Raw genomic sequence first — 51,977 nt, 5'->3', positions numbered from 1 at the left:
GCGCACGATGGCTCCCTCCTTGAAACAAGCCGAGTTTAGGTACAGGCGACACCTCGCGCCGAGAAGACTCCAGGCGTGAGCTTGACCACACGGAGCGTGAACCTCGCGTTGGGCGAATGGCCGAAACCCCCGTCGCTCCACGGTACGCCCGGTTTTCGGGTCCGGTGTGCCGTCCGCGATGTGGGCAAGCTCTCCGGCACACCGTGCTGCGGCGCTTCACGTTTCTTTGTGGAAACCCTACGAATGCCGGGCGGAAACTTTGCCACGGCGTTCTGCTCGTCCGCACCCCTTGTCGCGGCGCTTACCCGTTAGTAGCGTGCTTCGGCACCAACAGAGTGGAGGGGGAACGCGGTGGCGCGCAGACCAGTGGCCGCGGTGGCGGCCGTCACGCTGATGCTCGAAGCGGTCGGCATAGCGCTGCTGAACTGGATCCTCGGCCTGGTCGTGGACCGTCAGCAGATGTCCATGGGCGGTATCGACACCGACGCGATGTCCGTCGGCACCTGGGTCGCGGGTGGCCTCTTCGGCCTCTATCTGCTGGTGTGCGGAGTGGTGCTGCTGCGCACCGCCGTGCGCGATCGCGCGCCCGGCCGCCTGGCCCGCATTCTGCTCATCACCTGTGCGGTGGTGCACGGGCTGTTGGGCGCGTTCTCGGTCGGCCTGGTGGGCTGGCCGGCGTTCGCGTTCATGATGGTGGTGCTGGGGCTGATTGTGCTGACCCTCCTGGGGTACGAGGCGGAGTCGACCGCCGGGCCCTCCGCCGAGACCGCGGGTGGAGACGCCCCCAGCCCGGCCTGATCCAGGGAAACTCCTAGCCGAAAATCCCCAGCCGAGGTCCGCCACGGGGTGTTCGGCGGACCATGCGGGCCTGGCCCCGGACCCCGAGGGAGGGAAGCGGCCCGCCATGGGCGTCAGGATCCGGCGGACACCCCTTGGCCGCTCCAGAGGTCCGTGATCCGCACGTCCAACTCGGCCAGCAGCCGGCGGAGCAGCGGCAGGGACAGCCCGATCACGTTCCCCGAGTCGCCCTCGATGCCGTCGATGAACGGCGCCGAACGGCCGTCGAGGGTGAACGCGCCCGCCACGTGCAGCGGTTCGCCGCTGGCGACGTACGCCGCGATCTCCTCGTCCGTCGGCTCGCCGAAGTGGACGGTGGTGGACGCGGTGGCCGAGGCGCGGCGGCCGTTCGCCGTGTCGATCACGCAGTGTCCGGTGCGCAGCACCCCGGTCCGGCCGCGCATCGACTTCCAGCGGGCGGTGGCCTCCTCGGCGTCCGCCGGTTTGCCGAGCGCCTGCCCGTCGAGCTCCAGCACCGAGTCGCAGCCGACCACGAGGGAGCCGGCGGTCCCGGGCAGCCCGGCCACGGCGGTGGCCTTCGCCTCGGCCAGCACCCGGGCCAGCTCGGCTGGTGTCCCGGCGCTGAGCGCGTCCTCGTCCACCCCGCTGACGATCACCTTCGGCGCGAGCCCGGCCTGCCGCAGCAGCCCGAGCCGGGCGGGTGAGGCGGATGCGAGAACGAGAGTGCGCTGCGCAGTCATGCGGACCAGGGTAAGCCGCCCCCGAAACGGCCCGGCCAGGGGCCGGAGCCCGGCCGTGGCCCCCTCATCCCGGCCGGATCAGGGCCATGCGCCGATCACGGCCGCATGGCTCAGGAGCACGCGCTCGAAGGGCGTGTGCTTCAGGGGCACAAGGCCATGTGCTTCAGGGCACATGCTTCGGGGCCGCGTGCTTCAGGGCCACATGCCGAGGAGACACATCGCCAGCAGCACGGAGACCGTCAGGACCGTGCGGGCGCGGCGGAGCATGGCCTCGGCGCGCCGCAGCTCATCGGGCGGCTCATCGGGCGGCTCGGACCACAGCATGGAATCGATCCTGAGGCCATGGACGCCGGGGCGCCTGAGTACGCGTACTCAGGCGCCCCGGCGCGATGGTGCCATTCCGGCCTGCCGTGCTCCTCTCAAGCGGGCCAGTACGTGGTGCGCCATGCCTTGGGGCCCGGATGCGGCACCCGGCGGCTGGGGACGGTGCGGGCCGGGTCGGACCACTCCTCCGGATCGTCCTCGCTGTGCGCAGCGGCCGTGAGGGCCGCCGCGCGCGCTTGCACCACCGCCAGAGCGGCGGCCAACTCCTCGGGGGTCGGGTTGCCCCGGACAATGCGGATCATGGAAACACCCTTCGCTAGAGGGGGATGTTGCCGTGCTTCTTGGGGGGCAGCGCTTCGCGCTTGTTCCGCAGCGTCCGCAGGCCGCGGACGATGTGGCGGCGGGTCTCGGAGGGCATGATCACAGCATCCACATACCCTCGCTCGGCCGCGATATACGGATTGAGCAGGGTGTCTTCGTAGTCCGCGATCAGCTCGGCGCGGGTGGTCTCCGGGTCGTCGGAGGCGGCGATGGTGCGCCGGTGGAGGATGTTGACCGCGCCCTGGGCACCCATGACCGCGATCTGCGCGGTGGGCCAGGCCAGGTTGAGGTCGGCGCCCAGGTGTTTGGAGCCCATCACGTCGTACGCGCCGCCGAACGCTTTGCGGGTGATGACCGTGATCAGCGGGACGGTGGCCTCGGCGTAGGCGTAGATCAGCTTGGCGCCGCGCCGGATGATGCCGTTGTACTCCTGGTCGGTGCCGGGCAGGAAGCCGGGCACGTCCACGAAGGTCAGGACGGGCACGTTGAACGCGTCGCAGGTGCGTACGAAGCGTGCGGCCTTCTCGGAGGCGTCGATGTCCAGGCATCCGGCGAACTGCATCGGCTGGTTGGCCACGATGCCCACCGGGTGGCCCTCGACCCGGCCGAAGCCGGTGATGATGTTGGGCGCGAAGAGGGCCTGGGTCTCCAGGAACTCGTTGTCGTCCAGGACGTGCTCGATGGCCTTGTGCACGTCGTACGGCTGGTTCGCCGAGTCCGGGATGAGGGTGTCCATCTCCCGGTCCTCGTCCGAGACCTCCAGATCGGCCTCGTCGGGGAAGGCCGGGGGCTGGGAGAGGTTGTTGGAGGGGAGGTAGGACAGCAGGGTCTTGACGTACTCGATGCCGTCCTTCTCGTCCCCGGCCATGTAGTGCGCGACACCGGAGGTGGTGTTGTGGGTCCGGGCGCCGCCCAGCGCCTCGAAGCCGACGTCCTCACCGGTGACCGTCTTGATCACGTCGGGGCCGGTGATGAACATGTGCGAGGTCTGGTCGATCATCACCGTGAAGTCGGTGATCGCCGGGGAGTAGACCGCCCCGCCCGCGCATGGGCCCACGACCAGGCTGATCTGCGGGATCACGCCGGAGGCGTGGGTGTTGCGGCGGAAGATCTCGCCGTACATGCCGAGTGAGACCACGCCCTCCTGGATGCGGGCGCCGCCGGAGTCGTTGATGCCGATGACGGGGCAGCCGGTCTTCAGCGCGAAGTCCATGACCTTGACGATCTTCTCGCCGAACACTTCCCCGAGCGCGCCGCCGAAGACCGTGAAGTCCTGGGAGAAGACGGCGACCGGGCGGCCGTCGACCGTGCCGTATCCGGTGACCACGCCGTCCCCGTAGGGGCGGTTCTGGTCGATGCCGAAGTTGGTCGAGCGGTGCCGGGCGAACTCGTCGAGTTCGGTGAAGGACCCCTCGTCCAGGAGGAGGTCGATGCGCTCGCGGGCGGTCAGCTTGCCCTTGGCGTGCTGCTTCTCCACCGCGCGCGCGGACCCCGCGTGGGTCGCCTCTTCGATGCGGCGCTGAAGGTCCGCGAGCTTCCCCGCGGTCGTGTGACGGTCTGGAATCTCGGGGGCGGTCTCCGGCTCGGTGGACATCGGGTTGCGGCTCCTGCTCGTCCTGGGGGTGGATACGGCGGACTGCTTCAGGGTCGGGGGGAAACGGGGGAAGGGTTCGGGATCGTGATCAGACGGGGCCTATGGGGGTTCCGGCGGTTTTCGGACCATTCGGCGGCTTTGCGCTGGCTGGGCTACCGGCACGTAGCGTATCGGCGGCACCGCCCGGTGGCACTGCGTCGTTGGCCACACCTCCTGACCCTAGGCTGGCCCCCATGACGCCTTCTGACACCTCAGGGAGCCCAGGTGACGGCCGCTGGTCGGACCTGGAGCGGCCACCGCTGAACGCCGCCGCGCTGCGCCGGGGGCTGGTGCGCCCCGGCGGGCTGTGGACCGAGCTCGAGGTGGTGCGGGCGACCGGCTCGACCAATACGGATCTGGTCACCCGGGCCCGGGCCGGAGCCCCCGAGGGCGCGGTGCTCATCGCCGAGGAGCAGACCGCGGGGCGCGGCCGGCTCGACCGCACCTGGACGGCCCCGGCCAGGTCCGGGCTCTTCTTCTCCATCCTGCTACGACCCGGCGGCGCCGGCGTGCCCACCGAGCGCTGGGGCTGGCTGCCGCTGCTGGCCGGGGTCGCGGCCGCCGGGGCGCTCAGCCGCACGGCGGGCGTGGACACCACCCTGAAGTGGCCGAACGACCTGCTGGTGAAGGTCGAGGGCGAGGAGCGGAAGTTCGGCGGGATCCTCGCCGAGCGGGCCGGGGACGCGGTGGTCGTCGGCATGGGGCTGAACGTCTCGCTGCGCGCCGGTGAACTTCCGGTGCCCACCGCGGGGTCGCTGGCCCTGGCCGACGCGATCACCACCGACCGCGATCCGCTGCTGCGGGCCGTGCTGCGCTCGATCGCGGAGTGGTACGGGGAGTGGCGCCGCTTCGGGGGGGACCCCGGGGCGAGCGGGCTCCAGGACGCCTACGCGGCGGGCTGTGCGACCCTCGGGCGCCTGGTGCGCGCCGAGCTTCCGGGCGGCCGGGAGCGCGTCGGCGAGGCGGTCGCGATCGACCGGGACGGGCGGCTGGTTCTGGCCACCGAGGGCGGGGTTCAGGAGCCGGTCTCCGCCGGGGACATCGTGCATCTACGCTCCGTACCCAGGGAGGAATGACCCTCCCGCGCAAGAGTGAGCTACGGCACACCTGACGTATCGTGGTCGCGGTCGCTCCAGCTCGGGGCGGCTGTGGACGAGTCGAAACCCCACCGGGAAGAGGGAACGGAAGGGCAGTGCGCAGGGATCGGACAGGGGGCGGACGGTGACCGCCGACGACGCGGGTTCCGGCACGGCCGAGGAGCGCGAGGCGCACGACGTCGCCGCGCCCGACGGGGCCGTACGGGACACCGGGGCGCGGGAGAGCGCCGCCGCGGAGGCCCCCGAGGAGGACGACCAGCCGGATCCCATCGCGCTCCGGCTGGAGCAGCTGATCCTCGGCGCCGAGCGGCGCTACACCCCCTTCCAGGCGGCCCGCAGCGCGGGCGTCTCGGTCGAGCTGGCCACCCGCTTCTGGCGGGCCATGGGCTTCGCCGACATCGGCCAGGCCAAGGCGCTCACCGAGGCCGATGTGCTGGCGCTGCGGCGGCTGTCCGGTCTGGTCGAGGCCGGGCTGCTGAGCGAGCCGATGGCCATCCAGGTGGCGCGGTCCACCGGCCAGACCTCCGCCCGGCTCGCCGACTGGCAGATCGACTCGTTCCTGGAGGGGCTCACCGATCCCCAGGAGACCGGGATGACCCGGACCGAGATCGCGTATCCGCTGGTCGAGCTGTTGCTGCCGGAACTGGAGGAGTTCCTGGTCTATGTCTACCGGCGTCAGCTCGCGGCCGCGACCGGCCGGGTGGTGCAGGCGGCGGACGACGTGGAGATGGTGGACCGGCGGCTGGCGGTCGGCTTCGCGGACCTGGTGAGCTTCACCCGGCTGACCCGCCGGCTGGAGGAGGAGGAGCTCGGCGAGCTGGTCGAGGCGTTCGAGACCACGGCCGCGGACCTGGTGGCGGCGCACGGCGGGCGGCTGATCAAGACCCTCGGCGACGAGGTGCTCTACGCGGCCGATGACGCGGGCATCGCCGCCGAGATCGCGCTGCGCCTGATCGAGACGCTGACGCATGACGAGACGATGCCCGAGCTGCGGGTCGGGATCGCGTTCGGCACGGTCACGACCCGGATGGGCGATGTCTTCGGCACCACGGTGAATCTGGCCAGTCGGCTGACGTCCATAGCGCCCAAGAACGCGGTCCTGGTGGACGGCGCGTTCGCGGAGGAGCTGAGCCGGACCGGGGAGGCCCCGGTGTCGGAGGCGGAGGCCGCGGAGGCGGCCGCCGCGGCGGAGAAGGAGGGCGAGGAGCCGCCCTCGTACCGCTTCGCGCTCCAGCCGATGTGGCAGCGGCCGGTGCGTGGTCTGGGCGTCGTGGAGCCGTGGCTGCTGAGCCGTCGCGCATGACGCCGTGCGGCGCTCGCGGGGCCGCCGCGTCCGGGTCGCTCCGGGTGGCTTCGGCTGGATCATTCCGGTGGCCGCGGCGGGATCGTTGAAGTGGGGGCGGAGCGAAGCCTGTTGGGCTAGCCTACGTGCGGCAAGATCCACTCGATGGATCCCAGGTCCTGTCGTCGAAGTAGCACCGTCCGCGACCGCCCGCGGGGTGGGCCCGGCGGTGTCCAGGAGCGCGTGTGTCACAGCTTTTCGATTCGAGTGCTCAGCGTCCGGGCGCCTTATCTCCACAGGGCTGTCCCGCCCATCCGGGGTCCGGTGCCGAACCGCTCCACGCGCCCGAGTTCGGGAGAGACCCGTTCGCGGTCTACCGGCGCCTGCGCGAGGCGCACGGTCCGCTCGCGCCGGTGGAGCTGGACCCAGGTGTCCCGGCCATGTTGTGCCTGGGGTACGACACGGCGCTGGAGATCATGCGGCGGCCCGAGACCTTCTCCAAGGACCCCCGTCACTGGCGGGCCAGGAACGAGGGCGTGCTGCCCGAGGGCAGCTATGCCCCGCACATCATCAGGCCCCGGCCGCAGGTCGACTTCGTGGACGGCGAGGAACACCGGCGGCTGCGCGGCGCGATCGAGGACACCACCGGCCGGATCGACTCCGCCGCACTGCGGAACTATGTCGAGCGGATCGCCGACTCGCTGATCGACCAGTTCTGCGAGGCGGGCGAGGCCGAGCTGATCGGGACGTACTGCGCGCTGGTCCCGATCATGGTCAGCAGCCAGCTCTTCGGCTGTCCGCAGGAGATCATGGACCAGCTGCTGCGGGGCGTGGCGTCGTTCATCGACGGCTCGGACCCCTCGGGCGGGGACCGGACCTCCGGCGCGGCGCTGCGCGAGCTGATCGACCTCAAGCGGCGTGAGCCCGGCGCCGACATCACCTCCTGGCTGATCGCGCATCCGGCGCGGCTGACCGACGAGGAGCTGATCGAGCAGCTTCTGCTGCTGATCGGGATGGTGACCGGGGTGGTGCCCGGTCTGATCGGCAACTCCCTGCGGGTGCTGCTCACCGACGAGCGGTTCTCGGGCGAGCTCATGGGCGGCAGCATGCTCGTCGAGGACGCCCTGGACGAGGTGCTGTGGACCGACCCGCCGGTGGCCAACATGGGGCTCTACTTCCCGGTCCATGACACCAACCTCGCCGGGAAGCGGCTGCGTGCCGGTGACGCCGTGATGATCAGCTTCGCGGCGACCAACCGGGACGCCCTGCTGAGGTCGCCACACAAGCAGGGCAACCGGGCCCATCTGGCGTTCGGCGCGGGCCCCCACGCCTGCCCCGGCCGCAGCTCGGCCCGGCTGATCGCCTCCGTCGCGCTGGAGAAGCTGCTGGACCGGATCCCCGACCTCGTCCTCGCGGGGGAGATCGAGGAGCTGAAGTGGCTGTCCGGGATCTTCGTACGGGGTGTGATCACCCTGCCGGTGCGGTTCGCCCCCGTCGCCAGGCCGGGGGGTCGGCTCACCTCGGCGCCCCCCGCTCGTCCGGGCGAGCCTGACCAGCGGCAGGATCTGCCGGCGGGGGCGCCCCCGCCGCCGCCCATCCCGCCGATCTCGCTGCCGTTCGCCACCGACGCGGCCTCCGAGGGCGAGGCCCTGATGGGGCCGGGGCCGGAGCTGGAGCAGCAGGCGGAGGACCGGCAGAAGCAGCAGTCGTCCCTGCTCGGCTTCCTGAACCGGTGGCGGCGGGCCCGCTGAGCGCTCCGCGGGAAGTGGCGCAAGGTGCGGTCGTTCATCCGCGGCCGCGTCGTGGCTGGTCGCGCCGTTCCCCGCGCCCCTTCGGGGCGTCGTTCGAACCGCGGCCGACTTCCGGCCGATCTGTTCAGGGCCCGTCCGGGCGGCTCACAGGTTCCGCACGCCCCGGGGAGCTGGAATGATCGCGGGCAGTGGGTTCACGGTCGTTGACCGGGAGGGTGTGGGTGATGAGTGAGCAGCGGTACGGGGAGTGGGTCGCGGTCCGCAGGGACGGCTTCGTGGCCGAGCTGGTGCTGGACCGGCCCAAGGCCATGAACGCGGTCTCCTCGGAGATGGCGCGCGGTATCGCGGCGGCCTGTACGGCACTGTCCGAGGACCGTGACGTCCGGGCCGTCGTGCTGACCTCGACCCATGAGCGGGCCTTCTGCGTCGGCGCGGACCTCAAGGAGCGCAACTCGCTCTCCGACGCCGAGATGATGCGGCACCGGCCGGTCTCCCGCGGCGCCTACACCGGGGTGCTGGAGCTGCCGGTGCCCGCCATCGCCGCGGTGCACGGCTATGCGCTGGGCGGCGGCTTCGAGCTGGCCCTGTCCTGTGACGTGATCGTCGCCGACCCCACCGCCGTGGTGGGGCTGCCCGAGGTGTCGGTCGGGGTGATCCCGGGCGGCGGCGGCACCCAGCTGCTGCCGCGCCGGGTGGGCGCCGCGCGCGCCGCCGAGCTGATCTTCTCCGCGCGCCGGGTGGCCGCCGCGGAGGCCCATGAGCTGGGCCTGGTGGACCGGCTCGTGGCGGAGGGCGAGGACCGGGCCGAGGCGCTGGAGCTGGCCCGGGGGATCGCCGCCAACTCCCCGGTCGGCGTGCGGGCCGCCAAGAAGGCGCTGCGGCTGGGGCAGGGGCTGGATCTGCGGGCCGGTCTGGAGGTCGAGGACGCGGCGTGGCGGACGGTGGCCTTCTCCGGCGACCGGGCCGAGGGCGTCGCCGCGTTCAACGAGAAGCGTCCCGCGAACTGGCCGGGGGAGTAGCCGACCCGGACCGGGGAAGCCGACCGGATCCGGGGAGTGGCCCCGGATCCGGGGCGAGCGGTGTCACCGGGGTGCCGGGGTTGACCGTTCGCTCGGATACCCGGGGTGAACGGCCCGCAGCGGATTGTTCTCGACGTTCTTACGCTGGAGAGCAGAGCGAACGTATGCATGGCCGTGAGGAATGCGAGGCCGTCGTGATGGACAACGGGGTGATCGGCAGACGGCCCGGCGGGGTCGACGGACGATTGCGGGCCGTCGTGCGGCTCGCCCAGGAGATGGCGGCGGCGCACACCCCGCAGGAGGCGGTGGGCGTGGCGGCCGAGGCGGCCCGCCGCGCCCTCGACGGCGGCTTCGCGGCGATCTCGATGTGGGAGCGCGAGCGGGGGCGGCTGCGGGTCCTGGTCAACGTGGGCGAGCTGATGGCGGGCGAGGAGCGGCTGCCGGAGGACGAGTCGTATCCGGTGCACGACTTCCCGGAGATCGCCGAGTTCCTGCACGACCACTGGGCCGCGGGCGGCGAACCGCACGCCTGGGTCGAGACCGCCGAGGGCGTGGGGGTCGGCCCGGCCCCGCACGACCGCCAGGGGGCCCCGCCCAGCGGCAGCTGGGGGAGGGTGGCCGCCCTGCGGAGGCGCGGCCGCGGCAGCTGTGTGGTGGCCCCGATCGTGCTGCACGGGCGGGCGTGGGGCGAGCTGTACGTGGCCCGAGCGGTCGGACGCCCGGTCTTCGACCGCGACGACGCCGACTTCGCGACCGTGCTGGCCTCGGTGACCGCCGCCGGGCTGGCCCAGACCGAACGGCTGGAGGAGGCGCGCCGCCTCGCCTTCACCGACCCGCTGACCGGCCTCGGCAACCGCCGCGCGGTGGACATACGGCTGGACGAGGCGCTGGAGGCGTATCACGCGGACGGCACCGTGGTGAGCCTGGTCGTCTGCGACCTCAACGGCCTCAAACGGGTCAACGACACCCTCGGCCACGCGGTCGGCGATCGCCTGCTGGAACGATTCGGCTCATTGCTGTCCATATGTGGCGCGATGCTGCCGGGGGCGCTGGTGGCCCGGCTGGGCGGCGACGAGTTCTGTCTGCTGGGGGTGGGGCCCCCGGCGGACGAGGTGGTCCGGGTCGCCGACGAGCTGTGCCGGCGGGCCGCCGAGCTGGAGATGGGCGAGGGCGTCGCCTGTGGCATCGCCTCCACCGGCGATCCGATCGGGCCCGTACCGTCCGCCCGCCGCCTCTTCCGCCTGGCGGACGCGGCCCAGTACCGGGCCAAGGCGGCCCGCTCGCCCAAGCCGGTCGTGGCGGGCCGCGAGGGCGGGCCCGAGGACCCGGTGATCCGGCTGGCCGACACGTCTTCCGCCCGTCCCCCGGAGCGGCGGCGCTTCCGGGGGCGCCGCTGACGGCGGCCACGACCGGGGGGCCGGGGCCCTGCCCCGGGCCCCGCTCCTCAAGCGCCGGAGGGGCTGAAGCGGGGGCTCCCACCGGACCCCGGGTCGGGGCCGCGTCTCGGGGTGAGCGTTCAGCCGTAGTGCCGTGCGGAGCCGCACATCGACACAGCCCCGCGCCCCTTTGGGCGCCTCCGGTTTCCGCCTGTCTGCTTGGGCGGGGTTGTGTTCTCGGGCCCTTCGTGAGGCTGTGACCTTAGGTCGGTGGGGCTTCGCCCCGGGCTGAGCGTTCCGCTGTAGTGCCCCTGACGTGTCGTCGATTCTCTGCGGCGTCGTCGTGGCTGGTCGCGCCGTTCCCCGCCCTTCGGGGCCCTGCCGGGCCGCCGCCGGGTTTCACCTGTCTGCTTGGGGGGCTTTCAGCCTTTCCGGCGTTTGAGGGGCGGGGCCCCGGGCTTCGGTGGGGGTCCCGTACAGCCTCTCCGGCGATTGAGGAGCGGGGGCCGGGGCGGGGCCCCGGGTCGGGGAGGGGCGGGGTGGGGAAGACCGCCGGGGTGACACTTGGCGATTCACTCTCTAGGGTTCCTGAATATGGATATGCACACTGTGGTGGTGGGTACCTCCGGAACAACCGCCGACGACGTTATCGCCGTGGCCCGCGGCGCCGCGCGGATCGAGATCTCCGAGGCGGCGCTGGAGGCCGTCGCCGCGGCACGGCAGGTGATCGACGATCTCGCCGCCAAGCCCGAGCCCGTCTACGGCGTCTCCACCGGCTTCGGCGCGCTGGCCGTACGCCATATCAGCCCCGAGCTGCGCGCCCAGCTCCAGCGCAACATCGTCCGCTCGCACGCCGCCGGCATGGGCGAGCGGGTCGAGCGCGAGGTGGTGCGGGCGCTGATGTTCCTGCGGATGAAGACGCTCGCTTCCGGCCATACCGGGGTCCGGCCCGTCGTGGTCCAGACGATGGCCGCGCTCCTCAACGCGGGGATCACCCCCGTGGTGCATGAATACGGTTCGCTGGGCTGCTCCGGAGACCTCGCGCCGCTGTCCCACTGCGCGCTGACCCTGATGGGCGAGGGCGAGGCCGAGGGGCCCGACGGGGCGGTGCGCCCGGCGGCCGAGCTGCTGGCCGAGCACGGTATCGAGCCGGTCGAGCTCCGCGAGAAGGAGGGGCTCGCGCTGCTCAACGGCACGGACGGGATGCTGGGCATGCTGATCATGGCCTGTGCCGATCTCGCCCGGCTGTTCACCGTCGCCGATGTGACCGCCGCCCTCTCGCTGGAGGCGCTGCTCGGCACGGACCGCGTCCTCGCGCCCGAGCTCCACGCGATCCGCCCCCACCCGGGGCAGGCCGCCAGCGCCGCCAACATGCTGCGGGTGCTGGAGGGTTCGGGGCTCACCGGGCACCACCAGGACGACGCGCCGCGGGTCCAGGACGCGTACTCGATCCGCTGTGCCCCGCAGGTCGCGGGCGCGGGCCGGGACACGCTCGCGCACGCCCGGCTGGTCGCCGAGCGCGAGCTGGCCTCCGCCGTGGACAACCCCGTGGTGCTGCCGGACGGGCGGGTGGAGTCCAACGGCAACTTCCACGGCGCGCCGGTGGCGTACGTCCTGGACTTCCTGGCCGTCGCCGCGGCCGACCTCGCCTCGATCGCCGAGCGCCGTACCGACCGGCTGCTGGACAAGAACCGCTCCCACGGTCTGCCGCCCTTCCTGGCCGGCGACCCGGGCGTGGACTCCGGGCTGATGATCGCCCAGTACACCCAGGCGGCGCTGGTGAGCGAGATGAAGCGGCTGGCGGTGCCCGCCTCGGTCGACTCCATCCCGTCCTCCGCGATGCAGGAGGACCATGTCTCGATGGGCTGGTCGGCGGCGCGCAAGCTGCGTACGGCGGTGGACAGCCTGGCCCGCGTCCTGGCCGTCGAGCTGGTCGCCGCCACCCGCGCCATCGAGCTGCGCGCGGGGCTGGAGCCCGCGCCCGCGAGCCGGGCGGTGCTGACGGCGGTGCGCCGGGCGGGCGTCGAGGGACCGGGTGAGGACCGCTATCTGGCGCCGGACTTGGCGGCGGCGGACGCGTTCGTACGATCCGGAGAGCTGATCGGGGCCGTGGAGTCGGTGACGGGCCCCCTGGACTGAACGGGGCGGGCGCCGGTACACCTCCGGGTGGGACCGAGCGGATCGGTGGACGTCGGCCGCGGTTCGGAAGGCGCCCTGAAGGGGCGCTGAGCCGTGTCGATGTGCGGCTCCGCCGCGACCGGCCACGACGCTGCCGCGGATGGTCGACGGCAGGTCAGGGCACTTCCGGCGGAGCGCTCAGTACGCCTCCGGGCGGGTGCGCCGCACGGAGGCGGTCACCATGGCGACGCCCAGGCCCAGGAAGGCCGTGCCGCCGAAGAGATACGGGGTGATGTCCACGCTGCCGGTGTCGGCCAGATCCCCGTCGGGCACGGCCTCGGTCCTGGGTCCGGCCCCGGTCGAACTCCCGGATGTCTGCGAGGTCGCCGATGACGCCCCCGGGTCCTCGACCGTGGCGTTGGCGGACGGGACGAACCACAGGGCGCACAGCAGCGAACCGGCAGCGGCGGCGGTCAGCAGCGGTCGGCGTGCGGACAACGGCATCCTCCTTGAGGCTGCGGCAAATTGACCCCGTGCGCCCGATCGTAGTGACAACTGCGGGTCGTGCGGAAGCGAGACGGGTCGGACCCCTAACCTCCGTCGCATGACGAGTACCGAGACAACACGGTTTGTCCGTCTTCGCGTGGACCTTGTGGTGGAGATCGCCGATCCGGACCGGCTGCGGCGGGCGACGTACGAGCAGATCGACGGCGATGAGTCCCTGGCCGAGGAGGAACGGGGCCACGCACGCCGCATGGTGGAGTCGGACGAGGCCGAGGCGCTGGCCTATCTGGTCGAGCCGTTCGAGCTGGTGGAGGAGGTGCCGGGGGTCGAACTGGTTCAGGCGTCCTGGAGCAGCGAGCATGTCGACTACGATCCTCGCGCCGCCGAGTGGTCAGGGGCCTTCGTCGATCTGGACGAGGACGATTGAGGGCAACTGGGGACGGCAGAGGGCAACTGAGGGCAGTCGAGGACGAATGAGGACGGCCGGGACGGTCGGTCGGCATCAGTCACCAGTCGGTACTTCGGGCGGCTAGGACGGCGGAGCCGTACGGGTCCGGTTACCGGAGGGACTTAGGCTTGGGCCATGCCTTTGCTAAGTGGCCTTGCGCACAGTTTTACTGTGCGTGGAACCGGCCAAAAGGTACAGGCGTTCTTGTCAGGCAGGTCCGGGGTTTCTGGGGTCCAGATCAAGATCCAGGTCAAATGGAGAAGCGTGTGATGACGGACGGCAAGCGCCGTAAGGGGCTGGTGGCCGTGGCCGCCGTGCTCGGCGGCGTACTCACTCTCGCCGCGTGCGGTGGGGATGGCGGCGGCGACGACGCCAAGAACGACGGGAACAAGTCGCAGTCGCAGGTCGACGAGGCGGCCGCCAAGGACGCGTCGGACGCCCACATCAAGATCACGCCGAAGGCCGGTGCGACGAACGCGGGCATCAACAGTGACACCAAGGTCACGGTCAGCGGGGGCAAGCTCTCCTCCGTCACGATGACGTCCGCGGCGACCGGCAACACCGTGGCCGGGACCATATCGGCCGACAAGACGTCCTGGAAGCCGAGCGGGCAGCTGGAGCGGTCCACCGAGTACAAGATCACGGCGTCCGCCGAGGACTCCAAGGGCCGTAAGGCGACCGAGAACTCGTCCTTCACCACCGTCTCGCCCGCCAACAGCTTTATCGGCAACTTCACGCCGGAGGAGGGCTCCACCGTCGGTGTGGGCATGCCGGTGTCCATCCGGTTCGACAAGGCGGTGACCAACAAGAAGGACGTCGAGTCGCACATCAAGGTCACCTCCAGCAGCGGCCAGCAGGTGGTCGGCCACTGGTTCGGCGGCAACCGGCTCGACCTGCGCCCGCAGGACTACTGGAAGGCGGGCTCGACCGTCTCCCTGAAGCTGGACCTGGACGGCGTCGAGGCGTCGCCCGGTGTCAAGGGCGTCCAGGAGAAGACCGTCAACTTCAAGATCGGCCACTCCCAGGTCTCCACGGTCGACGCCGAGTCGAAGGAGATGAAGGTCGTCCGCGACGGCAAGCTGCTGAAGACCATCAAGATCTCGGCCGGCAGCCCCGAGAACACGACCTACAACGGTCAGATGGTGATCTCCGAGAAGTTCAAGGAGACCCGGATGAACGGTGCGACGGTCGGCTTCACGGACGACGACGGCAAGGGCGAGTACGACATCAAGGACGTGCCGCACGCGATGCGGCTGTCCACCTCGGGCACCTTCATCCACGGCAACTACTGGGGCGCCAAGTCCATCTTCGGCAACGTCAACACCAGCCACGGCTGTGTGGGTCTGTCGGACACCAAGGGCGCGGGCGACCCCAAGACGGACGGCGCCTGGTTCTACGACAACTCCCAGGTCGGTGACGTCGTCATCGTGAAGAACTCCAAGGACAAGACCGTCCAGCCGGACAACGGCCTCAACGGATGGAACATGGACTGGAACCAGTGGGTGGCCGGAAGCGCCGTCGGCGGCGCCTGACGCACCCTCACCCTCACCACCGCCGGGCGGCGGCCGGCCTTCGGGCCGGCCGCCGCCCGGCGGTTTGACGTGGGGGACGCGGCGGGCCCGGGAGCGGCCGGAGAACGGGCGTGACGGCCGGGGAACCGGGGTGACGGCCTGTCCATGGACGGGTGCGCGCGGTGGCCATCCCCGTCGAGTGGCGTGACGGCCCGGCCGGAGGAGAATGGGCCATGGGGGCATCCCGTACCGGCCGCGCACGGCCGGAAGTGGCGATACGGAGGCGGCCCCATGCCCGAAGTCACGTCCTATCAGCCCGGAACGCCCTGCTGGATCGATCTGATGGTCCCCGACCAGCGGGCCGCCCTGGACTTCTACTCCGGGCTGTTCGGCTGGGAGGGAGAGGTCGGCCCCGCGGAGGCCGGGGGCTACGCCATGTGCACCCTGCGGGGCAAGCCCGTCGCGGGCGTCATGTCCGCACAGTCGGTGGGCGAGGAGGCCCCGCCGCCGACCGTCTGGACCACCTACTTCTGCTCCGCCGACGCCCAGGCCACCTCGGAGGCCGTCAGCCGGGCCGGAGGCACCGTGCTGCTGCCGGTCATGGAGGTGATGGACCTCGGGCGGATGCTGGTGGCGGCCGACCCGCTGGGCGCCGTCTTCGGCGTCTGGCAGCCGCTCGGTTTCTCCGGCGCGGGTCTCGTCAACGAGCCGGGCACGCTGATCTGGAACGAGCTCAACACCACCGACCGCGAGGCGGCTTCGGCCTTCTACGCGGAGGCGCTGGGTCTGGAGTCGAGCCCGATGGAGGGCGCCGAGGGCTACTTCGGGATCTCCGTGGACGGCCGTACGGTCGGCGGGCTCCAGCCGCTGCGGGAGGGGATGCCGCCGGAGGTGCCCCCGCACTGGCTGGTCTACTTCGCCGTGGAGGACGCCGACCGCGTCTCGGCGAAGGTGTCCGCCGCGGGCGGTACGGTCCTGCGCCCGCCGTACGACATGGTCGCGGGCCGGATGTCGGTGGTGAGGGATCCTCAGGGGGCGCCGTTCGCCCTCATCGCGCCGAGGCCCATGAGCTGAGCCGCGGGCCGCGGCTGAACCGGGGTAGAGCCCCGCTCAGCGGCTTCAGGACCCCGCTCGGCGGCTCCGGGACCCTGCTCAGCCCCGCTTGAGGACGAAGTAGCCGGAGGTGGAGCCGAGGGGCGTGTAGGGCGTGCCCGGGTGGAGCTGCCCCGCGTAGTCGAGCACCTGTCGCTCGGTGCGCTCCGGCGGCTCCTGGAGGGCTATGTAGTCCGGCTGTATGCCGCGTGTGGCGCCGACCCACAGCACCCGGCAGCGGCTGGTCAGCCGGCTTATCGGCCCGACGTTGGCCTCCACCGTCGCCCCGTCCGGGATCCGGTCCAGCAGCCGCTCGACCGCGCGGGTCTGCGACGGCCTGTCGTACGTGGCGCCCTGGGTGAGGCCGTACAGGGGCATCGAGGACGACAGCGCCAGGGCCGCCCCGCACACCGCGGCGGGCAGCTGGCGGGCGTACGAGGCGAGCCAGGGCCGGCGGGTGTCGCGGACCCGGTCCAGGGCGTCCACCAGGGCCAGCAGGACGACCGGCATCAGCACCGCGCTGTAGTGCCAGTCCGTGCCCCAGTAGTGGTCGTCGTGGGAGAGGAAGCGCCAGCCGAGGGTGGGCACGGCGGCCAGCAGCAGCGGGGAGCGCAGCGCCAGCAGACCCGTGGTCGGCAGCAGGATCCACAGCAGGGTGCGCAGCGCGGTGGCGAAGGGGACGGTGCCGGTCTGCTCACCGCCGCTGCCGACCTTGTCCCAATAGTCGTACGAACCCCCGCCGTTGAAGCCGGGGATGACCACGCCGAGCGCGAGCGCCGAGACCACCACGCCGAAGCCCATCAGCGCGACGGCGAGCGGGACGGCGCGGTGGCCGCGCTCGGGGTCGCGCCGGGCGCGGAGCCAGATGACCGCGCCGATCGCGGCCACCGTGGCGCCCATGTCCTCCTTGACGAAGACCAGCGGGGCGGCCCACAGCATCGCCGGGTACCAGCGCCCGCGGATCACCGCCTCCAGGGAGAAGGCGATGAGCGGTACGGCGAAGCAGATCTCGTGGAAGTCGAAGTCCACGGCGCGCTGGACGCCCCAGGACACCCCGTAGGCGATGCCGATCGCGAGCCCCCGGCCGCGCCCCAGCAGCCGGGCGGCGACGCGGGTGACGGGGACGGCGGAGACGGCGAACAGCGCCGCCTGCGCGACGAGCAGGGTGACCGGGCCGGGGAAGAGCCGGTAGACGGGGCCGAGCAGCGCCGTGATGGGGCTGAAGTGGTCGCCGAGGATATTGGCGCCGGGGCCCTTGAGGTCGGCTATGGGGGCCTGGAAGTGCGCGTATGCCCGTATCGCCTGCTCGAAGATGCCCAGGTCCCAGGACATGGTGGCCATGCGGCGGTAGCGGCAGACCGACAGCGCCGTGAAGGCGGCGAAGAGGGCGAGGGCCAGCCAGTACGGATCGGCCCGCGGATGCCGCAGTACGCCTGCCCTCGTGAGAAGCCGGGTACGCCCCGTGGTGACGGCGGTCGCCCCCTCGGCGCCGGTGCCGGGCGGAGCGGTTGCGGCCGTGTCCATCCAGGGTCCTTATCGTGTGGGCGGTCTGTGCGAAAAGATACGCGAAGGGGGCGGGAAGGTTGCAGGGACGGTTTCGCATACCGATGCGGGGTTCTGCGGTGGTGCTGGCCGCGTTGCTGGCGGTCGGCGGCTGCAAGGCCGGTGACCAGGACGGCAAGGCCGGGGAGAAGGGCGGGGGCGGTACGAGCGGGCCCGCGGTGTCCGGATCGGCTCTCTCCGCTGTGGCCTCGCTCACAGTCAAGGGGCGTGCGCCGAAGACGGGTTATGAGCGCGATGAGTTCGGCAGCTCGTGGGTGGACACCGACGACAACGGCTGCGGGACCCGCGACGACATCCTCAAGCGGGACCTGAAGGACGTGAAGTTCCGCGACGGCCACTGCCTGGTCGCCTCGGGCACGCTCACCGACGAGCCGTACACCGGCCGCGATGTGCGGTTCGTCCGGGGCCGCAGCAAGGTGGACATCGATCATGTGGTCGCGCTGTCGGACGCCTGGCAGAAGGGCGCCTGGAAGTGGGACCGGGACAAACGCCTGGCGTTCGCCAACGATCCGCTCAACCTGATCGCCGTGGACGCCTCCGCCAACCGCCGTAAGGGCGATGGCGACGCGGCGACCTGGCTGCCGCCCAACACGGCGTACCGCTGCGACTATGTGGCGCGTCAGGTGGTGGTGAAGGAGGTGTACGGGCTGTGGGTGACCGGGGCGGAGAAGGCCGCGATGCGGCGGGTGTTGGGCGGCTGCCCCACCATGAAACTGCCCGCGCGCACCGGCGGCCGGTAGGCCCTGCCGGGTGGACGGCGGCCGGAGGCTGACCAAGACCGTGGTGAATCGTTGTCCAAGCAGTGGCCTAGGCCGCGCCGACTCCATACCATCGATCAACGCCAGATCGTTTGTCGCGCCGCACGATCTCTGCCGGGAGGCTCAATGATCCGCCGCCGTACTGCGCTCACCGTCTCCGCCGCGTCCGCGCTGCTGCTCTCCGCGCCTTTGCTCACCGCGTGCGGCGACGCTCCGCGGCCCGGCGCCGCGGCGGTCCTGGACGACGGCCGGATCACCGTGTCCCAGCTCCAGTCACAGGTCAAGGCCGTCCGGGAGGCGCAGGGCAATGACCCGAGGGCGGCTCAGATGGTCGCGGGCAGCGGCCGGCTGAGCCAGGACACGCTGATCCGGATGATCCAGTTCCGGGTGATCGAGCGGGCCGGTGAGGACAACGGGATCAGCCCCAGCCGCCGCGAGGTCCAGCGTGCCCGCGCCGCCGCGGAGAAGCAGAGCGGCGGGGGCACCGCCCTGCGCGCCCTGTATCTCCAGCAGGGCATCGCGCCCGACGGGATCGACGAGGCGGTCCGGATGGACCTCACGCGCAACGGCCTGCTGCGCAAGCTGGGCACCTCCAAGGTCAACGAGGTGTTCACCCAGACCTCCAAGGCGCTCCACATCAAGGTGAACCCCCGCTACGGAAAGTGGGACAACACCCAGGGCACCGCCGTCCTGGCCAAGGAGGCATGGCTGCGCACCTCCGGCGGTACCCCGGAGCAGGCGTAAGTTACGTTTCAGGGGTGACCGCACCTGACTCGCCCGCCCCCGCCGACGCCACCGCCCCCACCGGCCGCATCGTCCTGCTCACCACCAGCCACCGGGTGGCCCCCGGGCTGCTGTCCTGGCCCGCCTGGCAGGCGCTGCGCGGTGCCGACCGGGTGCTCTCCGGCGATCCGGACCATCCGCAGCTGCCGTATCTGCGGGAGGCGGGCGTCGAGGTGGAGCCGGGCTCCCCGGCCGCGCGCGAACTGGTCGACTACTGCCTGGCGGAGGGTGGCCGCACGGCCGTCGTGATCACCTCCGCCGAGGGCGAGTCCGAGCTGACCGACGGGCTGGCGCGGCTGGCCGGATCCGGCCGTGCGGCGATGCCGGACCTGGAGCTGCTGCCCGGTTCCTACGATCTGCCGGGCGCGCGGCTGCTCGATCTGGTGCAGGTCATGGACCGGATCCGCGCCGAATGCCCGTGGAGCGGCACCCGGACCAACGAGGAGCTGGTGAAGTACGGCATCGAGGAGGCGTACGAACTCGTCGAGGCCATCGAGGAGGGCGACCGCGAGGCGCTGCTCGAAGAGCTCGGGGACGTGCTGCTCCAGGTCGTCTTCCACGCCCGGATCGCCCAGGACGACCCCGAGCACCCGTTCTCGATCGACGATGTGGCGGGCGGCATCGTGGACAAGCTGATCCACCGCCATCCGCATGTCTTCGGCGACGAGTCCGCCGAGACCGCCGAGGACGTCCGGCGCCACTGGCTGCGGACCAAGGCGGCCGAGAAGCGGCGCGATTCGGTCACCGAAGGGGTACCGCTCGCTCAGCCCTCGCTCGCGCTGACCGCCAAGCTGGCCTTCCGCGCCCGTACGGCCGGTCTCGACGTGGCGCTGCCGGACGGCTCGGGCATCGGCTATGAGCTGCTGGCGCTCGCGGTGCGCGCCGAGGCGGACGGTGTGGACCCGGAGGCGGCGCTGCGCGCGGCGGCCCGCTCCTACCGTGACGCGATCCGGGCGGCGGAGGGCTGAGCGGACCGGCGGAAGTCGGCTGCGGGCTCAGGCGGCGCGGTAGGACGGCGCGGGGGCCGTGTGGTCCCGGAGGCCCGGGTGATATCCGGGCGGGTCCGGGTACCCGGCAGGGATGGATACGTACACCGAGGATCTCGCCGTGGCCCGGGACCTGCTGATCGGGACGGGTCCGTTCATCGTCGGTCTGGTGGTCGTCATCCTGTGCGTCGGGGCCGTGTGGTGGGGGATACGGCTACGGGCCCGTGAATCGGCCCCGCCCCAGCGGCCGCAGCCCCGCGCCGGTGCCTGGCAGAGGGCCCAGGAGGCCGACCACGAGGCCAGGGCGGCGGGCCACGGCCCGGGGCACCAGGACGACGGGGACCGGGTCGGCTATGTCACCCAGCACCGCGAGCCCGATGAGCTGGACCGGGACGGTGGCCGCCGCCGTCCGTACGAACTGGGCGGCTCCGGGACCCGGGACTCCGGCGAGGGCGGCGCGGAGACCCGGCCGACCTGGACCGAGGGCGGCAGCGGCTCGTTCGGCAACGGCTGAGCGGCGTGCACCCGGCACCGGGTGCCGGGGCGGCGCGCCGGGGCGGGCGTACGACGCGGGCCCGGCACCGGTGGTTTCCGGTGCCGGGCCCGCGGTCCGGTCGTGCGTCGGTCAGCCCCTGAGGGGCACCGGCTCCAGCGTGGCGCGGAAGTGGCGCAGGATCGGGGACTGCTCGGTGATCCGGAAGCCGTACACCTGGTCCGCGTTCTTGGCGATCTTCGCGAGCGTCTCACCCACGTGGTCGTAGTGGCTACGGGTGTAGACCCGGCGCGGCAGGGCGAGCCTGACCAGTTCGTACGGCGCGCTCTTCACCGGGTTTCCGTGTTCGTCCTCCTCACCGAGGTAGAGCGAGCCCAGCTCGGCCGAGCGGATGCCGCCCTCCAGGTAGAGCTGGCAGGCCAGGGCGTGGCCCGGGTAGTGGTGGGGCGGGATGTGCGGCAGCAGCCGTCCGGCGTTGAGGTAGAGCGCGTGCATACCGGGCGGCTCGACGATGTCCACGCCCGCGGCGCGGACCCGCTGGGCGAGGTGGGAGGCGATCCCGGCGCGCTCGGCGAGATAGCTCACCTCGGTCACCTCGGTCAGCCCCTGCGCCATCATGTCGAGGTCGCGTCCGGCCAGACCGCCGTAGGTCGCGAACCCCTCGGTGGCGATGAGGAGCAGCTCGCACTTCTGGGCGAGCTCCGGGTCGTTGGTGCCGATGAAGCCGCCGATGTGGACGATGCCGTCCTTCTTGGCGCTCATCATGCAGCCGTCGGCCAGCCGAAACGCTTCCTCCGCGACCTGCCGGGGGGTGCGGTCGCGGTAGCCCTCCTCATGGCGGGTGACCAGCCAGGCGTTCTCCGCGAACCGGGCGGCGTCCAGGAAGAGCGGAACCCCGTGCTGACGGCACAGCGCGGCCGTCCGCTTGAGGTTCTCCATGGAGACGGGCTGGCCGCCACCGCCGTTGTTGGTGATCGTCATGACCACCACCGCCACCCGGGAGCCCTCGGGCCCGGACAGCGTCCGGGCGAGCGCGTCCAGGTCGATGTTGCCCTTGAACGGGTCGGTGCTGTCGAGGTTCTTGGCCTCCGGACACGGCAGATCGCGCGCCTCGGCCTCGTTCAGCTCGACATTGGCCCGGGTGGTGTCGAAGTGGGTGTTCGACAGCACCAGATTGCCGCGCTCCAGCAGGGTGGTGAACAGCACCCGCTCCGCTGCGCGCCCCTGGTGGGCCGGGAGGACATGCGCATAACCGGTGAGCTCGGTGACCGTCTCGTGGAACCGGTAGAACGAGCGGGATCCCGAGTAGGACTCGTCGCCGGCCATTCCCGCGGCGAGCTGGGCGGCGGAGAGTGCCCCGGTGCCCGAGTCGGTGAGCAGATCGATGGTCACCTCTTCGGCACGCAGGTCGAAGAGGTTGTAGTTGACACGCTTCAGCGCTTCTTCGCGCTGCTGCCGTGTGGTGAAGGGTATCGGTTCGACAACCTTGATCCTGTACGGCTCCACGCTGACCGCTGCTCCTGTCTTCTGTTCGTTGTTCCGTGTCTCGGCGGATGTCACAGCCGTGCCCGCACCCGGTCGCGGGTGGGGAGCGTCTCGCGGGGCGGCCGTGTCTCGTACGCCTCGGAGGAGACGTAGACGGTCACCCGCAGCGGTCGGCCGCGCTGGTGGACCAGTGCCAGATAGGCGATCAGGCCCACACCGTCGCCGAGGGGGCGCGGGCTCACTGCCGCCAGCGCCCGGTCCAGGGCCGTACTGTCCATGCCATTGCCGCGCAGTACGGCCACTGCCCGCTCCCGTGCCTCGCCGTCGTGCCGGACGTAGTCGCGGACGGGCACGTGGAGGGTGTATCCGCTGGGCAGTCCGCTCGCCGTCTCCGTGAAGGAGTGGCAGGTGAGGGCGGGGCGTCCGGTGAGCCGGTCGGTGCCCTCGTCGTCGGCGCCGAGTTCCCCGGGGGCGGGGAGGTCGCCGGCGGTGCGGAAGAACTCCTCCAGCCCCTCCCGGCCCGGCGCGGGCGTCATCCTGGCGAGGGAGCCCGCTTCGGTGGGGGACAGGCCGGGGTGCTTGAGGTAGACCTTCACCCGTGGGGCGTCCCAGTCGCCGAGGTCCAGGGCGAAGAACGGGAAGCCCTCCGCCCGGGGCAGCGAGTCGAACGCCTGGTGATGGCCCAGCCTGGCCAGCGCCTCGCGGATCGTTTCGGCGGCCCGGTCGGCGCCGTTCGCCGAGGGGTTGAGATAGACCTTCACCCCGGGGACCCCGCCGGGGCGGAGCTCCAGAGCGCACCACAGGGCCATCGGGCCCTGGGGGGAGCCGGGGAAGAACAGGTCCTCGAGCCGGTCGAGCTGGTTGGTCGAGAACCCCCAGCGGTCCGCCATGGCGTGGATCGCCTGGAGACCGGCCCGGCCATTTTCGGCCAAGTCGTCGCCGCTGGAGCAACCCGGCTCCACCAGCACCCGCAAATCCGGAGTCCGGCCCGGCAGGAACGCCAGGGAGAACTCCACGGGGCTGTGGTCGTCGGAGAGAAAGGTTCGCGACGGGGGCGGCAGGGCCAACGGCCGTCCGGCCGAGGCCCCCAGACTCTCGATCAGCACCCCCCTGTAGGCGGCCGTATCGGCCTCGCTCAACCCCGCCACCTGGCACAGCTGGGTCAGCTGCCCCGTGGCGAGGTCACCGAGCAGCACCTCACCCGAACGGAAACCGTTCATCGAACCTCCCGCTGAATCGAGAGGAACGGCTGTTTGGGTTTGTGCGGCGGGAAAACCCGCTCTTCACGTCCCACGAGAAGATACCCGCCCGGTGGGGCGGGTATCTGGGTTCCTATCGCGTGTGCTTCCGCGAAATTAGGGTAGGTGTTCGATTGGCCGCAGGGGTGGGGGTGCGGTCGAGGTATGAGTGAAACCGCTGATCGTCGACCGACACTGATGTCGTCGGCGGCGGGAGACCTCACGACAGCTCCTCTTAGATTTTGGCCAACAAAAATTGCGCGATACTTCCTACCCGTCCTGTTGAGCATTCATGCGGTATGAAATAGGAACCCTGGTGTGACCTAGATCACGCCCTCCACCATGTGAGGAACGAACTCCACAAGCCGCCCCTCTCCTGCTTATTCTGGGCGTGGGCGCGATGATCGCCCGTGGGGATCTCCTGCCTGGTAACAGGCTGTTTATCCGTACGTATCGGAGTGAATCGGGCGGGCAGTGCGGTAAGCCCGCGGTTGAACGGGCCCGGACGCCAAGTGAGACTCGACTCCGGCACCGCGATTTCGATGTCCGGCAGCTTGTTGAGCAGTTTTTCGATGGCCACCACACCAATGAGCTGAGCGGTGTCCTTGGCCGGGCAGGCGTGCGGACCGGCGCTCCAGGCGAGGTGGGCCCGCTTGCTGAGCTGCTGCCGGGAGGCGGACAGGGCCGGGTCGGTGTTCGCGGCCGCGATGGAGACCAGTACCAGATCGCCGGCCCGCAGCCGGGTTCCGGCGAAGTCCACATCCGAAACCGGATAATGCGGAGCGTAGTTGGCCATCGGCGGGCTGTTCCACAGCACATCGTCTATGGCGTCCTCGACCAGCAGCCCGGCTCCCGAGTACCGCTCGTCGGAGAGCAGGAGCAGCAGTGCGTTGGCGATGAGATTCCGCTGGGGCTCGGCGCCGGAACCCAGCAACAGCACCAGCTGATGAACCATTTCTTCATCGTTCAGCTGGGCATGGTGCTGCATAAGCCAGGAGGTGACATCCTCCCCGGGCTGCTTGCGCTTCAGCTGGACGAGCTCGGCGACGCTCTGGCCGAGTACCTCGTTCGCCTTCTCCGCATTGATTCCGTCGAAAATCCCGGAGATACCGAAGATGACCCGGTCGCCGATCTCGGCCGGGCATCCGAAGAGTTCATTGAAAACGAACAGCGGCAGCAGCTTGGCGTAATCGTTGAGCAGATCGGCGGAGCCCCGGGCGAGGAACTGGTCCATCAGATATTCCGAGACGCGCTCGACATGGCGGCTCAGTCGATGCGCATCCACCCGGGCCAGGCTGTCGGTCACCGCCTGACGCAGCCGCATATGCTCGGCGCCATCGGTGAACATGCAGTTCGGCCGGTATTCCAGCAGCGGGACGACCGGATTGTCCCGACTGACCTTGCCTTCGTTGTAGTCGCGCCAGCGGCGCGAGTCCTTCCGGAAGGTGTCCGGATTCTGAAGCAGCTGGAGCGCCGCCGAGTAGTCGGTGACCAGCGTGGCCTCGACCCCCGGGGAGAGCTCTACCGGCGCGGCCGGGCCGTACGAGCGCATATACGTGTAGTAGGCACCCGGATCGGCGGCGAACTCCGTCCCGTACAGCGGCACCCGCTTGCCGCTGCCATGGGCGGGGCAGCCGGGTGGTGGCACCGCCGGAAAATCCGATTGCATGTTCATCAGGTGCTCCTAGCGGGTACGTTCCTGTAGGTAACGGACAAGCGTTATCAGCGCGTTGGCCGATGACTTCTCGTCACGTGCGTCACAGGTGACGATCGGGGTCTCGGGCAGCAGATCGAGCGCCTCGCGCAATTCCTCGTCGGGGCGGTCCGGTGTGCCGTCGAAGTGGTTGACGGAAATCGCATAGGGGAGCCCGTAGTGCTCCACCAAGTCGATCACCGGGAAGGACTCCTTGAGCCGTTCGGGATCGACGAGAATCAGTGCCCCGAGGGCGCCTCGGGTCATGTCCTCCCACACCTGGACGAAGCGTTCCTGTCCAGGTGTGCCGAAGAGATACAGGACAAGTCTGTCGCTGAGCGTGAGGCGACCGAAGTCCATGGCCACGGTGGTCGTGGTCTTGCCCCGGGTGCCCATGAGGTCATCGACGTGGGCTCCGGCCTGAGTCATCCGCTCCTCGGTGCGCAGCGGAGGGATCTCGGACATGGTGCCGATGAACGTCGTCTTGCCGACCGCGAAGTGCCCTACGACCAGGATCTTGGCCGCGATCTGCACCGCTTCGTTCAGATAGACGTCGTCATCCGAAACGGGCCTGGAGCCCATCCAGCACCTCCTGAAGGAGCGAAACATCGACAAGCTGCGCGGGAGGCGCGGGGGCGCGGGTGACCAGATATCCGTCCGTCGAGAGATCGGACAGCAGGACCTTCACGATGCCGATCGGAAGCCCCATATGCCCGGCTATCTCGGCAACCGAGAGGTAACCACCCGCGCACAGCTCCAAGAGCCTGCGCTTCTCCGGGTCGAGATGACCGGGTTGTCTCTGTTCGGACGCGGTGACCAGTGTGATCAGGTTGAACTGGTCATTCTCCGGGAGCCCTCGACCGTTGGTGATGACGTACGGTCGCACTAATTGAGCGGACTCGGGCTCCTGCTCGCCTGGTGCCGTCATGCCTGGATACCGGTGTTTTCGCGAGGTGGTGTGGTCAGCGCCTTGCCGAGCTGCCCGACAAGCTGCTGCATCCGGAAGGTGATGTCGGCCATGTCGACATCCGGAGCGGAGGAGACCGCCAGATAGGCGCCCTCACCCGCGGAGATGAGGAAGACCCAGCCACCGTCGAACTCGACCAGGGTCTGGCGCCACGTCATATGGGTGCCACCGCAGAAGCCGGCCATGGTGCGGCTCAGCGACTGGATGCCGCTCATCGCCGCCGCGACGGTGTCGGCCTCGTCCTTTGCGACCTCTTGAGAACGGGCCATCAGCAGACCGTCGGCGGAGACCAGGATCGCGTGACGAGCCCCTGGTACTTCCAGGGCGCTCTCAAGCATCCATGACAGGTCGTTGTTCACTGAGGATCATGCCCTTCCCTGTTCGGGTTTGATGCTGAGCGTCCGGACTGAGTGCCGCGCTGGAAGGCGCCCATGATCGAAGCGGTTTCCTCGCTCGTCCGGCCCTGGGCACCCTGGGCGTCCGTTCTGGGGACGATGGAAATCGCACCCTTGCGGCGACGTTTGGGCAGGCCCCCGGTGGTGGAACCGCTCACGGTGGAAGCACTCAAGGTGGAACCGCTCATATGCGGCTCGTCGGCCGCGTCGGGAACGTGGGTCGTCGGCTGCTCTTCCGGCTCGGGCATATTGGTCAGAAGGTCCTCGGGGAGAAGCACAACCGCGCGTACACCACCGTAGGGAGAGGCCGAATCGACGGACACCGTGAAGCCGTAGCGCGCGGCGAGCACACCGATCACCGCGAAACCGAACTGCGGCGGATTGCCGAGTCCTGTTACACCTGTGGCGTGCGTGGCCGAGAGCAGCTTGTCCGCCCGGTTCTTCTCCTCCTCGTTCATACCGACGCCGGCGTCGTCGATGATGACGCAGACGCCCTTGGGGACGGTACGAATGGTGATGTCGATCGGCGAGTCGGGAGCGGAGTAACTGGTCGCGTTGTCCAAAAGCTCGGCCAGCGCCAGTGCGACCGGCTCCACGGCCCGGCTCACCAGGGCGAAGTTGCTCTGCGAGCGGATCTCCACCCGGGTGTAGTGACGGATGCGGCCCTTCGCGCTGCGCACCACGTCGTACACCGAGGCCACGGCCCGCTGCCGGCCCAGCCAGCCGTCACAGAGCACCGCGATGGACTGGGCACGCCGACCGAACTGCGAGTTCATGTGGTCGATCTCCAGGAGGTCCTGGAGAAGCTGGTGCTCGCCGTACTTTTCCTGTGTCTTGGAGAGGGCCAGCTGCTGCTCGTTGGCGAGACCCTGAAGCGTACGCATAGCGGACTTCAGCGCGCTCTTGGTGGCTTCCTCGGCGCGACTCTGGGCGTCCTGCACCGCCTCGGCGTAATTGTTCTCGAGCTCGGCCGAGCGTTTCTCGAGCTCCGCCTTCTCCTGGCGCAGATTCGCCCGCGCCCTTCGCCCGCGGATAATGGCGGTTGCGGCGAGAGGCGTGCCAGCGATCAGGGCCCAGAGTGCTGGATCCTGTAGATATTGCGTCATTGAGACTCTCTTTAAACGACTAGACCGCCAGGGACTTTAGGGGGTGTGGTGCGTTTGCGTCTGGAATGGTCTGAGCGGCGGTAAGTCAGCGCCCGTACGGCGCCCGCGGGTTCCGGGGACATCGCACTCGTCTTGCCGACGGCAGCGCACAGGCGTCGGTGCGCCGGAACGGCTCCATATGCCCAACTGGCGGCATAATGCTCCTCAGAGTGGGGATCCTCTCGGCTGATGTGCCGGATCGCCGTGTGTCTTACGCGCCCTTGGCTCGCCTGGCAAGCGCGGTGATCGTATCACCGGTAACCCCGGTCTCCGCGCATGTGCCCCAGTCCCATTCGTTCATCTGACGTTGGCTCATATGCACCGCCAGTTCACTGCGTTGACCGACGTCAGGGCAGGTCTCGGGGGTTCGTACCAGGGCGGCGCGGGCATCCGCCGAACGGGGGCCTCAGCCATCAGATATCCGGGCATTCGACCCGCGCTGTGTGTGGATCGTGAAGGGTGTGTGGAGATGAATGGTGAATTCCGCTAGCCATTCATCCCGCTCATGACTCCTTTATTCGCTTTGTTTCGCTTATTCCGTTATTTCGCTCGTCTCCCGGTACTTCCGGCAGACCGGGCGGGGCGGGCCCTCGCCGGTATCGTCGGGGGGTGTCGGAACAGCCCTGTGACAGCTCCGCTCCCACCCTCTTCACCTGGGAGTTCGCCACCGATCCCTACCCTGCGTACGCCTGGCTACGCGACCACGCCCCCGTGCACCGCACCACGCTGCCCAGCGGTGTCGACGCCTGGCTGGTGACCCGTTACGCGGATGCAAAGAAGGCGCTGGCCGATCCCCGGCTCTCGAAGAACCCCCAGCGGCACAGCGCGGCGGCCCACGCCAAGGGCAAGGTGGGCATCCCCGGGGAGCGCAGCGCCGAGCTGATGACGCATCTGCTCAATATCGACCCGCCGGACCACACCCGGCTGCGGCGGCTGGTGTCGAAGGCGTTCACCCCGGGCCGGGTGGCCGAGTTCGCCCCCCGGGTGCGGACCCTCACCGATCAGCTCATCGACGCCTTCGAGGAGAGGGGAGAGGCGGACCTCATCCATGAGTTCGCCTTTCCCCTCCCTATCTATGCCATCTGCGATCTGCTCGGGGTGCCGCGGGAGGACCAGGACGATCTGCGGGACTGGGCGGGCATGATGATCCGCCACGGCTCCGGGCCCCGGGGCGGAGTGGCCCGAGCGGTGAAGCGGATCCGCGGGTACCTCGCCGAGCTGATCCACCGCAAGCGCGGCGATTTCGGCGAGGACTTGATCTCGGGGCTGATCCGGGCCAGCGACCACGGTGAGCACCTCACCGAGAACGAGGCCGCCGCGATGTGCTTCGTGCTTCTTTTCGCCGGCTTCGAAACGACCATCAACTTGATCGGCAACGGCGTCTACGCACTGCTGCGCAATCCGGAGCAGCGCGCCCATATGCAGCGGGCGGTGGAAGAAGGGGACGAGCGGCTGCTGGCCGCCGGGGTCGAGGAGCTGCTGCGCTACGACGGACCCGTGGAGATCGCCACCTGGCGGTTCGCCACCGAGCCGCTCACCCTCGCGGGGCAGCGCATCGCCGAGGGCGAGCCGGTGCTGGTGGTGCTCGCCGCCGCCGACCGGGACCCCGAGCGGTTCGCGGCGCCGGATGTCCTCGACCTCACCCGCCGGGACAATCAGCACCTCGGCTACGGCCACGGCATCCATTACTGTCTGGGCGCCCCGCTGGCCCGGCTGGAGGCCCGGACCGCGATCGGCACCCTGCTGCGGCGGCTGCCCGGACTGCGGCTCGCGGCCGATCCGGAGGATCTGCGATGGCGCGGCGGGCTCATCATGCGCGGGCTGCGCACGCTTCCGGTGACCTGGAATTCCACCGGCGGCTGAGGGCCCAAGCCCCGTACGGCGCGACATAGGTGACGAAACATCAGCCGTGTGACCTCGGCGTGACCTGGGATACATCCGCTTGTGATGATCGAGGGCCCTCGCTATGTTCACCGGCAAACCGAGTCGCCATAGCGCCTAGGAGAGGTCAATCGCATGCGTTCCGGTAATGGTCGACACCGTCGCCCTCGTCAGGTCCCGGCCATCATCGTCGCGGCGGGGGTCACGGGGGCGGGCCTCGCCATCCCCCTCTTCGGGGCGGCCGGCGCACAGGCCGCCCCGGCCGCCACCTGGGACCAGGTCGCCGAGTGCGAGAGCGGCGGGATGTGGAGTGCCAACGAGGGCAACGGCTTCTACGGCGGGCTTCAGCTGACCCTCGACATGTGGAAGCGGTACGGCGGCACGGAGTACGCCCCGCGCCCCGACCTGGCCAGCCGCTCCCAGCAGATATCCGTCGCCGAGGCGATCCTCGGCGACCGTGGCCCCGACGCCTGGCCGAGCTGTGCGCTGGGCGCCGGGCTCGCCGATGACGCCGGCGCCCCCGATGTGGACCCCGGCGGTGCGGCCACCCCGGACCCGGGCACGGGCCGCGGCGGGGACGAGCCGGGGGACCGGGGGCAGGACGGCTCCTCCTCCCCGTCGCGGGACGGTTCGGAGACATCCGGCAATACCGATAAGACGGATGAGCCGGGCTCGACCGAGGGGTCCGAGGCGCCCCACGCCTCCAAGTCCCCCGACGGGCGGGACGGCTCGGAGTCGGATCGCCGGGCCTCGGACGGTCCGGAGTCGGACGGTCCGGAGTCGGGCGGCTCCGACCGCGCGAAGGCGCCCTCGACGACTCCCTCCGCCGGCCCCACGTCCTCCGGCCGCCACCGCGGCGCCCCGGACGCAGGGGAGCGGGCCGATGACGGCGGTTCGTCGGACGCCCGGCCCTCCGGGCGCCATGCCTCGCGCGAGGCTTCGGACCGCGAGCAGAGCCCCGCGGGTGACGATTACACCGTTCGCCCCGGTGACAACCTGTCAGGGATCGCCGAGCACCGGAACGTGGCCCGGGGTTGGGAAGGGATCTACGAAAACAACGAGGACCTCATCGGGGTCGACCCCGACCTGATCATCCCTGGTCAGCGACTTGACCTCACCATCAGGGAGCAGTGATTCGGGGGGAATTGCCCGATCTGGTTCCCGTGAGACATGCATCTCGTCACAATATCCGGGCCGTACCCCGTGTCCGATCTCTCCTCGCCTGGCCCACCTGCGTCGATGTGGGCCGGGTGAGATCAATTACATACCCATTCGCTCCGCTTGGGGTGTTTGAACGTTCTCGGAAGGTGTGTTTACCGTTTTTCCGCTCGCCACCGCGGGCACCGCCGATCGTCACGCCGAATCCTGCCGGCGGTCGGGGGGAACCGACGCGTCAGCGCCGAAGGCAGGAGCGGGGGACCCAAGGTAGGTGCCGAGTGGCCTGTGGACACGGGCTTGTCGGCTAGGGGTGAAGCCGGGCGCGACCATCGCGACCGGCCGGGCAACTCACGTCCGAACCCGACAGCTCACCTCGTAGGCGTCGGTGAGGAAACGAACCAAACATGCTCAAGTCCAACGGGAAGCACCGCCGCCCCTCCAAGGCCACCCGTATCGCCGCACTCACCGGTCTCGCCGGTGCCGCCGTGGCGGCGCCGCTGATCGGGGCGACCTCCGCTTCCGCCGCCACCACCTCCCAGTGGGACCAGGTCGCGCAGTGCGAGTCCGGCGGCAACTGGTCCATCAACACCGGCAACGGCTACTACGGCGGCCTCCAGTTCTCGAGCTCCACCTGGGCCGCCTACGGCGGCACGGCCTACGCCTCCACCGCGGACAAGGCGAGCAAGGCCCAGCAGATCCAGATCGCCGAGAAGGTCCTCGGCAGCCAGGGCAAGGGCGCCTGGCCGGTCTGCGGTACGGGCCTGACCTCCGGCGGCAGCCCGTCCGCGCCGTCCGCGCCGTCGGCGCCGTCCGGTTCGCAGGACCAGTCCTCGGCCTCCACCAAGTCGGCCCCGGCCGCCAAGCCGGCCCAGCCGAAGGCGGAGCCCCGCACCGCGCCCGAGCACGCCGCGCGCCAGGAGACCCGTGGCCCGATCAAGAAGGGTGACGGCGAGTACAAGGTCAAGTCCGGCGACACCCTCGGCAAGATCGCCAAGGCGCACGATGTCAAGGGCGGCTGGAAGAAGCTCTTCAAGCTGAACAAGGACATCATCGAGAAGGCCGACCTCATCTTCCCGGGCCAGCAGCTGCACCTCCGCTGAGCCACGGCCACGGATACGGCTACGGCCTGAACGAGCCCCGGCCGAACGTGCCGCCCCGACGGCACGTTCCGCCGGGGCTCACGCATTCCCCGGAAATCCGGATATGTAATCCGGAATCTCGTTTTTTGTGTCACGCCCCCGTCTCGTGGGGCGGGCGAACGCGGGGCGCAGCCCTCCCGGCCCGTTAGGCTCGTGCTGCTACCGCAGACCCATACGAAGGAGAACCTCGTGCCGTCCATCGACGTCGTCGTAGCTCGCGAGATCCTCGACTCGCGAGGCAACCCCACGGTCGAGGTCGAGGTCGGCCTCGACGACGGCAGCACGGGCCGTGCCGCCGTTCCGTCCGGCGCCTCCACCGGCGCCTTCGAGGCCCTCGAGCTCCGTGACGGCGACAAGAACCGCTACAACGGCAAGGGCGTGGAGAGGGCCGTCCTCGCCGTGATCGAGCAGATCGGTCCCGAGCTGGTCGGCTATGACGCCACCGAGCAGCGGCTGATCGACCAGGCGATGTTCGACCTGGACGCCACCCCGGACAAGTCCTCGCTCGGCGCCAACGCGATCCTCGGTGTCTCCCTCGCCGTCGCGCACGCCGCCTCCGAGGCGTCCGACCTCCCCCTCTTCCGTTACCTCGGCGGCCCGAACGCCCATCTGCTGCCGGTCCCGATGATGAACATCCTCAACGGCGGGTCGCACGCCGACTCCAATGTGGACATCCAGGAGTTCATGATCGCCCCGGTCGGCGCGGAGTCCTTCTCCGAGGCCCTGCGCTGGGGCACCGAGGTCTACCACACCCTGAAGTCCGTGCTGAAGGAGCGCGGTCTGTCCACCGGCCTCGGCGACGAGGGCGGCTTCGCGCCGAACCTCGGCTCCAACCGCGAGGCCCTCGACCTGATCCTCGAGGCGGTCAAGAAGGCCGGCTACCAGCCGGGCCAGGACATCGCGCTCGCGCTGGACGTCGCCGCGTCCGAGTTCTACAAGGACGGCACCTACCAGTTCGAGGGGCAGTCCCGCACCGCCGCGGAGATGACCTCGTACTACGCCGAGCTGGTCGACGCGTACCCGCTGGTCTCCATCGAGGACCCGCTGAACGAGGAGGACTGGGAGGGCTGGAAGACCATCACCGAGCAGCTCGGCGACAAGGTCCAGCTGGTCGGCGACGACCTCTTCGTCACCAACCCCGAGCGGCTGTCCCGCGGTATCGAGAGCGACACCGCGAACGCCCTGCTGGTCAAGGTCAACCAGATCGGCTCGCTGACCGAGACCCTGGACGCCGTCGAGCTGGCCCAGCGCAGCGGCTACAAGTGCATGATGTCGCACCGCTCCGGTGAGACCGAGGACGTCACCATCGCCGACCTGGCCGTCGCCACCAACTGCGGCCAGATCAAGACCGGCGCCCCGGCCCGCTCCGAGCGGGTGGCCAAGTACAACCAGCTGCTGCGCATCGAGGAGATCCTCGACGACGCCGCGGTGTACGCGGGCCGTTCCGCCTTCCCGCGCTTCAAGGGCTGAGCGGACACGTCTGACACCCGTCCCCGGCTGCGGTCCCGTACCGTGGCCGGGGACGGCGTTACTCGAAGCGAAGTCATCACCGGGGAGGCGACGTGCCGGCGGATCGCGAACGGTTCTCCACCGCGACCAGGCTCAAGGCGCTCGGCGAGCACGCCGCCGCCCGGGTCTACCGCGTGCGGACCAAGCGCCGCCGGGGCCGGCTGACCGGCCGGGCGGCCCTGCTCGCGCTGGTCGTCTGCTCCCTCGTCGTGGCGCTCGCCTATCCGATGCGGCAGTACATCTCCCAGCGCTCCGACATCGCCGAGCAGCGGCGCGAGGCCCAGCGGGCCCGTGAGGACGTCAAGCAGCTGCGGGAGCAGAAGGCCCGGCTGCGCGACCCCGCCTACACCGAGCGGCAGGCCCGGGAGCGGCTGCACTTCCTGATGCCGGGGGAGACCGGCTACAGCGTGGTGGACGGCAGCGGCTCCGCCGAGCGCTCCACCGACCAGGGCGCGGCCGGCCGGCCCTGGTACACCAACCTCTGGGACGCCGTGGACACGGCGGACGCGGCGGGGGCGGCCGGCGCGGCCCGCTGAGGCGCCGCGCCCCGGCCACCGGCGCACCCGGTGACGAATCGAAACGAAGAAGAAGAACTTCCCACTCATGGATACGCCCCCGCCCCAGACGGAGCCCACCGCGCCCACCGACGCGGACATCCACGCCGTACGGGAGCAGCTGAACCGGGTGCCCCGGGGTCTGCGTGCGATCGCGCACCGCTGCCCCTGCGGCAATCCGGACGTCGTGGAGACCGCGCCGCGGCTCGAGGACGGTACGCCCTTCCCCACCCTCTACTACCTGACCTGTCCGCGCGCCGCGTCCGCGATCGGCACGCTGGAGGCCGGGGGCGTGATGAAGGAGATGACGGCCCGGCTGGCCACCGATCCCGAACTCGCCGCCGCCTACCGCGCCGCCCACGAGGACTACATCGCGCGCCGCGACGCCGTCGAGGTGCTCCAGGGCTTCCCCAGCGCGGGCGGGATGCCGGACCGGGTGAAGTGCCTGCACGTCCTGGTCGCCCATGCGCTCGCGGCCGGCCCCGGGGTCAATCCGCTCGGGGACGAGGCGCTCGCGATGCTGCCGGAGTGGTGGCGCAAGGGACCGTGTGTCGGCCCCCGCGGGGCCGAGGACGCGAGCCGGGAGGAGAGCGCATGACCCGCGTCGCCGCCGTGGACTGCGGCACCAACTCGATCCGGCTGCTGGTGGCCGACGCCGATCCGGCCACCGGGGAGCTGATCGAGCTCGACCGCCGGATGAAGATCGTCCGGCTGGGCCAGGGCGTGGACCGCACGGGCCGGCTGGCCCCCGAGGCACTGGAGCGCACCTTCGCCGCCTGCCGCGAGTACGCCGAGGTCATCCGGGAGCTGGGCGCCGAGCGCGTCCGTTTCGTGGCCACCTCCGCGTCCCGCGATGCCGAGAACCGCGAGGAGTTCGTGCGCGGGGTCATGGAGATCCTGGGTGTCGAACCGGAGGTGATCACCGGGGACCAGGAGGCGGAGTTCTCCTTCACCGGGGCCACCAAGGAGCTCATGGGCCGGTCCCATGTGCCCGGGCCGTATCTGGTGGTGGACATCGGCGGCGGTTCGACGGAGTTCGTCGAGGGCGGCGAGGGGGTGCGGGCGGCCCGCAGCGTGGACATCGGCTGCGTCCGGCTGACCGAGCGCCATCTGGCGGTGGACGGCCGGATCACCGATCCCCCGACGGAGGATCAGATCGCGGCCATAAAGCGCGATGTCGACACGGCGCTGGACCTCGCCGAGCGGACCGTGCCGCTCACCCGCGCCTGCCGTCCCGCGGACGGCCACGCCCTGGTCGGGCTGGCCGGTTCGGTCACCACGGTGGCCGGGATCGCGCTGGGCCTGGCGGAGTACGAGTCCTCCGCGATCCACCACTCCCGGATCACCCTCGACCAGGTCCGCGAGATCACCGGCAAGCTGCTCGGCTCCACCCACGACGAGCGGGCAAGGATCCCGGTGATGCATCCGGGGCGGGTCGACGTGATCGGAGCGGGGGCGCTCATCCTGCTTTCGATCATGGAACGGACCGGTGCCGAGGAGGTCGTGGTGAGCGAACATGACATCCTCGACGGGATCGCCTGGAGCATCGCCTGAGCGGGTGGAATAACGTATGAGCGGCCCCGGAACCCCCTTCGGGGGCCCTCCGCGAGGCCCCTCCGGGAAAGTTCGTGAAACTCTTCACATGAAAAAGGCGCCTGGTGGCCGCCCGATGCGGCGCTCCGGGGCGGTTTCGGTGACCGGGGCCCATAACTGACCGGATCGTGAGGTGTCGGGGAGGTGTCGCGGACCCCTGTGCGGGGTGCGTGGTCTACTCCCGCGTTCAGTCACAAGCCCTGCTCAGGGGGGCCGGGAACGTGTGAATCCGGCCAGTGGTTCCGCCCCGTTCGTATGGTATCCAGCACGGGGGCGGCGGAGTGTAGCAGATACCTCCACCATGCTTGTGAAGGGGCTCACGAGGTGCCCCCCTGGGGGTGCTGGATACTCGAATCATGAGCACCACGGAGCGTCCCAGGATCCTCGTTGTAGGCGGTGGGTACGTAGGCCTGTACGCGGCGCGCCGCATCCTCAAGAAGATGCGGTACGGCGAGGCGACCGTCACGGTCGTCGACCCCCGCTCGTACATGACGTACCAGCCCTTCCTCCCCGAAGCTGCTGCCGGCAGCATCTCCCCGCGCCACGTCGTGGTTCCGCTGCGGCGCGTGCTCCCCAAGGCGGAGGTCCTCACCGGCCGAGTGTCGACCATCGACCAGGACCGCAAGGTCGCCGTCATCCAGCCGCTCGTCGGCGAGACGTACGAGCTGCCCTTCGACTACCTGGTCGTCGCCCTCGGCGCGGTCTCCCGCACCTTCCCGATCCCCGGTCTCGCGGAGAACGGTATCGGTATGAAGGGCATAGAGGAGGCCATCGGCCTGCGCAACCACGTCCTCGAACAGCTCGACAAGGCCGACTCCACCACGGATGAGGAGATCCGGCGCAAGGCGCTCACCTTCGTCTTCGTCGGCGGTGGCTTCGCCGGTGCGGAGACCATCGGCGAGGTCGAGGACATGGCCCGTGACGCCGCCAAGTACTACCCCAATGTCAAGCGCGAGGACATGCGGTTCGTCCTCGTCGACGCCGCCGACAAGATCCTCCCCGAGGTCGGCCCGAAGCTGGGCAAGTGGGGTCTGGAGCACCTCCAGAAGCGCGGTATCGAGGTCTACCTCGAGACCTCGATGAACTCCTGCATCGACGGCCATGTCGTCCTCAAGAACGGCCTGGAGGTCGACTCCAACACCATCGTGTGGACCGCCGGCGTCAAGCCCAACCCGGCGCTCGCCCGGTTCGGCCTGCCGCTCGGCCCGCGCGGCCATGTGGACACCGCCCCGACCCTCCAGGTCCAGGGCTCCGACTACATCTGGGCCGCCGGTGACAACGCCCAGGTCCCGGACCTCGCCGTCGGCGAGGGAGCCTGGTGCCCGCCGAACGCCCAGCACGCGCTGCGCCAGGCGAAGGTCCTCGGTGACAACGTGGTCTCCGGTATGCGGGGCTTCCCGCAGAAGGAGTACAAGCACGCCAACAAGGGTGCCGTCGCGGGACTGGGCCTCCACAAGGGCGTCGCGATGATCGTCTTCGGCAAGATGAAGATCAAGCTGAAGGGCCGTCTGGCCTGGTACATGCACCGTGGCTACCACGGCATGGCCATGCCGACCTTCAACCGCAAGATCCGGGTGGTCGCCGACTGGACGCTGGGGATGTTCCTCAAGCGCGAGGTCGTCTCGCTCGGTGCCATCGAGAACCCCCGCGAGGAGTTCTACGAGGCCGCCTCCCCGGTCAGCGCCGCCGCCGTGGCCAAGCCGTCGGTACCGGCCGAGAAGGCCAAGGCATCCTGACCACCGGCCGGATACCCGGCCGGATCCGTACGACTGACGCCGAGGGCGTCCGCCATCCGTGGGGCGGACGCCCTTACGTCTGCCCTCGGACGCCCTCCGATGGCGCGCTTTTGAAGCTGTTTTGCCGATTCCAGACGTGTCGGCGGGACTGCGCAGCCGCTTCCATGGTGTTTACGTGGTGAGTGAATCTTCTTGACTCGCCATCATGGAGGTGCGAAATGGCCGACGCCGCTGGGCGGATCGCCACCCTGGCCGAGGAGGTGCTGGGAACCCCTCTCCCGATCCGCGTCCGCGCCTGGGACCACAGCGAGACCGGTCCGCCCGGTGCCCCCACCCTGGTGATCAGGCGCCGCAGGGCGCTGCGCCGGCTGCTGTGGCGGCCGGGCGAGCTGGGCCTGGCCCGTGGCTGGGTCGCCGGGGACCTCGATGTCGAGGGCGATCTGTACGAGGCCCTCGACCGGCTGTCCGGGCTGCTGTGGGAGCGCGGCCCCGCCGGCCCGCCGCGGTCCCGGCTCCGCACCGGCCTCCAGGCGCTGCGCGACCCCGCGCTGCGCACCGCCGCCCGGCGGCTGATCGCGCTCGCCGGTCCGGGGCTGCCGCCGACCCCGCCCCGTGAGGAGGTCCGTACCTCCTTCGGCCCGGTGCACTCCCTGCGCCGCGACCGGAAGGCCATCAGCCACCACTACGACGTCGGCAACGACTTCTACGAGCTGGTGCTCGGCCCCTCGATGGTCTACTCCTGCGCCTACTGGGACGGGCCGGACTCCACCCTGGAGGAGGCCCAGCGCGCCAAGCTGGACCTGGTCTGCCGCAAGCTGGCCCTGAAGCCCGGTCAGCGGCTGCTGGACGTGGGGTGCGGCTGGGGCTCGATGGTGCTGCACGCGGCGCGCGAGTACGGGGTGAGCGCCGTCGGTGTCACGCTCTCCGAGGAGCAGGCGGCGTACGCCCGTAAGCGGGTCGCGGACCAGGGGCTGACCGACCAGGTGGAGATCCGGGTCCAGGACTACCGCGAGGTCCCGGACGGGCCCTACGACGCCATCTCCTCGATCGGCATGGCCGAGCATGTGGGCGCCGTGCGCTACGCCGAGTACACCGCCATCCTGTACGGGCTGCTGCGGCCCGGCGGGCGGCTGCTGAACCATCAGATCGCCCGGCGCCCCCAGCCGGACGAAGAGGCGTACCACGTGGACGAGTTCATCGACCGCTATGTCTTCCCGGACGGTGAGCTCGCCCCCGTCGGCCGGACCGTCACCCAGCTGGAGGCGGCGGGCTTCGAGGTGCGCGACGTGGAGGCCATCCGCGAGCACTACGCGCTCACGCTGCGCCGCTGGGTCGCCAACCTGGAGCGGTCCTGGGCGCGGGGCATGCGGCTGACCTCCCCGGGGCGGGCCCGGGTCTGGCGGCTCTACATGGCCGCCTCCGCCCTCTCCTTCGAACGCAACCGGATCGGGGTCAACCAGATCCTCGCCGTCCGCACCCCCGAGGGCGGGGCCTCGGGACTTCCGCTGCGAGCCCGCGACTGGCGCTGATCCGCGGCCGCAACGCGAACGTCCCCGTCCGCCCCGAAGAGGGGCGGACGGGGACGTTCCCGTGTCCGGCTCGCCGCTACTCGGCCTTGATGGCCATCAGCATGTTGAGCTTGGAGGCCCGCCGGGCCGGCCACAGCGCCGCGATGACGCCCACGAGCGCGGCCATCAGCAGGAAGAGCCCCATCCGGCCCCACGGCAGGACCAGCTCGTAGGTCGGCAGTCCGGTGGCGACCAGCTCACCGGCCGCCCAGCCGAAGAAGACGCCGAGGCCGAGGCCGAGCACTCCGCCGAAGAGCGAGATGACCAGCGACTCCAGCCGCACCATCCGCTTGATGCCGCGCCGGTCCAGGCCGATCGCCCGCAGCATGCCGATCTCCTTGGACCGCTCGAAGACCGACATCGCCAGGGTGTTGATGACACCGAGCACCGCGACGATCACGGCCATGGCGAGCAGCCCGTAGAGCATGTTCAGCAGCAGGGTGAAGATCATGGCGATCTCGTCAGAGATGTCCTGCTTGGTCTGGATCTTGATCGCCGGGTTCTCGCCGAGCGTCTTCTTCAGGAGGTCCTTGTTGGCCTCCGTCGCGCCGCCCTTGGCCTTCAGCATCACCTGGGAGTCGGCGACGGTGGCCATGTGCGGGCTGATCGTGGCGCTGTCGACCATGACGCCGCGGATCATCTGGTTGCCCTCGTAGACACCGCCCACGGTGAGCCGGCCCTTGCGGCCGTCCTCGTAGGTCACCGGGATGGTCGAGCCGACCTTCCAGCCGTGCTCATCGGCGATCTTGTCGTCGATGAGCGCCTTGGTGCCCCCGAGCGCGGTGAACGAGCCCTCGGTGATGTCCACGTTCACCAGGTTCTGGATGGCCTTGGGGTCGACACCGGTCAGGGAGTCGGAGTCGCCGGCGATCCGGGCCGGGGAGGCGCGCAGCGGGCTGATCGAGGTGACCTCGGGCAGCTTCGCCAGGGTCTTGGACACCTCGGGCGACAGCGGCCGTGCGCCCCCGCCCATGCTGACCACGAAGTCGGACCTCAGCCCGTCGGCGGCCATCTTGTTGATCCCCTGCTGGACGCTGCCCGCGATCACCGTCATACCGGTGATCAGGGTGAGGCCGACCATCAGGGCGGAGGCGGTGGCGGCGGTACGGCGCGGGTTGCGCACCGCGTTCTGCCGGGCCAGCTTGCCGGGCATCCCGAAGATCCGCAGCACCGGGGAGGCGGCCGCGATCAGCGGCCGGGACAGCAGCGGGGTGAGCACGAAGACGCCGATCACCAGGACGGCCGCGCCGAACGCCATCGGGCCCCGGCCGTCGCCGCCCATGCCCGCACCGGCGACCACCAGGGCGATACCGCCCGCGGCGAGGATCGTGCCGATGGTGTTGCGGACCACCAGACCGCGGGTGGTCGGCGCGGCGTGCACGCTGTTCATCGCGGCGATCGGCGGGATCTTGGCGGCGCGGCGGCCGGGCAGCCAGGCGGAGAGCACGGTCACCACGACGCCCACGAGCACCGAGACCAGCACCGTGGTCGGCGCGACGATCAGCGGACCGTCCGGGACGTTGGCCCCGGTGGAGTTGAGCACCGAGCGCAGCGCGGCGCCGATGCCGATACCGGCCACGAGGCCCACCACGGCCGCGATGGCGCCCACGATGGTGGCCTCGATCAGCACCGAGCGGGTCACCTGACGGCGGGTCGCACCCACCGCGCGCATCAGGGCCAGCTCCCTGGTGCGCTGGGCGACCAGCATGGAGAAGGTGTTGACGATGATGAAGATGCCGACGAAGAGCGCGATCCCGGCGAACACCAGCATCATGGTCTGCATGCTGCTCATGCCCTGCTCGATCGCCTCGGCCTGGTCCTTGGCGAGCTTCTTGCCGGTGGTGGCCTTGGCCTGCTCGGGCAGGATCTTGTCGATCGCGGACTTCAGCGTCGCCTGCGAGGTGCCCGCGGCGGCCTTCACATCGATCTCGTCGAACTGCCCCGGCTTGCCGAACAGCTTCTGAGCGGTGGCCGTGTCGTACAGCGCGAGGGTGCCGCCGGCCGCCACATTGCCGTCGTCGGTGGTGAAGACGCCGACGACCTTCTCGGTGCGCACCGGGCCGTCGACGGACACCCGGACGGAGTCCCCGGCCTTGTAGTGGCCGCGCTCGGCGGTCCTGGAGTCGAGCGCGACCTCACCGATGGCCTTGGGGGCGCGCCCCTCGGTCATCGTGTACCGGGAGTCCTTGCCGTCGGGGCCCGGGTAGTAGTTGCCGCCCTGGCTGGAGAAGCCGCCGCCGATCAGGTCGCCCTTCTTGTCGGCGACGGCGGAGTAGCCGTTCACGACGCCGTAGGCGGAGGCGGCGCCGGCCGCCTTGCCCGCCTGGTCCAGCAACTGCTGGCTCAGCCGGGGCGCGTCACCGGGGTTGGCCGCGTCGTCGTCCTCCTTGTCCGGGGCGATGGCGACGTCGACGCCCTCGTAGCCCTTCTGAGAGCTCTTCTGATAGGCGTCGGAGATGGTGTTGGTGAAGACCAGGGTGCCGGCCACGAAGGCCACGCCGAGCATCACGGCGAGCACGGTCATCAGCAACCGGGCCTTGTGCGCAAGCACATTGCGCAGGGCTGTACGGAACATGAGGTGTCAGTCCTGAAGGGTGGTGTGGGGAGGTGCGGGGCGGCGATGGCGAGTGAAACCGAGCCTCCAAAAAAGGGGGGCGCGCGCCCTGCGTCAGCTCGTGCGGCCCTTGGCGTCGAAGCGCTTCATGCGGTCCAGCACCGAGTCGGCGGTGGGGTTGCGCAGCTCGTCCACGATCTGGCCGTCGGCGAGGAAGACCACCCGATCGGAGTAGGACGCGGCGACCGGGTCATGGGTCACCATCACGATCGTCTGGCCGAGTTCACGCACCGAGTTGCGGAGGAAGCCCAGGACCTCGGCGCCGGAGCGGGAGTCCAGGTTGCCGGTCGGCTCGTCGGCGAAGATGATCTCCGGCTGGCCGGCCAGGGCGCGGGCCACCGCCACACGCTGCTGCTGACCACCCGACAGCTGGTTGGGGCGGTGCTTGAGCCGCCCGGCGAGACCGACCGTGGCCACGACCTGGTCCAGCCACGCCTGGTCGGCCTTACGGCCCGCGATGTCCATCGGGAGGGTGATGTTCTCCAGCGCGTTCAGCGTCGGAAGCAGGTTGAACGCCTGGAAGATGAAGCCGATCTTGTCGCGGCGCAGCTGGGTGAGCTTCTTGTCCTTGAGCGTGGTCAGCTCGACCTCGCCGATCCGGGCCGAGCCGCTGGAGATGATGTCCAGACCCGCCATGCAGTGCATCAGCGTCGACTTGCCGGAGCCGGAGGGGCCCATGATCGCGGTGAACTCCGCCTGGCGGAACTCGACGGACACCGAGTCCAGGGCGATGACCTGGGTCTCACCCTCGCCGTAGACCTTGCTCAGGTCCGTGGCGCGGGCGGCCGCCGCGGCGGAGTGGGCGGTGGTTTTTACGCCGAGGGGCATGGTGGTCACGGTGAATGGCTCCTGTCGTGCTCTGCGGGAGTGGGCGGGACGTCACTTCATCATTCCGGTTGTGAGGGGGGACGGGATCACCCCGTGCTCCGGTTCTGCGGGGGGTCTCGCGATGTAGATGACGGGGACGGAGTCCTCCTTGAGGAGGAGAGGACACCCCGGACGGGGCGTCGAGATTGCGTCAATCCCCAGTTAACGGGGGTTCAGGGCATATCGGCAGGTCCAATGGCCGTCGGCATCTTCGGGTACCCCGCCCCGCTGCTGATGCACCCTCAGTTGCCAATAAAATAAGACAACCTCGGTCCGCGGATTCACTGTGCGGGGGCATGTCCCCGGATAGGCTCGTGCTGCTCTCTTTCAGGGGAGGGCCGTGCGCGCTCCGTACGGCCCAGGGGGAACCGCTGCCCGGATGGTGGAATGCAGACACGGCGAGCTTAAACCTCGCTGCCCCTCGCGGGCGTACCGGTTCAAGTCCGGTTCCGGGCACCTTCAGATCCGGTGGGCGCACTCAGCGTGTGTGGACGGTCGCCCAAAGTGCGTGCGCGGGGCCCGCGGGGGCCTCGCGCGGCTTCCCCGCGCGTGAAAAGATCCTCCTTGGGCACTAGGGTGCTTTCTTTGCTTACCTATTACTCTTGAGTCAAGGTCGCGCCCGGCGGCCATGGAGGAGTGAGATGAGGAGCAGCAACCCGGTCTTCTCGCGACGGGGGTTCAGCCGCAGCGGCGGCTACGCCGGTTTCGGCGCGGCGCCGCAGGCCGGGAGTCCCGCCGCCGGTCAGGCCAACCCGTACGCCGGTGGTAACCCGTACGCGCAGACGCAGGCGCCTACGAATCCCTACGCGGCGGGCGACCAGCAGAATCTGACCCCCGACCAGCTTCAGCAGATGTACGGCGCGCCGCCGGCGGGCCCGCTTCAGACCGGCCGGATGACGATGGACGACGTCGTCATGCGCACCGGGATGACCCTCGGCACCGTCATCGTCGCCGCCGCGGTCGCGTGGATCGTGCAGCTTCCGGTGGGCGTGGGCTTCGGCGCCGCGCTGGTGGCGATGGTGCTCGGCCTCGTCCAGTCGTTCAAGCGCACGGCCTCGCCTGCGCTGATCATGGGTTACGCCCTCTTCGAGGGTCTCTTCCTCGGCGTCATCAGCCAGGTCTACAACGACCGCTGGTCCGGCATCCCTATGCAGGCCGTGCTCGGCACGATGGCGGTGTTCGTCGGTGTGCTCGTCGCGTACAAGACCCGCCTCATCCGGGTGAACGCGCGATTCCAGCGCTTCGTGCTCGCCGCCGCCATCGGCTTCATCCTGCTGATGGCGGTCAACCTGCTGTTCGCCGCCCTCGGCGGTGGGGACGGCCTCGGCTTCCGCAGCGGTGGCCTCGGCATCGTCTTCGGCCTCGTCGGTGTCGTGCTCGGCGCGGCGTTCCTGGCGATGGACTTCAAGCAGGTCGAGGACGGCGTCCGGTACGGCGCTCCGCGCGAGGAGTCCTGGCTGGCGGCCTTCGGGCTGACGCTCTCGCTGGTGTGGATCTACCTGGAGCTGCTCCGGCTGATCTCGATCTTCAGGGACTAGCGCCGGGGGCGGGGGCCTGTGGTCCTCGCCCGCACCACCGGCTCACACCTGGAAGGGCCCGCGGAGGTGATCTCCTCCGCGGGCCCTTCTGTCTGTGCGGCTTAAGCCGCCCCCTTGGGTGGGTCTGGCATACACGCTTCTGCCTCCGGGCAGCGGCTACCGCAGCTTGCGTGCCGCACGCCTCAAGTCGTGTTCATGGATGATGGCTTTCGCATGGCCGTAGGCGAGCTGGTGCTCGCCGCGCAGCCAGCTGACCTTCTCCTCGAAGCGGAAGAAAGCGGGGCCCTCGTCGACGGTGCGCAGCCAGTCGGCGACTTCACGGCCTGTGCACTGGGGGATACGGGAGAGTAGGTTCCGGTGAGTCTCGTCGGAGAAGATTTGGGACATCGGCGCCTCCGGACGCTTCCATGCCGGACCCGGGTCCATGGCCCGGGTTTCCTTCAGCTCACCGTGCCTGAGTGTTCGCCCGTTGGCAACAGTCCCTCAGTGGCGCATACGCTCGGGGCGTGGATGATGTGACCCCCCTCAGCACCGCCGTCGACCGGCTCGCCGACCGGCTGCGCGCCCTTCCGCAGTCCCGGCTGCGCGCGGGCGCCGCGGCCGAAGGACTGGCACTGGCGAGGGAATTGTCGCTGCGCGCACAGCGTCTGGAGGAGCCGGACACCCCGCCGCGGATCATGCCGGACGCGGGGCTGTTCGTGGTCGCCGACCAGGTCGCGGTGGCCGGACACGACTTGGTGCACGCGCTGGAGCGTGCGCCGGGCGGCGCCGGAAGCGGACGGACGGCGCACGGGGTCGCCGAGGCGGTGGCGCTCGTGGAGGAGGCGGCCGGGCGCTGTGGGGTCTGAGGGCGCCGGTGTGGGGGCCGCGGGGTCGGCCGTACGGTTCTCGTCGTTCCGTGGGGACGGCTTGGCGCCGACCGTTTCGGTTACGCCCGTTTCGTGCTCGGTTCGGCTCGCCGCTTCGCGCTCGGTTCGTGCTCGCCGGTTCGTACTCGGTTCGTGCTCGCCGGTTCGTGCTCGCCGGTTCGCGCCGGGGCTTACAGCGAGGCGATGACGCGGTCGGCCAGGACGTACACAGTCTCCTCGCCGCAGCCGAACGTGAGCGCATACGCACCGGAGACGCCCGAGCCGCCGAGCAGCACCGGGGTGGTGCCCTCGCGCAGGGCGTCCGCCAGCCGCTCCGCCGTCTCCCGGTGGCCCGGGGTCATGCAGATCGTGGTTCCGTCGGCGAAGACATAGACATCGAGGGTGCCGAGGGGCCCGGGGCGCACATCGGCGAGCGGGGTGCGGGCCTCGGCCAGCTCGGTGAGCCGGGTCACCGTACGGTCGTGGTCGGCGACGGGTGACGGCGGGGTGAAGTCGGGGTGCGAGGGATGGCGCCGGCGGGCCGCCGCGAGTTCTGCCGACTCCCTGGGCTCGGCCGCGGGCTCCGCCCCGGCGCCCAGCTCGAGCTCCATCTCGGCCTCGACCTCGGGCTCCTGGTCCCCTGCGGGGTCCAAAGCCTCGGGGCCCAGCGCGTCCAGGCCGAGCAGCGGTTCGAGCCCGGCCAGATCGGCCTGGCGGGGCACGAAGAGCTGCGCGTCCTGCGCGGAGTCCTCGCCGAAGCCGCCCGGCCCGCCCAGCAGCGAATGGGCGTCGGCCGCCCCGGCGGAATCCCTGGCCTCCTGCGCGGCCCAGAACGCCCGCGCCTCGGCCAGCTCGCGCTCCCGCTCCTCGGCGAGCGCGTCGGCGACCGCCGCGCGTATCTCGGCGGCCGGGGTGGCGGCGCGGGGCGCGGGCACCGTGGCACCGCCCTCCTCGCCCCCTCCGCCCGTCAGGGCACCGGCGGCGACGGTGGCCGCGAGCTCGGCGCGCAGCTCACTGATCTGCCGGCGCACACCGCGCGCGGTGTGCAGGGCGGCCGCCCCTACGGCCGTGGCGGCTGCCGCGGCCAGGAGGAGGGCAAGGGTCGTGGGGCTCACTGACGTACTCCCGGTTGGCTTCTGATCCCCCGAATTCCTACCTCAGCTTGAGGCTTATCGCCTCTCGACGTCAGTACATACCATCACCAAACGGGCGGAACTCGATACCGGAGGGGCCTTTGGTCACCGGTGCTGAGCTGGGCAGACGGCTCTCCCCCAGGACCTTTGTCACATCCTGGGGGAGATTCGGTCACGGCCCGGCTCAGCTCAGCCGCTCGATGACCATGGCCATGCCCTGGCCGCCGCCGACGCACATGGTCTCCAGGCCGAACTGCTTGTCGTGGAACTGAAGCGAATTGATCAGCGTGCCGGTGATCCGGGCGCCGGTCATGCCGAAGGGGTGGCCCACGGCGATCGCGCCGCCGTTGACATTGAGCCGGTCCAGGTCGATGCCCAGATCGCGGTAGGACGGGATGACCTGCGCGGCGAACGCCTCGTTGATCTCCACCAGGTCGATGTCGCCGATCGACATCCCGGCGCGGGCCAGCGCCTGCTTGGACGCCTCGACCGGTCCGTAGCCCATGATCTCGGGGGAGAGGCCGGTGACGCCGGTGGACACGATCCGGGCCAGCGGGGTCACGCCCAGCTCCCGCGCCTTGGTGTCGGACATGATCACCAGCGCCGCGGCGCCGTCGTTGAGCGGGCAGCAGTTGCCCGCGGTGATCCGGCCGTCGGGGCGGAAGACCGGCTTCAGGCCCTGCACCGCCTCCAGGGTGGTGCCCGCGCGGGGGCCGTCGTCCTTACTGACGACCGTGCCGTCCGGGGTGGTCACCGGGGTGATCTCACGCTCCCAGAAGCCCTTCTCGATGGCCTGCTCGGCGAGGTTCTGGGACCGCACGCCGAACTCGTCCATCTCCTCGCGGGTGACCCCCTTGAGCCGGGCCAGGTTCTCCGCCGTCTGGCCCATCGCGATGTACGGGTCGGGGACCAGGTCGTCCTCGCGCGGGTCGTGCCAGTCGGAGCCCCCGTGCTCGGCGCGCTCGGCCGTACGGGCCTCGGCGTCCGCGAACAGCGGGTTGTGGGTGTCCGGCAGCCCGTCCGAGGTGCCCTTCTTCGACCGCGAGACCATCTCGACGCCCGCCGAGATGAAGACGTCGCCCTCGCCCGCCTTGATGGCGTGCAGCGCCATCCGGGAGGTCTGGAGGGAGGAGGAACAGTAGCGGGTGATCGTGCAGCCGGGGAGGTGGTCCATCCCCATCTGCACGGCCACGATCCGCCCCAGGTTGTGTCCCTGCTCACCGCCGGGCAGACCGCAGCCGAGCATCAGGTCGTCGATCTCGCGCGGATCGAGCTCGGGGACCTTGGCGAGCGCGGCCTGGATGATCTCGGCGGTCAGGTCGTCCGGCCGCAGATCCTTGAGCGAACCCTTGAAGGCGCGGCCGATGGGCGAACGGGCGGCAGACACGATCACTGCTTCGGGCATCACGGCTCCAAGGGGGCGCGGGTGAGGGCTGGACTCTGAGGGAAGCTACCCGCACGTATCGACGGGGTCACGGGGTGCGGGCTGTGACGCGGAACTCTTTTTTCCAAGCGTACGCTCAGCGATCCGGCTCACCCGCCCCGGGGGCGGGAAGCGTCGGACTGGGCCCTGGGCGGAGCGCCGCCCTGAGCTCTGGTCGGGGGCACCGGGCCGGGCGCCGGGCGGAGCGCCGACCCGAGCCCCGGGCGGGGCTATGCCGGCCTCAGCCCTGGCGAGGGAGCGCCGCTCCGGGCCCCTGCCGGGGAACCGTCGGTCTCGGCCCTGGCTGCGGGAGCGCTGCCCCGAGCCCCGGGTGGGGGGACGTCGGCCTTGGTCCTGGCTGAGGGAGCGCCGCTCCGGGCCTCGGGCGGGGTTACGTCAGCCTCAGCCCCGGCGGGGGAGCGCCGTGCTTCGAGTCCCGGGCGAGCGGCCGGCGTCAGGGCCCCCGGCGGGTGGCCGGGGTCAGGGGCCTCGCACAGGCCCCGGTCGGGGGTCAGCAGCCGGGCGGGGGTGGGGAGGACGGGGACGGGGTGTCGGTGGGGGCGCCGGCGGTCGCCGGCTCCTTCGTGGGCGGCCGGCGGCGCCGCAGCAGCCGGGCCCAGGGGCCGCGGGCCCCGGTGACCTCGGTGCCGCCCTCGGCGGCCGCCTCGGCCGCCGCCGTGGCGACCGGCAGGATGCCCGCGTCGAGCATCTCCGGGGCCTCCTCGGGCCACAGGCCCAGCGAGTCGCACAGGGTCGGCAGAACGGCCATCGCGGCCGTGGCGTACCCCTCCGCCGAGGGGTGGTAGTTGTCCGGGCCGAACAGCTCGCGCGGATTGGCCGCGAACTCCGGGCCGAGCAGATCGCCCAGCGAGACCGTGCGCCCGCCCTGCTCCACCACGCCGATGGTCTGCGCGGCGGCCAGCTGTCGGCTCAGCCGCCGCGCGATCCAGCGCAGCGGCTGATAGACAGGCTCGATCGTGCCGAGGTCGGGACAGGTGCCCACCACCACTTCGCAGCCGCTCTCGCACAGCCTGCGCACCGCGTCCGACAGCAGCCGCACCGAGGTGGCGGGCGGCATCCGGCGGGTGACGTCATTGGCGCCGATCATGATCACGCATACGTCGGGGAGCAGCTCCGGGTCCTCCAGCACCAGCGTGACCTGGCGCTCCAGATCGCTGGACTGCGCCCCCGGCAGTGCCACGTTCCGCAGGTCCACCGGGCGCTCGGCGACCGCCGCGAGCCCCGAGGCGAGCAGTGCGCCCGGTGTCTGACTGGGGCGGTGGACGCCCTGTCCGGCGGCGGTGGAGTCGCCGAGAAAGGCCAGCCGCAGTGGTGGCTGGCCGGTTCTGCGGGCGAAGGCGAAGCCATATCGGCCGTCCGCGCGCGGCGGCGGATCGTCCGATCCGCCCACGACCCGCTTCGCATGGGACACCTCGGTGAGCAGCAGCACGGCGGTCACCCCGCCCAGCAGCCCGATCCCGCCGCCCCCGTACGCCGCCGCGGCCGCGATCCGCCGCGCCACCCTCGCCCTCGACATCGACATGGCTCCAGGCCACCTCCGTCCGCACGCGCACGCGCCTCTTTCTCCTTTGTACGCCTTGCTAACAACTTGTTGCCCCGCGCAGGCTTCGTCCCAACGCACCGGTCGGAGGGCGGGAGCGCGCAATAAGCTGACAGCACGGGCCCGCCACGGCGACCGCCCCGACGCGGAGATCCCGCGGAACCGGACCAGGAGCAGGCGTGCAGTACTACGAATCGATGATTGAGCTGGTCGGCAACACCCCGCTGGTGAAGCTCAACACCGTGACCGAGGGCATCCGGGCGACCGTCCTGGCCAAGGTCGAATACTTCAACCCCGGTGGCTCGGTGAAGGACCGGATCGCGGTCCGCATGATCGAGGCCGCCGAGCGCTCCGGGGAGCTCGAGCCGGGCGGCACCATCGTCGAGCCGACATCCGGCAACACCGGAGTGGGCCTCGCCATGGTCGCCCAGCGCAAGGGCTACAAGTGCGTCTTCGTCTGCCCGGACAAGGTGTCCACGGACAAGATCAATGTGCTGCGGGCCTACGGGGCCGAGGTCGTGGTCTGCCCCACCGCCGTGGATCCCGAGCACCCCGACTCGTACTACAACGTCTCCGACCGGCTGGTCCGCGAGACGCCGGGCGCCTGGAAGCCCGACCAGTACAGCAACCCGAACAACCCGCTCTCCCACTACGAGTCCACCGGCCCCGAGCTGTGGGAGCAGACCGAGGGGAAGATCACCCACTTCGTCGCGGGCGTCGGCACCGGCGGCACGATCTCCGGCACCGGCCGCTATCTGAAGGAGGCCAGCGAGGGCCGGGTCCAGGTGATCGGCGCCGACCCCGAGGGCTCGGTCTACTCCGGCGGCTCCGGCCGCCCGTATCTGATCGAGGGCGTCGGTGAGGACTTCTGGCCGACCGCGTACGACCAGACCGTCGCGGACGAGATCGTCGCGGTCTCCGACAAGGACGCCTTCCAGATGACCCGGCGGCTGGCCAAGGAGGAGGGGCTGCTGGTCGGCGGCTCCTGCGGAATGGCGGTCGTGGCCGCGCTGAAGGTCGCCGAGCGGCTCGGCCCGGACGATGTCGTGGTCGTCCTGCTGCCGGACAGCGGCCGCGGCTATCTGTCCAAGATCTTCAACGATGAGTGGATGGCCGACTACGGCTTCCTGGAGGAGGACGGCCCCTCGGTGCGGGTCGGCGATGTCCTCCAGGGCAAGGAGGGCGGGCTGCCCTCGCTGGTCCATATGCACCCGGACGAGACGGTGGGCGAGGCCATCGACGTGCTGCGGGAGTACGGCGTCTCGCAGATGCCGATCGTCAAGCCGGGCGCCGGGCACCCCGATGTGATGGCCGCCGAGGTCATCGGCTCGGTGGTGGAACGCGAGCTGCTGGACGCCCTGTTCGCCCGGCGCGCGGAGCTGACCGACCCGCTGGAGAAGCACATGAGCCCGCCGCTGCCGCACGTCGGCTCCGGTGAGCCGGTCGAGGACCTGATGGCGGTGCTGGGCGCGGCGGACGCGGCGATCGTGCTGGTGGAGGGGAAGCCGAAGGGTGTGGTGAGCCGGCAGGACCTGCTGGCGTACCTGGCCAACGGCGCGAAGTGACGGCCCGTGCGGCGGGGCCTGTGCGGCGGGGCCCGTAAGGCGGTCAACTGCCCCTCGGGGCACGCCTTCCGGTGCTTCGGGCAAGTGGTACGCACGTGTCACGCGCGCGCAGCACGGGGTTAACACAGCTCCGGCAGATTAGAGGGCGTCGGAAGGACGACACCGACACCCGAGATGAGGCGACAGGACCTCCGGAGCGGCTCCCGGACCTCCATGGTCGCCTGGACGCGGAAGCCCGGCCCTGACCCGGCCCGCGTCCCACGCGGGGACCGCCGTCGTCCCGCCCTCGGTGCGAAGCACCGGGGTGCGGCGGTCCCCGCGCAGCTCTACCCCCTTTTTTTACGGCCTCGGTACCTGGACGCCGCTCTCCTCCTCCTTACGGCCTCGGCGCAGCCAGGAGAAGCCCCCCATGGCGTGGACCGCGTTGACGCCGAAGATTCCGGCCCAGGTGATCAGCAGACCGGGCAGGCCCTCGTTCACCACGCCGATCGCCGACAGCGGGATGGCCAGGACCAGGGAGACCCCCACGAAGGCGAAGCGTTCGCCGACGCCCAGCCCATGGGACTGGTCCGGCTGGGTACCTGTGGCGTACGGGCGGGCGCCGCGTGCCGTCGCCATCTGCTGCTCGGCGAGTTGGCGGCGGACGTGGCGGTCCGCCGTATCGTTGAAGCGCTGTTCGACCTTCTCCATGAAGGAGTCGACCAGCTCGGACTCGTATTCCGCGCCCAGTTCCTTACGGGTCTGGAGGGCGGCGTCGAGTTCCTTTTTCAGATCTGGGTCACGGGCGTCCATGCTTAATGACGGTACGGTCGCGGGGACGCTTTGTCGGTAGGGCTAGCCCCCGAAATCAGCCCCCCGTAAGACGAGCGGGCGACGAGGCACGCCTGGCCCGCTGTGGAAGGAGTCAGTTCCGTGACCGCACCTCTCCTCACGTCCCTCGCCGCGTCCGACGGCGACCGCCCCGACGCACTGAGCGTCGGCGGCCGCGCCCTCTCGCGCGAGGAACTGCTCGGTGCCGCGGGCGCGGTGGCGGCCCGTATCGCCGGTGCGCCGGTCGTCGCGGTCCGGGCGACCCCGACGCCGGAGACGGTGGTCGCGGTGGTCGGCGCGCTGCTGGCCGGGGTGCCGGTGGTGCCCGTACCGCCGGACTCCGGCCCGGCCGAACGCGACCACATACTGCGGGACTCGGGCGCCACCCTGCTGCTCACCGGGGAGGCCGTCCAGGCTGCGATCGAGACGGTCCCGGTGGACCCGGCCGAGCGGGCGGCGTGGACGAAGCCGGAGCCGGACCCGGAGTCCACGGCGTTCATCCTCTACACCTCGGGGACCACGGGGGCGCCCAAGGGCGCGCTGATCTCCCGCCGGGCGGTGGCCGCCGATCTGGACGGGCTCGCCGCGGCCTGGGCCTGGACCGCGGAGGACACCCTGGTCCACGGGCTGCCGCTGTTCCATGTGCACGGGCTGGTGCTCGGCGTGCTGGGCCCGCTGCGGGTGGGCAGCCGGCTGGTGCACACCGGCAAGCCGACCCCGGTGGCGTACGCGGCGGCGGGCGGCAGCCTCTACTTCGGCGTGCCCACCGTCTGGAACCGGGTCGCGCGGGACCCGGACTCCGCCCGCACCCTGGCCTCCGCCCGGCTGCTGGTCTCCGGCAGCGCCCCGCTGCCCGCCCCCGTCTTCCGCGATCTGGAGCGGCTCACCGGCCAGCGCCCCATCGAGCGCTACGGCATGACCGAAACCCTCATCACCATCAGCACCCGGGCCGACGGTGAG

47 protein-coding genes, 1 tRNA gene and 1 riboswitch (1 of these 49 only partly in view) are annotated in these 51,977 nt (G+C 70.6%); of the genes, 28 read left to right on the top strand and 20 right to left on the bottom strand.

All coding sequences use genetic code 11. The features are described 5' to 3' along the window. The first annotated feature begins 351 nt into the window (after window positions 1-351). The gene (locus NQU54_RS29215) at window positions 352-798 is read left to right on the top strand and encodes a hypothetical protein (RefSeq protein ID WP_257633667.1); all 447 of its coding nucleotides are present in this window, start codon (window positions 352-354) and stop codon (window positions 796-798) included. Window positions 799-911: 113 nt separating this feature from the next. Here the strand turns inward: NQU54_RS29215 and NQU54_RS29210 are convergent, their stop codons facing one another. The 4 genes from NQU54_RS29210 to NQU54_RS29195 all read right to left on the bottom strand — a co-directional run bounded on the left by NQU54_RS29210 (window position 912) and on the right by NQU54_RS29195 (window position 3,777). Further along, on the bottom strand, window positions 912-1,538 hold the full coding sequence (locus NQU54_RS29210; protein ID WP_257633666.1) for a Maf family protein: 627 nt from the start codon (window positions 1,536-1,538) through the stop codon (window positions 912-914). A 192-nt stretch (window positions 1,539-1,730) separates the two neighbouring features. Then, window positions 1,731-1,862, bottom strand: coding sequence for a morphogenic membrane protein MmpB (gene mmpB / locus NQU54_RS29205; protein ID WP_257633665.1), 132 nt, complete (start codon window positions 1,860-1,862; stop codon window positions 1,731-1,733). Window positions 1,863-1,957: 95 nt separating this feature from the next. Then, entirely contained in the window at window positions 1,958-2,164 is a 207-nt protein-coding gene (locus tag NQU54_RS29200; RefSeq protein ID WP_167501998.1) for an acyl-CoA carboxylase epsilon subunit, read from the bottom strand. A gap of 14 nt (window positions 2,165-2,178) precedes the next feature. After that, complete coding sequence (locus NQU54_RS29195; protein WP_257633664.1) at window positions 2,179-3,777, bottom strand: acyl-CoA carboxylase subunit beta; 1,599 nt, start codon at window positions 3,775-3,777, stop codon at window positions 2,179-2,181. Window positions 3,778-4,010: 233 nt separating this feature from the next. On the opposite strand from NQU54_RS29195, the gene NQU54_RS29190 reads away from it, so the two are divergent. From NQU54_RS29190 to hutH, 6 genes are all read left to right on the top strand, one after another. Then, window positions 4,011-4,892 carry a biotin--[acetyl-CoA-carboxylase] ligase gene (locus NQU54_RS29190; RefSeq protein ID WP_257633663.1) on the top strand — a complete coding sequence of 294 codons (882 nt, stop codon included), beginning with the start codon at window positions 4,011-4,013 and terminating at the stop codon, window positions 4,890-4,892. Window positions 4,893-5,037: 145 nt separating this feature from the next. Beyond that, window positions 5,038-6,216, top strand: coding sequence for an adenylate/guanylate cyclase domain-containing protein (locus NQU54_RS29185; RefSeq protein WP_257633662.1), 1,179 nt, complete (start codon window positions 5,038-5,040; stop codon window positions 6,214-6,216). Between the two features lie 392 nt (window positions 6,217-6,608). Beyond that, entirely contained in the window at window positions 6,609-7,946 is a 1,338-nt protein-coding gene (locus NQU54_RS29180; RefSeq protein ID WP_257633661.1) for a cytochrome P450 family protein, read from the top strand. Window positions 7,947-8,170: 224 nt separating this feature from the next. Then, window positions 8,171-8,965: an enoyl-CoA hydratase/isomerase family protein gene (locus NQU54_RS29175; protein WP_069873458.1), complete on the top strand. Its 795-nt coding sequence runs from the start codon at window positions 8,171-8,173 to the stop codon at window positions 8,963-8,965. A 197-nt stretch (window positions 8,966-9,162) separates the two neighbouring features. Continuing rightward, window positions 9,163-10,362: a GGDEF domain-containing protein gene (locus NQU54_RS29170; RefSeq protein WP_257633670.1), complete on the top strand. Its 1,200-nt coding sequence runs from the start codon at window positions 9,163-9,165 to the stop codon at window positions 10,360-10,362. 573 nt (window positions 10,363-10,935) lie between these two features. Further along, window positions 10,936-12,480 (top strand): histidine ammonia-lyase, encoded by a 1,545-nt coding sequence (gene hutH / locus NQU54_RS29165; RefSeq protein ID WP_257633660.1) that lies wholly within the window; start codon window positions 10,936-10,938, stop codon window positions 12,478-12,480. A gap of 177 nt (window positions 12,481-12,657) precedes the next feature. Here the strand turns inward: hutH and NQU54_RS29160 are convergent, their stop codons facing one another. Next, a complete protein-coding gene (locus tag NQU54_RS29160) occupies window positions 12,658-12,963 on the bottom strand; it encodes a hypothetical protein (protein WP_069873453.1) in 306 nt (101 codons plus the stop codon). A gap of 100 nt (window positions 12,964-13,063) precedes the next feature. On the opposite strand from NQU54_RS29160, the gene NQU54_RS29155 reads away from it, so the two are divergent. From NQU54_RS29155 to NQU54_RS29145, 3 genes are all read left to right on the top strand, one after another. Next, entirely contained in the window at window positions 13,064-13,390 is a 327-nt protein-coding gene (locus NQU54_RS29155) for a hypothetical protein (RefSeq protein ID WP_257633659.1), read from the top strand. Between the two features lie 275 nt (window positions 13,391-13,665). Further along, window positions 13,666-14,943 (top strand): L,D-transpeptidase, encoded by a 1,278-nt coding sequence (locus NQU54_RS29150; RefSeq protein ID WP_257633658.1) that lies wholly within the window; start codon window positions 13,666-13,668, stop codon window positions 14,941-14,943. A 270-nt stretch (window positions 14,944-15,213) separates the two neighbouring features. Continuing rightward, window positions 15,214-15,996 carry a VOC family protein gene (locus NQU54_RS29145; RefSeq protein WP_257633657.1) on the top strand — a complete coding sequence of 261 codons (783 nt, stop codon included), beginning with the start codon at window positions 15,214-15,216 and terminating at the stop codon, window positions 15,994-15,996. Window positions 15,997-16,074: 78 nt separating this feature from the next. Here the strand turns inward: NQU54_RS29145 and NQU54_RS29140 are convergent, their stop codons facing one another. Further along, entirely contained in the window at window positions 16,075-17,538 is a 1,464-nt protein-coding gene (locus NQU54_RS29140) for a DUF2079 domain-containing protein (protein WP_257633656.1), read from the bottom strand. Between the two features lie 83 nt (window positions 17,539-17,621). Between NQU54_RS29140 and NQU54_RS29135 the strand changes: the two genes are divergently transcribed. The 4 genes from NQU54_RS29135 to NQU54_RS29120 all read left to right on the top strand — a co-directional run bounded on the left by NQU54_RS29135 (window position 17,622) and on the right by NQU54_RS29120 (window position 20,618). Continuing rightward, window positions 17,622-18,317 (top strand): HNH endonuclease family protein, encoded by a 696-nt coding sequence (locus NQU54_RS29135; RefSeq protein WP_257633655.1) that lies wholly within the window; start codon window positions 17,622-17,624, stop codon window positions 18,315-18,317. A gap of 144 nt (window positions 18,318-18,461) precedes the next feature. Beyond that, entirely contained in the window at window positions 18,462-19,079 is a 618-nt protein-coding gene (locus tag NQU54_RS29130; RefSeq protein ID WP_079257924.1) for a SurA N-terminal domain-containing protein, read from the top strand. Continuing rightward, entirely contained in the window at window positions 19,040-20,086 is a 1,047-nt protein-coding gene (locus NQU54_RS29125; RefSeq protein WP_306279161.1) for a nucleoside triphosphate pyrophosphohydrolase, read from the top strand. Before NQU54_RS29130 ends, NQU54_RS29125 begins: the two co-directional genes overlap by 40 nt. Window positions 20,087-20,198: 112 nt before the next feature. Further along, entirely contained in the window at window positions 20,199-20,618 is a 420-nt protein-coding gene (locus NQU54_RS29120; RefSeq protein WP_100807012.1) for a DUF6479 family protein, read from the top strand. Between the two features lie 111 nt (window positions 20,619-20,729). Here the strand turns inward: NQU54_RS29120 and NQU54_RS29115 are convergent, their stop codons facing one another. The 7 genes from NQU54_RS29115 to NQU54_RS29085 form a co-directional block, all read right to left on the bottom strand. Then, a complete protein-coding gene (locus NQU54_RS29115) occupies window positions 20,730-22,103 on the bottom strand; it encodes a tryptophanase (RefSeq protein ID WP_167501987.1) in 1,374 nt (457 codons plus the stop codon). Window positions 22,104-22,153: 50 nt separating this feature from the next. Beyond that, window positions 22,154-23,302, bottom strand: a complete 1,149-nt coding sequence (locus NQU54_RS29110) for a tryptophan dimethylallyltransferase family protein (protein WP_257633653.1) — start codon at window positions 23,300-23,302, stop codon at window positions 22,154-22,156. 346 nt (window positions 23,303-23,648) lie between these two features. Further along, window positions 23,649-24,995: a cytochrome P450 gene (locus NQU54_RS29105; protein ID WP_069873431.1), complete on the bottom strand. Its 1,347-nt coding sequence runs from the start codon at window positions 24,993-24,995 to the stop codon at window positions 23,649-23,651. Between the two features lie 9 nt (window positions 24,996-25,004). Further along, window positions 25,005-25,595, bottom strand: a complete 591-nt coding sequence (locus NQU54_RS29100) for a GTP-binding protein (protein ID WP_257633652.1) — start codon at window positions 25,593-25,595, stop codon at window positions 25,005-25,007. After that, complete coding sequence (locus NQU54_RS29095) at window positions 25,570-25,941, bottom strand: DUF742 domain-containing protein (RefSeq protein ID WP_069873427.1); 372 nt, start codon at window positions 25,939-25,941, stop codon at window positions 25,570-25,572. The genes NQU54_RS29100 and NQU54_RS29095 overlap by 26 nt, the downstream gene beginning before the upstream one ends. Continuing rightward, entirely contained in the window at window positions 25,938-26,339 is a 402-nt protein-coding gene (locus tag NQU54_RS29090) for a roadblock/LC7 domain-containing protein (RefSeq protein ID WP_069873425.1), read from the bottom strand. The genes NQU54_RS29095 and NQU54_RS29090 overlap by 4 nt, the downstream gene beginning before the upstream one ends. Beyond that, complete coding sequence (locus NQU54_RS29085; protein WP_069873423.1) at window positions 26,336-27,481, bottom strand: sensor histidine kinase; 1,146 nt, start codon at window positions 27,479-27,481, stop codon at window positions 26,336-26,338. Before NQU54_RS29085 ends, NQU54_RS29090 begins: the two co-directional genes overlap by 4 nt. A 648-nt stretch (window positions 27,482-28,129) precedes the next feature. Here NQU54_RS29085 and NQU54_RS29080 point away from each other — a divergent pair. From NQU54_RS29080 to NQU54_RS29040, 9 genes are all read left to right on the top strand, one after another. After that, window positions 28,130-29,383, top strand: a complete 1,254-nt coding sequence (locus NQU54_RS29080; RefSeq protein WP_257633651.1) for a cytochrome P450 family protein — start codon at window positions 28,130-28,132, stop codon at window positions 29,381-29,383. Window positions 29,384-29,536: 153 nt separating this feature from the next. Beyond that, window positions 29,537-30,535 (top strand): transglycosylase family protein, encoded by a 999-nt coding sequence (locus tag NQU54_RS49415; protein WP_306279160.1) that lies wholly within the window; start codon window positions 29,537-29,539, stop codon window positions 30,533-30,535. Window positions 30,536-30,788: 253 nt separating this feature from the next. Beyond that, window positions 30,789-30,956, top strand: a riboswitch (cyclic di-AMP (ydaO/yuaA leader). A gap of 7 nt (window positions 30,957-30,963) precedes the next feature. Next, window positions 30,964-31,659, top strand: coding sequence for a LysM peptidoglycan-binding domain-containing protein (locus NQU54_RS29070; RefSeq protein ID WP_257633650.1), 696 nt, complete (start codon window positions 30,964-30,966; stop codon window positions 31,657-31,659). 228 nt (window positions 31,660-31,887) lie between these two features. Continuing rightward, window positions 31,888-33,168: a phosphopyruvate hydratase gene (gene eno, locus NQU54_RS29065; RefSeq protein WP_257633649.1), complete on the top strand. Its 1,281-nt coding sequence runs from the start codon at window positions 31,888-31,890 to the stop codon at window positions 33,166-33,168. Window positions 33,169-33,260: 92 nt separating this feature from the next. After that, window positions 33,261-33,743 (top strand): FtsB family cell division protein, encoded by a 483-nt coding sequence (locus NQU54_RS29060; protein ID WP_069873413.1) that lies wholly within the window; start codon window positions 33,261-33,263, stop codon window positions 33,741-33,743. A 67-nt stretch (window positions 33,744-33,810) separates the two neighbouring features. After that, the gene (locus tag NQU54_RS29055) at window positions 33,811-34,359 is read left to right on the top strand and encodes a DUF501 domain-containing protein (RefSeq protein WP_167501982.1); all 549 of its coding nucleotides are present in this window, start codon (window positions 33,811-33,813) and stop codon (window positions 34,357-34,359) included. Beyond that, complete coding sequence (locus NQU54_RS29050) at window positions 34,356-35,315, top strand: Ppx/GppA phosphatase family protein (RefSeq protein WP_079257916.1); 960 nt, start codon at window positions 34,356-34,358, stop codon at window positions 35,313-35,315. The genes NQU54_RS29055 and NQU54_RS29050 overlap by 4 nt, the downstream gene beginning before the upstream one ends. Window positions 35,316-35,710: 395 nt before the next feature. After that, window positions 35,711-37,090 (top strand): NAD(P)/FAD-dependent oxidoreductase, encoded by a 1,380-nt coding sequence (locus tag NQU54_RS29045; RefSeq protein WP_257633648.1) that lies wholly within the window; start codon window positions 35,711-35,713, stop codon window positions 37,088-37,090. A 218-nt stretch (window positions 37,091-37,308) separates the two neighbouring features. After that, window positions 37,309-38,619 (top strand): SAM-dependent methyltransferase, encoded by a 1,311-nt coding sequence (locus NQU54_RS29040; protein WP_257633647.1) that lies wholly within the window; start codon window positions 37,309-37,311, stop codon window positions 38,617-38,619. Window positions 38,620-38,695: 76 nt separating this feature from the next. Here NQU54_RS29040 and NQU54_RS29035 read toward each other — a convergent pair whose 3' ends face one another. Together NQU54_RS29035 and NQU54_RS29030 are read right to left on the bottom strand one after the other, a co-directional pair. After that, window positions 38,696-41,233 carry an ABC transporter permease gene (locus NQU54_RS29035; protein WP_257633646.1) on the bottom strand — a complete coding sequence of 846 codons (2,538 nt, stop codon included), beginning with the start codon at window positions 41,231-41,233 and terminating at the stop codon, window positions 38,696-38,698. A gap of 93 nt (window positions 41,234-41,326) precedes the next feature. Further along, window positions 41,327-42,100 (bottom strand): ABC transporter ATP-binding protein, encoded by a 774-nt coding sequence (locus tag NQU54_RS29030; RefSeq protein ID WP_306279172.1) that lies wholly within the window; start codon window positions 42,098-42,100, stop codon window positions 41,327-41,329. Between the two features lie 412 nt (window positions 42,101-42,512). Here NQU54_RS29030 and NQU54_RS29025 point away from each other — a divergent pair. Both NQU54_RS29025 and NQU54_RS29020 read left to right on the top strand, forming a co-directional pair. Then, window positions 42,513-42,595: transfer RNA gene (locus NQU54_RS29025), tRNA-Leu, on the top strand. A gap of 185 nt (window positions 42,596-42,780) precedes the next feature. Beyond that, the gene (locus NQU54_RS29020; RefSeq protein WP_257633644.1) at window positions 42,781-43,677 is read left to right on the top strand and encodes a Bax inhibitor-1/YccA family protein; all 897 of its coding nucleotides are present in this window, start codon (window positions 42,781-42,783) and stop codon (window positions 43,675-43,677) included. Window positions 43,678-43,833: 156 nt separating this feature from the next. Here the strand turns inward: NQU54_RS29020 and NQU54_RS29015 are convergent, their stop codons facing one another. Continuing rightward, complete coding sequence (locus NQU54_RS29015) at window positions 43,834-44,064, bottom strand: DUF4287 domain-containing protein (RefSeq protein ID WP_069873484.1); 231 nt, start codon at window positions 44,062-44,064, stop codon at window positions 43,834-43,836. Window positions 44,065-44,183: 119 nt separating this feature from the next. Here NQU54_RS29015 and NQU54_RS29010 point away from each other — a divergent pair, with 119 nt between their 5' ends. Then, complete coding sequence (locus NQU54_RS29010; RefSeq protein WP_069873398.1) at window positions 44,184-44,525, top strand: hypothetical protein; 342 nt, start codon at window positions 44,184-44,186, stop codon at window positions 44,523-44,525. A 191-nt stretch (window positions 44,526-44,716) separates the two neighbouring features. Here NQU54_RS29010 and NQU54_RS29005 read toward each other — a convergent pair whose 3' ends face one another. The 3 genes from NQU54_RS29005 to NQU54_RS28990 all read right to left on the bottom strand — a co-directional run bounded on the left by NQU54_RS29005 (window position 44,717) and on the right by NQU54_RS28990 (window position 48,624). After that, a complete protein-coding gene (locus NQU54_RS29005; RefSeq protein WP_257633643.1) occupies window positions 44,717-45,640 on the bottom strand; it encodes a hypothetical protein in 924 nt (307 codons plus the stop codon). A gap of 202 nt (window positions 45,641-45,842) precedes the next feature. After that, complete coding sequence (locus NQU54_RS29000) at window positions 45,843-47,063, bottom strand: acetyl-CoA C-acetyltransferase (protein WP_069873394.1); 1,221 nt, start codon at window positions 47,061-47,063, stop codon at window positions 45,843-45,845. Window positions 47,064-47,592: 529 nt separating this feature from the next. Then, complete coding sequence (locus NQU54_RS28990; RefSeq protein ID WP_257633642.1) at window positions 47,593-48,624, bottom strand: SGNH/GDSL hydrolase family protein; 1,032 nt, start codon at window positions 48,622-48,624, stop codon at window positions 47,593-47,595. A gap of 197 nt (window positions 48,625-48,821) precedes the next feature. Between NQU54_RS28990 and NQU54_RS28985 the strand changes: the two genes are divergently transcribed. Continuing rightward, window positions 48,822-50,207 carry a cystathionine beta-synthase gene (locus NQU54_RS28985; protein WP_099014007.1) on the top strand — a complete coding sequence of 462 codons (1,386 nt, stop codon included), beginning with the start codon at window positions 48,822-48,824 and terminating at the stop codon, window positions 50,205-50,207. A gap of 339 nt (window positions 50,208-50,546) precedes the next feature. Here the strand turns inward: NQU54_RS28985 and NQU54_RS28980 are convergent, their stop codons facing one another. After that, window positions 50,547-50,999 carry a hypothetical protein gene (locus NQU54_RS28980; RefSeq protein ID WP_257633641.1) on the bottom strand — a complete coding sequence of 151 codons (453 nt, stop codon included), beginning with the start codon at window positions 50,997-50,999 and terminating at the stop codon, window positions 50,547-50,549. A gap of 120 nt (window positions 51,000-51,119) precedes the next feature. Here NQU54_RS28980 and NQU54_RS28975 point away from each other — a divergent pair, with 120 nt between their 5' ends. Beyond that, on the top strand, window positions 51,120-51,977 hold the 5' portion of the coding sequence (locus NQU54_RS28975; protein WP_257633640.1) for an acyl-CoA synthetase. The gene runs 522 nt beyond the window's last position; only the first 858 of its 1,380 coding nucleotides appear in the window; the start codon lies at window positions 51,120-51,122; its stop codon lies beyond the right edge, outside the window.

The sequence above is a fragment of the Streptomyces malaysiensis subsp. samsunensis genome, from assembly GCF_024519315.1.
Classification (GTDB): Bacteria; Actinomycetota; Actinomycetes; order Streptomycetales; family Streptomycetaceae; genus Streptomyces; species Streptomyces malaysiensis.
Note: the sequence above shows the minus strand (reverse complement) of the source record. Positions and strands in the feature narration are given on the sequence as shown.

Coding starts and splice junctions, on each gene's coding strand:
- NQU54_RS29210 (WP_257633666.1), bottom strand. CDS start 1,538: ATGACTGCGCAGCGCACTCTCGTTCTCGCATCCGCCTCACCCGCCCGG.
- mmpB (WP_257633665.1), bottom strand. CDS start 1,862: ATGCTGTGGTCCGAGCCGCCCGATGAGCCGCCCGATGAGCTGCGGCGC.
- NQU54_RS29200 (WP_167501998.1), bottom strand. CDS start 2,164: ATGATCCGCATTGTCCGGGGCAACCCGACCCCCGAGGAGTTGGCCGCC.
- NQU54_RS29195 (WP_257633664.1), bottom strand. CDS start 3,777: ATGTCCACCGAGCCGGAGACCGCCCCCGAGATTCCAGACCGTCACACG.
- NQU54_RS29190 (WP_257633663.1), top strand. CDS start 4,011: ATGACGCCTTCTGACACCTCAGGGAGCCCAGGTGACGGCCGCTGGTCG.
- NQU54_RS29175 (WP_069873458.1), top strand. CDS start 8,171: ATGAGTGAGCAGCGGTACGGGGAGTGGGTCGCGGTCCGCAGGGACGGC.
- NQU54_RS29170 (WP_257633670.1), top strand. CDS start 9,163: ATGGACAACGGGGTGATCGGCAGACGGCCCGGCGGGGTCGACGGACGA.
- hutH (WP_257633660.1), top strand. CDS start 10,936: ATGGATATGCACACTGTGGTGGTGGGTACCTCCGGAACAACCGCCGAC.
- NQU54_RS29160 (WP_069873453.1), bottom strand. CDS start 12,963: ATGCCGTTGTCCGCACGCCGACCGCTGCTGACCGCCGCCGCTGCCGGT.
- NQU54_RS29155 (WP_257633659.1), top strand. CDS start 13,064: ATGACGAGTACCGAGACAACACGGTTTGTCCGTCTTCGCGTGGACCTT.
- NQU54_RS29150 (WP_257633658.1), top strand. CDS start 13,666: ATGGAGAAGCGTGTGATGACGGACGGCAAGCGCCGTAAGGGGCTGGTG.
- NQU54_RS29145 (WP_257633657.1), top strand. CDS start 15,214: ATGCCCGAAGTCACGTCCTATCAGCCCGGAACGCCCTGCTGGATCGAT.
- NQU54_RS29140 (WP_257633656.1), bottom strand. CDS start 17,538: ATGGACACGGCCGCAACCGCTCCGCCCGGCACCGGCGCCGAGGGGGCG.
- NQU54_RS29135 (WP_257633655.1), top strand. CDS start 17,622: ATGCGGGGTTCTGCGGTGGTGCTGGCCGCGTTGCTGGCGGTCGGCGGC.
- NQU54_RS29130 (WP_079257924.1), top strand. CDS start 18,462: ATGATCCGCCGCCGTACTGCGCTCACCGTCTCCGCCGCGTCCGCGCTG.
- NQU54_RS29125 (WP_306279161.1), top strand. CDS start 19,040: ATGGCTGCGCACCTCCGGCGGTACCCCGGAGCAGGCGTAAGTTACGTT.
- NQU54_RS29120 (WP_100807012.1), top strand. CDS start 20,199: ATGGATACGTACACCGAGGATCTCGCCGTGGCCCGGGACCTGCTGATC.
- NQU54_RS29110 (WP_257633653.1), bottom strand. CDS start 23,302: ATGAACGGTTTCCGTTCGGGTGAGGTGCTGCTCGGTGACCTCGCCACG.
- NQU54_RS29105 (WP_069873431.1), bottom strand. CDS start 24,995: ATGAACATGCAATCGGATTTTCCGGCGGTGCCACCACCCGGCTGCCCC.
- NQU54_RS29100 (WP_257633652.1), bottom strand. CDS start 25,595: ATGGGCTCCAGGCCCGTTTCGGATGACGACGTCTATCTGAACGAAGCG.
- NQU54_RS29095 (WP_069873427.1), bottom strand. CDS start 25,941: ATGACGGCACCAGGCGAGCAGGAGCCCGAGTCCGCTCAATTAGTGCGA.
- NQU54_RS29085 (WP_069873423.1), bottom strand. CDS start 27,481: ATGACGCAATATCTACAGGATCCAGCACTCTGGGCCCTGATCGCTGGC.
- NQU54_RS49415 (WP_306279160.1), top strand. CDS start 29,537: ATGCGTTCCGGTAATGGTCGACACCGTCGCCCTCGTCAGGTCCCGGCC.
- NQU54_RS29070 (WP_257633650.1), top strand. CDS start 30,964: ATGCTCAAGTCCAACGGGAAGCACCGCCGCCCCTCCAAGGCCACCCGT.
- NQU54_RS29055 (WP_167501982.1), top strand. CDS start 33,811: ATGGATACGCCCCCGCCCCAGACGGAGCCCACCGCGCCCACCGACGCG.
- NQU54_RS29050 (WP_079257916.1), top strand. CDS start 34,356: ATGACCCGCGTCGCCGCCGTGGACTGCGGCACCAACTCGATCCGGCTG.
- NQU54_RS29045 (WP_257633648.1), top strand. CDS start 35,711: ATGAGCACCACGGAGCGTCCCAGGATCCTCGTTGTAGGCGGTGGGTAC.
- NQU54_RS29040 (WP_257633647.1), top strand. CDS start 37,309: ATGGCCGACGCCGCTGGGCGGATCGCCACCCTGGCCGAGGAGGTGCTG.
- NQU54_RS29035 (WP_257633646.1), bottom strand. CDS start 41,233: ATGTTCCGTACAGCCCTGCGCAATGTGCTTGCGCACAAGGCCCGGTTG.
- NQU54_RS29030 (WP_306279172.1), bottom strand. CDS start 42,100: ATGCCCCTCGGCGTAAAAACCACCGCCCACTCCGCCGCGGCGGCCGCC.
- NQU54_RS29020 (WP_257633644.1), top strand. CDS start 42,781: ATGAGGAGCAGCAACCCGGTCTTCTCGCGACGGGGGTTCAGCCGCAGC.
- NQU54_RS29015 (WP_069873484.1), bottom strand. CDS start 44,064: ATGTCCCAAATCTTCTCCGACGAGACTCACCGGAACCTACTCTCCCGT.
- NQU54_RS29000 (WP_069873394.1), bottom strand. CDS start 47,063: ATGCCCGAAGCAGTGATCGTGTCTGCCGCCCGTTCGCCCATCGGCCGC.
- NQU54_RS28990 (WP_257633642.1), bottom strand. CDS start 48,624: ATGTCGATGTCGAGGGCGAGGGTGGCGCGGCGGATCGCGGCCGCGGCG.
- NQU54_RS28980 (WP_257633641.1), bottom strand. CDS start 50,999: ATGGACGCCCGTGACCCAGATCTGAAAAAGGAACTCGACGCCGCCCTC.